This is a genomic window from Trinickia sp., assembly GCF_051954495.1.
In the GTDB taxonomy this organism is placed as follows: domain Bacteria; phylum Pseudomonadota; class Gammaproteobacteria; order Burkholderiales; family Burkholderiaceae; genus Trinickia.
Genome location: NZ_JBQCHR010000116.1, coordinates 1 through 55665, shown reverse-complemented (window position 1 = coordinate 55665; position 55665 = coordinate 1). Strand labels below are relative to the sequence as shown.

49 protein-coding genes and 5 pseudogenes (1 of these 54 only partly in view) are annotated in these 55665 nt (G+C 63.8%); 28 read left to right on the top strand and 26 right to left on the bottom strand.

Annotated elements, in window-relative coordinates; all coding sequences use genetic code 11:
• Positions 1–750, bottom strand: partial view of an amidase gene (locus tag ACTHNR_RS15785; protein WP_440548592.1) — the start only. The gene continues 777 nt to the left of window position 1, outside the view; only the first 750 of its 1527 coding nucleotides appear in the window; its start codon is at positions 748–750; its stop codon lies off the left edge, out of view.
• Positions 751–777: 27 nt separating this feature from the next.
• A complete protein-coding gene (locus ACTHNR_RS15780; protein WP_440548591.1) occupies positions 778–2088 on the bottom strand; it encodes an MFS transporter in 1311 nt (436 codons plus the stop codon).
• Positions 2089–2199: 111 nt separating this feature from the next.
• On the opposite strand from ACTHNR_RS15780, the gene ACTHNR_RS15775 reads away from it, so the two are divergent.
• The gene (locus ACTHNR_RS15775; RefSeq protein ID WP_440548590.1) at positions 2200–2844 is read left to right on the top strand and encodes a helix-turn-helix domain-containing protein; all 645 of its coding nucleotides are present in this window, start codon (positions 2200–2202) and stop codon (positions 2842–2844) included.
• 39 nt (positions 2845–2883) lie between these two features.
• Here the strand turns inward: ACTHNR_RS15775 and ACTHNR_RS15770 are convergent.
• The 3 genes and pseudogenes from ACTHNR_RS15770 to ACTHNR_RS15760 all read right to left on the bottom strand — a co-directional run.
• Positions 2884–3780 (bottom strand): annotated as a pseudogene (locus ACTHNR_RS15770) (sensor domain-containing diguanylate cyclase); the annotation flags it as partial.
• A gap of 287 nt (positions 3781–4067) precedes the next feature.
• Positions 4068–6128, bottom strand: a complete 2061-nt coding sequence (locus ACTHNR_RS15765) for a hypothetical protein (RefSeq protein ID WP_440548589.1) — start codon at positions 6126–6128, stop codon at positions 4068–4070.
• Positions 6129–6308: 180 nt separating this feature from the next.
• Positions 6309–6701 (bottom strand): cupin domain-containing protein, encoded by a 393-nt coding sequence (locus ACTHNR_RS15760; RefSeq protein ID WP_440548588.1) that lies wholly within the window; start codon positions 6699–6701, stop codon positions 6309–6311.
• Between the two features lie 102 nt (positions 6702–6803).
• Here ACTHNR_RS15760 and ACTHNR_RS15755 point away from each other — a divergent pair, with 102 nt between their 5' ends.
• Positions 6804–7691: a LysR substrate-binding domain-containing protein gene (locus tag ACTHNR_RS15755; protein ID WP_440548587.1), complete on the top strand. Its 888-nt coding sequence runs from the start codon at positions 6804–6806 to the stop codon at positions 7689–7691.
• 36 nt (positions 7692–7727) lie between these two features.
• Here ACTHNR_RS15755 and ACTHNR_RS15750 read toward each other — a convergent pair whose 3' ends face one another.
• On the bottom strand, positions 7728–8573 hold the full coding sequence (locus tag ACTHNR_RS15750) for an alpha/beta fold hydrolase (RefSeq protein ID WP_440548586.1): 846 nt from the start codon (positions 8571–8573) through the stop codon (positions 7728–7730).
• Between the two features lie 63 nt (positions 8574–8636).
• On the opposite strand from ACTHNR_RS15750, the gene ACTHNR_RS15745 reads away from it, so the two are divergent.
• On the top strand, positions 8637–9302 hold the full coding sequence (locus tag ACTHNR_RS15745) for a CGNR zinc finger domain-containing protein (protein WP_440548585.1): 666 nt from the start codon (positions 8637–8639) through the stop codon (positions 9300–9302).
• A gap of 60 nt (positions 9303–9362) precedes the next feature.
• Here ACTHNR_RS15745 and ACTHNR_RS15740 read toward each other — a convergent pair whose 3' ends face one another.
• On the bottom strand, positions 9363–9980 hold the full coding sequence (locus ACTHNR_RS15740) for a TetR/AcrR family transcriptional regulator (RefSeq protein WP_440548584.1): 618 nt from the start codon (positions 9978–9980) through the stop codon (positions 9363–9365).
• A gap of 115 nt (positions 9981–10095) precedes the next feature.
• Here ACTHNR_RS15740 and ACTHNR_RS15735 point away from each other — a divergent pair, with 115 nt between their 5' ends.
• Positions 10096–10587, top strand: a complete 492-nt coding sequence (locus tag ACTHNR_RS15735; RefSeq protein WP_440548583.1) for a nuclear transport factor 2 family protein — start codon at positions 10096–10098, stop codon at positions 10585–10587.
• 212 nt (positions 10588–10799) lie between these two features.
• On the opposite strand, the gene ACTHNR_RS15730 is transcribed toward ACTHNR_RS15735, so the two are convergent.
• Positions 10800–11108 (bottom strand): DUF4148 domain-containing protein, encoded by a 309-nt coding sequence (locus ACTHNR_RS15730; RefSeq protein ID WP_440548582.1) that lies wholly within the window; start codon positions 11106–11108, stop codon positions 10800–10802.
• A gap of 277 nt (positions 11109–11385) precedes the next feature.
• On the opposite strand from ACTHNR_RS15730, the gene ACTHNR_RS15725 reads away from it, so the two are divergent.
• Both ACTHNR_RS15725 and ACTHNR_RS15720 read left to right on the top strand, forming a co-directional pair.
• Positions 11386–11706: a pyrimidine/purine nucleoside phosphorylase gene (locus ACTHNR_RS15725; RefSeq protein WP_440548581.1), complete on the top strand. Its 321-nt coding sequence runs from the start codon at positions 11386–11388 to the stop codon at positions 11704–11706.
• Between the two features lie 63 nt (positions 11707–11769).
• Positions 11770–12462, top strand: a complete 693-nt coding sequence (locus tag ACTHNR_RS15720) for a YceH family protein (protein ID WP_440548580.1) — start codon at positions 11770–11772, stop codon at positions 12460–12462.
• Between the two features lie 69 nt (positions 12463–12531).
• On the opposite strand, the pseudogene ACTHNR_RS15715 reads toward ACTHNR_RS15720, so the two are convergent.
• Positions 12532–13068 (bottom strand): annotated as a pseudogene (locus ACTHNR_RS15715) (DUF3103 family protein); the annotation flags it as partial.
• A gap of 529 nt (positions 13069–13597) precedes the next feature.
• Here ACTHNR_RS15715 and ACTHNR_RS15710 point away from each other — a divergent pair.
• Together ACTHNR_RS15710 and ACTHNR_RS15705 are read left to right on the top strand one after the other, a co-directional pair.
• On the top strand, positions 13598–13786 hold the full coding sequence (locus ACTHNR_RS15710; protein ID WP_440548599.1) for a type II toxin-antitoxin system HicA family toxin: 189 nt from the start codon (positions 13598–13600) through the stop codon (positions 13784–13786).
• A 28-nt stretch (positions 13787–13814) separates the two neighbouring features.
• Positions 13815–14207 carry a type II toxin-antitoxin system HicB family antitoxin gene (locus ACTHNR_RS15705; RefSeq protein WP_440548579.1) on the top strand — a complete coding sequence of 131 codons (393 nt, stop codon included), beginning with the start codon at positions 13815–13817 and terminating at the stop codon, positions 14205–14207.
• A gap of 95 nt (positions 14208–14302) precedes the next feature.
• Here the strand turns inward: ACTHNR_RS15705 and ACTHNR_RS15700 are convergent, their stop codons facing one another.
• On the bottom strand, positions 14303–15739 hold the full coding sequence (locus ACTHNR_RS15700) for an MFS transporter (RefSeq protein WP_440548578.1): 1437 nt from the start codon (positions 15737–15739) through the stop codon (positions 14303–14305).
• A gap of 357 nt (positions 15740–16096) precedes the next feature.
• Between ACTHNR_RS15700 and ACTHNR_RS15695 the strand changes: the two genes are divergently transcribed.
• Both ACTHNR_RS15695 and ACTHNR_RS15690 read left to right on the top strand, forming a co-directional pair.
• A complete protein-coding gene (locus ACTHNR_RS15695; protein WP_440548577.1) occupies positions 16097–17101 on the top strand; it encodes a HoxN/HupN/NixA family nickel/cobalt transporter in 1005 nt (334 codons plus the stop codon).
• 208 nt (positions 17102–17309) lie between these two features.
• A pseudogene (locus tag ACTHNR_RS15690) lies at positions 17310–17597 on the top strand (nucleotidyltransferase family protein); the annotation flags it as partial.
• 37 nt (positions 17598–17634) lie between these two features.
• Here the strand turns inward: ACTHNR_RS15690 and betA are convergent.
• Together betA and betB are read right to left on the bottom strand one after the other, a co-directional pair.
• Positions 17635–19359 carry a choline dehydrogenase gene (betA, locus tag ACTHNR_RS15685; protein ID WP_440548576.1) on the bottom strand — a complete coding sequence of 575 codons (1725 nt, stop codon included), beginning with the start codon at positions 19357–19359 and terminating at the stop codon, positions 17635–17637.
• 12 nt (positions 19360–19371) lie between these two features.
• Positions 19372–20850 (bottom strand): betaine-aldehyde dehydrogenase, encoded by a 1479-nt coding sequence (gene betB / locus ACTHNR_RS15680; protein WP_440548575.1) that lies wholly within the window; start codon positions 20848–20850, stop codon positions 19372–19374.
• 346 nt (positions 20851–21196) lie between these two features.
• Between betB and fdhA the strand changes: the two genes are divergently transcribed.
• Positions 21197–22393 (top strand): formaldehyde dehydrogenase, glutathione-independent, encoded by a 1197-nt coding sequence (gene fdhA / locus ACTHNR_RS15675; protein WP_440548574.1) that lies wholly within the window; start codon positions 21197–21199, stop codon positions 22391–22393.
• 42 nt (positions 22394–22435) lie between these two features.
• On the opposite strand, the gene pdxR (ACTHNR_RS15670) is transcribed toward fdhA, so the two are convergent.
• Positions 22436–23899, bottom strand: a complete 1464-nt coding sequence (pdxR, locus tag ACTHNR_RS15670; protein WP_440548573.1) for a MocR-like pyridoxine biosynthesis transcription factor PdxR — start codon at positions 23897–23899, stop codon at positions 22436–22438.
• A 97-nt stretch (positions 23900–23996) separates the two neighbouring features.
• Here pdxR (ACTHNR_RS15670) and ACTHNR_RS15665 point away from each other — a divergent pair, with 97 nt between their 5' ends.
• A complete protein-coding gene (locus ACTHNR_RS15665; RefSeq protein WP_440548572.1) occupies positions 23997–24476 on the top strand; it encodes a cupin domain-containing protein in 480 nt (159 codons plus the stop codon).
• Positions 24477–24526: 50 nt separating this feature from the next.
• On the opposite strand, the gene ACTHNR_RS15660 is transcribed toward ACTHNR_RS15665, so the two are convergent.
• Positions 24527–25162 (bottom strand): glutathione S-transferase C-terminal domain-containing protein, encoded by a 636-nt coding sequence (locus ACTHNR_RS15660; protein WP_440548571.1) that lies wholly within the window; start codon positions 25160–25162, stop codon positions 24527–24529.
• 91 nt (positions 25163–25253) lie between these two features.
• Here ACTHNR_RS15660 and ACTHNR_RS15655 point away from each other — a divergent pair, with 91 nt between their 5' ends.
• Complete coding sequence (locus ACTHNR_RS15655) at positions 25254–25883, top strand: TetR/AcrR family transcriptional regulator (RefSeq protein WP_440548570.1); 630 nt, start codon at positions 25254–25256, stop codon at positions 25881–25883.
• Positions 25884–25891: 8 nt separating this feature from the next.
• Here the strand turns inward: ACTHNR_RS15655 and ACTHNR_RS15650 are convergent, their stop codons facing one another.
• Positions 25892–26329 carry a GlcG/HbpS family heme-binding protein gene (locus ACTHNR_RS15650; protein WP_440548569.1) on the bottom strand — a complete coding sequence of 146 codons (438 nt, stop codon included), beginning with the start codon at positions 26327–26329 and terminating at the stop codon, positions 25892–25894.
• A gap of 123 nt (positions 26330–26452) precedes the next feature.
• Here ACTHNR_RS15650 and ACTHNR_RS15645 point away from each other — a divergent pair, with 123 nt between their 5' ends.
• A complete protein-coding gene (locus ACTHNR_RS15645) occupies positions 26453–27337 on the top strand; it encodes a LysR family transcriptional regulator (protein WP_440548568.1) in 885 nt (294 codons plus the stop codon).
• A gap of 20 nt (positions 27338–27357) precedes the next feature.
• Here ACTHNR_RS15645 and ACTHNR_RS15640 read toward each other — a convergent pair whose 3' ends face one another.
• Complete coding sequence (locus tag ACTHNR_RS15640; protein ID WP_440548567.1) at positions 27358–28107, bottom strand: NAD-dependent epimerase/dehydratase family protein; 750 nt, start codon at positions 28105–28107, stop codon at positions 27358–27360.
• Positions 28108–28262: 155 nt separating this feature from the next.
• On the opposite strand from ACTHNR_RS15640, the gene pdxR (ACTHNR_RS15635) reads away from it, so the two are divergent.
• Positions 28263–29699: a MocR-like pyridoxine biosynthesis transcription factor PdxR gene (gene pdxR, locus ACTHNR_RS15635; protein WP_440548566.1), complete on the top strand. Its 1437-nt coding sequence runs from the start codon at positions 28263–28265 to the stop codon at positions 29697–29699.
• A 17-nt stretch (positions 29700–29716) separates the two neighbouring features.
• Here the strand turns inward: pdxR (ACTHNR_RS15635) and ACTHNR_RS15630 are convergent, their stop codons facing one another.
• Positions 29717–30760 (bottom strand): GlxA family transcriptional regulator, encoded by a 1044-nt coding sequence (locus ACTHNR_RS15630; RefSeq protein WP_440548598.1) that lies wholly within the window; start codon positions 30758–30760, stop codon positions 29717–29719.
• Between the two features lie 434 nt (positions 30761–31194).
• On the opposite strand from ACTHNR_RS15630, the gene ACTHNR_RS15625 reads away from it, so the two are divergent.
• The 11 genes and pseudogenes from ACTHNR_RS15625 to ACTHNR_RS15575 all read left to right on the top strand — a co-directional run bounded on the left by ACTHNR_RS15625 (position 31195) and on the right by ACTHNR_RS15575 (position 43725).
• Positions 31195–32469 (top strand): serine hydroxymethyltransferase, encoded by a 1275-nt coding sequence (locus tag ACTHNR_RS15625; RefSeq protein WP_440548565.1) that lies wholly within the window; start codon positions 31195–31197, stop codon positions 32467–32469.
• Between the two features lie 103 nt (positions 32470–32572).
• The gene (locus ACTHNR_RS15620; protein WP_440548564.1) at positions 32573–33544 is read left to right on the top strand and encodes a dipeptidase; all 972 of its coding nucleotides are present in this window, start codon (positions 32573–32575) and stop codon (positions 33542–33544) included.
• 52 nt (positions 33545–33596) lie between these two features.
• A complete protein-coding gene (locus ACTHNR_RS15615) occupies positions 33597–34130 on the top strand; it encodes a DUF5943 domain-containing protein (RefSeq protein ID WP_440548563.1) in 534 nt (177 codons plus the stop codon).
• Positions 34131–34217: 87 nt separating this feature from the next.
• The gene (locus tag ACTHNR_RS15610) at positions 34218–36281 is read left to right on the top strand and encodes an oxidoreductase (RefSeq protein WP_440548562.1); all 2064 of its coding nucleotides are present in this window, start codon (positions 34218–34220) and stop codon (positions 36279–36281) included.
• Between the two features lie 2 nt (positions 36282–36283).
• Positions 36284–38209, top strand: coding sequence for a (Fe-S)-binding protein (locus ACTHNR_RS15605; RefSeq protein WP_440548561.1), 1926 nt, complete (start codon positions 36284–36286; stop codon positions 38207–38209).
• A 6-nt stretch (positions 38210–38215) separates the two neighbouring features.
• Complete coding sequence (locus ACTHNR_RS15600; protein WP_440548560.1) at positions 38216–39415, top strand: electron transfer flavoprotein subunit alpha/FixB family protein; 1200 nt, start codon at positions 38216–38218, stop codon at positions 39413–39415.
• Positions 39412–40197 (top strand): electron transfer flavoprotein subunit beta/FixA family protein, encoded by a 786-nt coding sequence (locus ACTHNR_RS15595; RefSeq protein ID WP_440548559.1) that lies wholly within the window; start codon positions 39412–39414, stop codon positions 40195–40197. The genes ACTHNR_RS15600 and ACTHNR_RS15595 overlap by 4 nt, the downstream gene beginning before the upstream one ends.
• Positions 40198–40299: 102 nt before the next feature.
• Positions 40300–41541, top strand: coding sequence for an aromatic ring-hydroxylating oxygenase subunit alpha (locus ACTHNR_RS15590; RefSeq protein ID WP_440548558.1), 1242 nt, complete (start codon positions 40300–40302; stop codon positions 41539–41541).
• Between the two features lie 40 nt (positions 41542–41581).
• Positions 41582–42397, top strand: a pseudogene (locus tag ACTHNR_RS15585) (FAD-binding oxidoreductase); the annotation flags it as partial.
• 87 nt (positions 42398–42484) lie between these two features.
• A pseudogene (locus ACTHNR_RS15580) lies at positions 42485–42733 on the top strand (2Fe-2S iron-sulfur cluster-binding protein); the annotation flags it as partial.
• Between the two features lie 128 nt (positions 42734–42861).
• Positions 42862–43725 (top strand): glycine betaine ABC transporter substrate-binding protein, encoded by an 864-nt coding sequence (locus ACTHNR_RS15575; protein ID WP_440548557.1) that lies wholly within the window; start codon positions 42862–42864, stop codon positions 43723–43725.
• Positions 43726–44015: 290 nt separating this feature from the next.
• Here the strand turns inward: ACTHNR_RS15575 and purU are convergent, their stop codons facing one another.
• The 5 genes from purU to ACTHNR_RS15550 all read right to left on the bottom strand — a co-directional run bounded on the left by purU (position 44016) and on the right by ACTHNR_RS15550 (position 49068).
• Positions 44016–44894: a formyltetrahydrofolate deformylase gene (purU, locus tag ACTHNR_RS15570; RefSeq protein ID WP_440548556.1), complete on the bottom strand. Its 879-nt coding sequence runs from the start codon at positions 44892–44894 to the stop codon at positions 44016–44018.
• A gap of 133 nt (positions 44895–45027) precedes the next feature.
• Positions 45028–46590: a methyl-accepting chemotaxis protein gene (locus tag ACTHNR_RS15565; RefSeq protein WP_440548555.1), complete on the bottom strand. Its 1563-nt coding sequence runs from the start codon at positions 46588–46590 to the stop codon at positions 45028–45030.
• 245 nt (positions 46591–46835) lie between these two features.
• Positions 46836–47120: a DUF3331 domain-containing protein gene (locus ACTHNR_RS15560; RefSeq protein ID WP_440548554.1), complete on the bottom strand. Its 285-nt coding sequence runs from the start codon at positions 47118–47120 to the stop codon at positions 46836–46838.
• A gap of 309 nt (positions 47121–47429) precedes the next feature.
• A complete protein-coding gene (locus tag ACTHNR_RS15555; protein ID WP_440548553.1) occupies positions 47430–48677 on the bottom strand; it encodes an NAD(P)/FAD-dependent oxidoreductase in 1248 nt (415 codons plus the stop codon).
• 49 nt (positions 48678–48726) lie between these two features.
• Entirely contained in the window at positions 48727–49068 is a 342-nt protein-coding gene (locus ACTHNR_RS15550) for a 2Fe-2S iron-sulfur cluster-binding protein (protein WP_440548552.1), read from the bottom strand.
• 183 nt (positions 49069–49251) lie between these two features.
• Between ACTHNR_RS15550 and ACTHNR_RS15545 the strand changes: the two genes are divergently transcribed.
• Together ACTHNR_RS15545 and ACTHNR_RS15540 are read left to right on the top strand one after the other, a co-directional pair.
• The gene (locus ACTHNR_RS15545) at positions 49252–49443 is read left to right on the top strand and encodes a DUF2964 family protein (protein WP_440548551.1); all 192 of its coding nucleotides are present in this window, start codon (positions 49252–49254) and stop codon (positions 49441–49443) included.
• Positions 49444–49730: 287 nt separating this feature from the next.
• Entirely contained in the window at positions 49731–50021 is a 291-nt protein-coding gene (locus ACTHNR_RS15540) for a DUF1488 domain-containing protein (RefSeq protein WP_440548550.1), read from the top strand.
• 121 nt (positions 50022–50142) lie between these two features.
• On the opposite strand, the gene ACTHNR_RS15535 is transcribed toward ACTHNR_RS15540, so the two are convergent.
• From ACTHNR_RS15535 to ACTHNR_RS15520, 4 genes are all read right to left on the bottom strand, one after another.
• A complete protein-coding gene (locus tag ACTHNR_RS15535) occupies positions 50143–51444 on the bottom strand; it encodes an NCS2 family permease (RefSeq protein ID WP_440548597.1) in 1302 nt (433 codons plus the stop codon).
• Positions 51445–51711: 267 nt separating this feature from the next.
• Entirely contained in the window at positions 51712–52467 is a 756-nt protein-coding gene (locus ACTHNR_RS15530) for a slipin family protein (protein ID WP_440548549.1), read from the bottom strand.
• Positions 52464–53963 carry an NfeD family protein gene (locus ACTHNR_RS15525; RefSeq protein ID WP_440548548.1) on the bottom strand — a complete coding sequence of 500 codons (1500 nt, stop codon included), beginning with the start codon at positions 53961–53963 and terminating at the stop codon, positions 52464–52466. Before ACTHNR_RS15525 ends, ACTHNR_RS15530 begins: the two co-directional genes overlap by 4 nt.
• 211 nt (positions 53964–54174) lie before the next feature.
• Positions 54175–55101 (bottom strand): glutaminase, encoded by a 927-nt coding sequence (locus ACTHNR_RS15520; protein WP_440548547.1) that lies wholly within the window; start codon positions 55099–55101, stop codon positions 54175–54177.
• Positions 55102–55665 lie beyond the last annotated feature (564 nt).

Here is a 55665-nt window from a genome sequence, read left to right as displayed (position 1 = left end):
GAGCGGATCGACCGCGTAACTGAGCGGATCGCCTGTCGATTCGCCGGCCGTCGCGGCGAGTTGCAAGCCGGTATCGGCGACGTCGCGGCCCATCGGTCCCACCACGGAAATCGGCGTCCAGCCGAGCAGGCGTCGCGAGTTCGGCGCGAGGCCCGGAGACGGGCGAAAGCCCACGACGCCGCACTTCGCGGCGGGAATACGCAACGAACCACCGGTGTCCGAGCCGGTGCAGACCGGCAGCATGTCGCACGCGAGCGCGGCGGCGGAACCGCCCGAGGAGCCCCCCGCATTGAGCTCCGGGTTGAACGGGTTGCCGGTTGCGCCCCACACCGGATTGCGCGTGTTCGCGCCGGCGCCGAGTTCCGGCACATTGGTTTTCGCGACCAAGATCGCACCGGCTGCGCGTAGGCGCTCGACGAGCACCACATCCTGCGAGGGCACGTTGCCGCGCGACATCGGCGAACCGTAGGTGGTGAGTAGGCCGGCGGTGTCTTCGAGGTCTTTCACGCCGAGCGGCAGACCATGCAGCAGCCCTAGCGGCTTACCGTCGATCACGGCCTGTTCAGCGGCTTTGGCGGCCTCGCGCGCGGCATCGAATTGGGTTGCCGTAACGGCATTCACCGCGGGATTGACCGCTTCGATCCGCGCGATGCATGCGTCGAGCAATTCGACGGGCGAAATCGCTTTCGTGCCGATGAGTTTGCGCAGTTCAACGGCGGATAGGCTGACGAGTTCGGCTTTGTCTGACATGGTGTGTCTCGCGGGTGAGCAGGGTGTTCAGTCGAGGGCTTCGCGACTGCGGTCGCGCAGCCAGATGACGGGAACGAGCGACACGGCGCACGCTGCGGCGACGTACCAGGCCGGGGCGAGCGGATTGCCCGTGCGCTCGACGATCCAGCTGGCGATCAAGGGCGAGAAGCCCCCGAAGAACGAGGCGCTGACCACGTACGACAATGCGATGCCCGTCGCGCGAACTTCTCGCGGGAACAGCTCGGGGATCATCACGAGAACCGGCACGATTTGCGCGGCGACCAACACGGAGAGATAAGCGGACACCGCGTAGAGGCGCGCCATGGACGGTGCGGCGGAGAGCCATGCGAACGCCGGATAGACGGTCAGCAGCAGTATGACGCGCGATGTCACCAATACCGGCTTGCGGCCGATCCGATCGGCAAGCTTGCCGACGAGCGGCGCAACGGCGAAGAGCATGAGCGAGCTGACCACACCGGAGGTCATCGATGCGGTCGACGACAGATGCAGTGTGCGGACGGCATGATTCGGCAGAAAAAACGCCGTGATGTAGATCGACACCGAGCCGCCGAGTTCGGCGAACGTGCAGAGAATCGTCAGCTTCAGATGCGTCGTGAGCGCGGCGTTCAGCGCGCTGCGTTGCCTCGTGCGATGAGAACCTGACGCCGATGCGGACATCGGCGGCGCGGCGCGCAGCGTTTCTTCGAGACGCCGTCGGATCAGCATGCCGGCCGGCGCGGCGACGATGCCGAACAGAAACGGCAGACGCCAGCCCCACGTATCGACGACCTCTTTCGGAAGCAGCGTATGGACGAGCGTGGCCACGCCCGCGCCCAGCGCGAGCCCGAGCGCTGTCGCCGCGAAATTCCAGCTCGCGTAGAACGCGCGCGTGTTGCGGCCGGCGTATTCGACGAGCAACGTCGTGCCGGGGCCGAATTCCCCGCCGGCCGCGAAGCCCTGGATCAGTCGCGCGGCGAGCACGATCAGCGGCGCCGCGAACCCTGCCGTGGCGTAAGTCGGCGCGCCGGCGATCAGCGCGCAGCTCAGCGCCATCAGCATGATCGTGATGACCATTGCGCTCTTGCGGCCTGCACGGTCCGCATACGCGCCGATCACGATGCCGCCGAGCGGCCGCACCACGAAGCCTACGCCGAATACGCCGATCGACAGCAGGAACTGGTTGACGGGCGACGCCGACGGGAAGAACAGCTTGCCGATTTGGATCGCGAAGTAGCTGTAGATCGTGAAATCGTAGTATTCCAGCGCCGTGCCGAGCGTTGTCGCGGCGATGACCTGCTTTTTCGACAGACCGGATCTTTCCAATGCGATCGATGCCACGGCGCGACTCCTTGGGCGAAAGGGCAATGTGATTTATCATATACGAGAAAAAATAAATTCTCGTATACGACAAAACCCTCGGGTGTCACTTTGGAAACGGAATCGCATGTCATGGCACGACCCGCCGACCCCAACGGAGCCGAGAGTACGGCGCCGGCCCCGCAGATCGACCACAAATCCATCGGTATGCAACTGCGTGAGACGCGCAAATCGCGCGATCTGACGTTGATGCAGCTATCGGAGCTGTCGGGGATCGCGGTGTCGACGATTTCAAAAGCGGAGCGGGGCGATATCGCGCTCACCTACGATAAGTTCGCGGCGCTCGCGCACGCGCTGAACGTCGACTTCGATACGATCTTCGGACGCCCGAAGAAAGCGTCGGCCGGTCCCATGAAGCCGTCGTTGACGCGCTCGGGCAAGCAGCCGATCTACGATACGCCCAACTACGAATACGGGATGATCGCCAACGATCTGACCGGCAAACGGATGGTGCCGATGCGCGCGCACATCCACGCACGCAAGCTCGACGATTTCACGGACTACATCCGGCACAGCGGCGAGGAATTCGTTTATCTGCTGAAGGGCAAACTGCAATTGCGCTTCGAGGACGGGAGCGTATTCACGCTGGAGGAGGGCGACAGCCTTTACTTCGATAGCGCGGTCGGTCACGTCTATCTGAGCGTAGGGGACGAAGAAGCGGAGGTGCTGGCCTGCTGCGTCGATACGGACGCGCATCGGCCGCCTCAAACGCTTTGACACCGGCTGGCAGTGGCGGCGCCGGAGCCGGTGCGCCAGCTAACCCACCTCGACCCGGTTGCGGCCTGCCTTCTTCGCTTGATAGAGCGCCTGATCCGCGCGTTTCATCAACGCGTCGACATCGCGTTCGCCGGCGTTGCGCGTCACCACGCCGATGCTGACCGTAAAAGGAATCCGCTCGAGGTGCGTCGCGAATTGCACATGCTGCCTTTCAACGCGTTGCCGTGTCTGTTCCGCGATCCGGCGTGCAATATCGGCGTCCGCCCCGGGTAGCGCCGCGACGAACTCTTCCCCGCCCCAACGCGCGAACACGCACCCTTCGTGCATCATCGCCGTCCCCACTTTCGCGAGCACGCGCAATACTTCATCGCCGGCGTCGTGTCCGTGGGTATCGTTGATCTGCTTGAAGAAATCGATGTCCAGCATGAACGCCGACAGCGCCTCGTTCTTGCAGAGCGCGTTGTCGACGAATTCCAAAAACGCCCTGCGATTGGGCAGGCCCGTCAGCGCATCGGTGCCGGCCTGCTTTTTCAGCAGCGCCATTTGCTGGGCCCGATCGGTGATGTCGCGCACGACGGCCGTAAACTCGGTGACCCCTTCCACATCGATCTTGGAAATCGATATTTCGACGGGAATGATCGATCCATCGCGGTGTCGCCCATACACGCTATTGCTTTCATCCATGCGCGGAGGCAATGTTTGTCGAAGCTCCGTGAGCGGCGACTCCGCGAATTGCCGCACATGATGGGCGTGATGCGCGCGGTGCGCTTCCGGCAGCAACATTTCGATCGGCTGCCCCAGTACTTCGGCTGCTTTATAGCCGAATAAATTCTCCGCTGCGCGATTGAACAACGTGATCTTATGCTGCTGATCGATTGCCACAATCCCGTCATAAGCCGAATCGACCACGGCGCGATAGCGCGCGGCGCTGACGTCGCGGTCAATGGTGGCATCGCGCATGGCGATGCCGTCGGGCGCGCGTTCGGGCCAATCCGACATAGTCTTACCTTGGAGTACGTGAAAACGGGCGTTTCGCCTATTCGATGCGCTATTGTTGCATATCTAGTCAGATTATATTGACGCGCTACTAAGGCTCGAATCGAGAGCGGGCTCTACGGCAAAACTATGCGTAAGCTATTTGGAAGATTTTAGGGTCGCTTAAAAAACTCGCTGAATCGGGCAAGCAAGAAACGCTCACGTTGCCTGCTTGCCTATTTACTCACTTACTGCACCGCCGGAGCAGTTCCGACACGATAGCAAGTGGGAATCGCATTCTGCTTGGGCCGTTGATAGATCATCTTGTAGCCGCCTGCGGAGGCGCGCGACTGCGGGGAGCTGAACGTGACCACCTTCCCGTAGTCGCCGTTCGTCGTACCGACCTGGCTGATGATCAGCGGGGCGAGGACGGGGTCGGTCCGCGCCGAGTCCGCGTCGATCACGCGCCGCACGTGCGAGAGATCCTTCACGTACCAATCGGCTTTCAAGCTCGCGGTGGGAATGACGAACGGCCGATACGCCGGACCCGCGAAATGGCTGTCGATGATCATCCACGGATCCTTGTCCGCGCTGCTGCCCAGGTCCGACGGCACGATCGTCTGGTTAGGGTCGACGCTCTTGAGGTACGACGCGATATCCGCACCGAGGCGCGAACCGCGCTGGCCCGCGGTAGCCGGATCGTAGAGGCTCCCATCCGGGCCGTTCCTCAAGTCGCTGAAGTGCTTGCCCGTCCATGTGATCACGTGCGAGACCACGTACCCGTTGGCGACGTTCGACGGCGCGGAGCCCGCCGCCACGGGCGCCGTCTGCGTGATGTACAGCAGATCGCCGGGGCGCAGATGATCGACCAAGCCCGCGATGTTGCCTTGGTTGATGTCCAGCAACACGCCGGCTTGCTCCTTGCCCACGAGCGGGTCGTCGCCCGTCGAGCACGCTTGCGTGCCGATGCCTGTCTCGAGGTTGCCTTGGTCGTGCGTGATGCCGGTGAAGTCGTACACCCATGACGTGAAGTCGGAGCAGTCCACCCCTTGCCAGTTGGTGTCGTCTTGCGGGAGCGCGGTGAGGCTTTGCGAGCCGTCGCGTTTGCGATTCGCGGTACAGGTCATGCCCGAACTGTCGCCGCCGGACGTGCTGCCCGAGGTCGAATTGCGAAACTTCGCCGGGCTGGTGGGCGGCAGCCACCCCGGAATGTGATGGTGGCAATAGTTGATGCCTTGATCGACCCAGTAATTCTCCGCGGCCATCACCAGTTCGCGCTGGAACGTCGCGGTATCGGCGCACGAAGTCGTGGAAATCGCGCCGTACACGGCCGCATGCGGGCCCCAGGTGCCGCCATTCGCGTAGCTGCTCCAATTCGACGCCGTTACGCCGTTGCCGAGCAGGGCCTGCACATCGTTCTTGCGGCTGGCGAACAGCGCGAACTGTTCGCCGAGCAACGCGATGCGGTCTTGGCAGGCGCCGCTGCTGACGGTGATCGTCGTCGCATTCCCTGGAATAACCGGGGTGAGTTGCGAAATCGAAGTGATGCCCGAGCGGTTATGCGTGCCGCCGAGGTAGTCCGTCGCACCCACCGTGATCGCGCAGTTGGCGGCGGCCGGTGCGGTGAGCGTGCCGTCGGTTGCCATGTCGCCCGCGCCCGAGTTGCACTGCGTGAGGGTGTCGCCGTTCGCGGCCTGCGCGACGATGTTGGCCGTGCTGGCCGCGATCGTCAGGCCTGCCGACGTGCGGCTTTGCGATTCCGCGCCCAGTGCGAGCGCCATAGTTGCACCCGGTGTCACGTTCGCGGTCGATCCGGCCGCAACGAAGGTGGGCAGGGTCTGCTGTACGTCGATGTTTCCGGCGAAGGCATCCACGCGCGACAAGGCCGCGGTGACGTTGCCCGCGGTCAATCCGCCGGCGGCGCGGGCGTCCGCGACGATCGCGTTCGAGTACGGCGACACCACCATCTGCGATGGGGCGGCGAGATAGACGGCATCCACCTCCTCCGCCAGTTCGGCGCTCGCGCCCGTGGCCTCCTCTTGATAGCTTCCGCCCGTCACGCGAACGAACAAAGGGTAGCGCAGCGAGCGCCAAAGGGCGAACGAGCCGTCGCTTCCGGTGGTTGCCGTCGCAAGCGGCGTTTGCGCCACACTGCCGTCGTCGTTCAGTGCATAAAAGGCAACCGTCGCATTGGCAATCGGCCCCAGATAGGCGCTGCCGGAAATGGCTGGAGCAGAGGACGATCCGCAGGCGGCAAGGCTGAGGGCAAGTGCAGCGCTTGCGAGGGTAGTGAGCTTGATGGACTTCACGTTGAATGGGCGAAAGAAGGGACAGGCGGTCGCTGCTACCGATGCTCGGCGGCGGTGACATTACGTGACGAGAGCCTAAGAGACCCCGCGCGCCGACGATTCGTCAAAAAGCGAAACGAATCTCCCTTTTTCCATCCAATTGCGCGGCCCGATCGTTGCGGCCGGACGATTGTCCGGACGTCATCCGGCCCCGTGCAACTGCGCTTCGATCGTTTTCGTCAACGGCGAATCGACGTCTCCCGTATGCTTGGTCTGCACGGGCTCGATCAGCACGATCCAGCATTCGTCCTCGGCAACCGGATTGTGCAGCGTGCCGCGCGGCACGACATGCATCGAACCGGCCGGCAGGTCGACGATTCGCCCGCCTTCGTATTCGATCTTCAAGCGTCCGCGCACGACGAAGAACAACTCGTCTTCATGGGCGTGGTCGTGCCAGAGGAGCTGACCGCGCACTTTCGCGACCTTCACATATTGATCGTTCACTTGCGCGACGACTTTCGGCGACCAGTAGTCGCGTACTTCGTTGAACGCGGCCTCGAGGTTGAACGATTCGGCGAATGGGTAGGTAGGCATGGGGCGATCTCCAACTGGCTCAAACCTCGCACTGTAAGCCGCGTGCACGCATCAGCAAAACCAATAAAATTGATCCCCTCCATTACGCCGCATAATGCGACCATGGCACGCAATCTCGACCTCGATTTGATCCGGACCTTTGTCACGGTCGCCGACAGCGGCAGCATGACGGTTGCCGCCAATCTGCTCCACATGACGCAGGGCGCGGTGAGCCAGCAGATGAAACGACTCGAAGGGCTGCTGGAGCGTCCGCTGTTCGTGCGAAGAGCGCGCAAGCTCGGGCTATCGCGCGAGGGCGAGCAGTTCCTCGTCAAAGCACGCCAACTTCTGCGGCTCAACGATGAAATATGGGCCGACATGTCGGCGCAGCCATTGCGCGGCAGCCTTCGCGTCGGCGTTCCTTATGATCTCGTGACGCCGCTCGTGCCCGCGATGAAAGCGTTTGCGCACGCGCATCCGCACGTCGACGTATCGCTCGTCTGCGCGGCGTCGCCGCACTTGAACGAAGCGGTGAACGGCGGCCACGTGGACGTGTCGCTCGTGGAATACGTGGCGCACGAAGCCGAAGGCGAAGTGCTCAGAATCGAGCCGCTCGTGTGGGTGAAAGGGCGCGGCAGCGATGCATGGCAAAAGCGGCCGTTGCCGCTGTCGATGGTCGACGAGCGCTGTTGCTTCCGTCCGGTCGTACTCGGTGCGCTCGCGGATGCGGGCATTGCCTGGCGCACCGTATTCGAGAGCGGCAATATCGAGGCCACGGCCGCTACGGTTCGCGCCGGATTGGCGATCACAACCTGGCTCGTTTCCACCGTCCCCGCGGATCTGGAAACGCTCGCCCCTCAAGCTGCCGGTTTGCCTGCACTGCCTTCGTTCGCCATTTGTCTGCGCTTGCCCGCCAAGGTGGAGCCGGCGGCGCTCGAATTCGCACGCCACCTGCGCGAGGCGATGTCGAACGAAGCGGGGATGCGCATGCCGCTCGCCAAAGTGGCCTGATCCGTCGAGTGATGCGCAGCGCCGCGGATCGGCCCGCTATTCGCTGGCGGCCATTGCCAGCGCCGGCTCGTTCAAGAAACCCAACAGGACGGCCACGATCGCTTCCGGCGCATCTTCCTGCACTAAGTGTCCAGCGTCGCCGACGACATGTAGCACCGCATTGGGGATCGCTTGCTGTAACCGTTGGCCATCTTCGACGGGGATCCACTGGTCGTTTTCGCCCCATACGATCGACACGGGGCAGCGGACCGTGGGGTAGCGCGCGGCGACCTCGTCCGTGTAGCGTTCGTCCATTTGGGCAATCTGCCTATAGAAAGCCGCTTTTCCGCTATCGCCGAGCCACGGACGCACGTACGGATCGAGTTCTTCGTCCGATAGCGAGCGCTTCGTTGCGCCTCGGATGTAGGCGGGCACGACGGCCTCGTGGATGTAGTCGGGCAGGCCGCTGAACGCCGCCTCATGCCGGCGAACATGCCGCACGAAGGGCGAGCCCCAGGGCGAAAGCGCCACGGGATCGATTAACGTCAGGCTACGGAAGTCCTTCCCTCCGAGCAGGTGCGTTCTGAGCGCCGTCGCACCGCCGAAGTCGTGCGCCACCACATCGGGCCGCTCGATACCCCAGTGATCGAGCAATTGCGCGAACAGGAGGTTTTGAATGCCGAGCGAGACATCCTGGCCGCTTCGCTGCTCGGATTGCCCGTAACCGAGCAAGTCGTAGCAATAGACCGTGTGTGTCGCGCGAAAGTATGGAACGATGCGCCGCCACACATACGAAGAAAACGGTGTGCCATGCACGAAAACCAACGGCGGGCCGTCGCCTTGGACCGAGTAGCGCACGGCCTGACCTTGGAAATCGTAGCGCTTGTCGAGCACCCAACTCATGTCGCCTCCTTGTAACGATCTAAATGCGATTAGGTCGTTACGTTGTAGCAGGCGATATCTAACATGTCAAATCATGTTAACCTGTTAGGCATGCAAAACGGATCGAATCAGCGTGGTCAGGTGTGGGCTCCCGGCAATTTTGTCGGCGGCGCGATCTGCTTGGACTTCGTCAACACTCAGGGCGGTCAAGACAAGACGCGGGACCTGGAGCGCTTGGCGACGTTTCAAGACGCGATCGACTGGGCCCGGCTGACCAAAACGATTTCCAGCGAGGAGGGTCGGGTGCTGGAAGCCGCCGCGCTGAAAGCGCCCGGAGAGGCGGCGCGATGTCTCGAGCAACTGCAGGCGTTCAGGGAATGTCTTTACCGTTTGTTTGCCGCGCTGGCTATCGATCAGGCGCCCAGGCCGGACGATGAAGACGACATGCGGCGCGCCGTTGCGGCCGCGATCGGCATTGCGCGGCTCGAACGCCACGAAGGCGGATGCGTTTGGACAATCGATGTGGAAAAAGCCGGCCTTTGCACGCTGCTGGGCCGGATCACGCTCGACGCTCAGAGGCTCATGCTCGGCAGCGAACTGCCGTTCGTGCGCGAGTGCGATCGCTGTTCGTGGCTGTTCGTCGACCGAACGAAGAATAAGCGCCGGCGGTGGTGCAACACCGAAACCTGCGGCAACCGAACCAGAGCGGCGCGGCATTACCGGTTGATGAAATCAACAGGGCCTGCGTGAGGCTGGGCCGCCGCCCGTATTGGATGGCGACGCATCGCCTTCCGCGTATCGCCGCTTTCGTCAGCCCACCTTGGCACGGGCGCCCTGTGTCAACGCCTCCCAAGTTCGTTTGACGATACGCTGCGCATCTGCCTTGAAGGTTTCGCGATCGGGTGCGGTGTCGATCAGCTGCGCCGACTCGCAGACCATGCGGCCCAGCATGCGGCTCGCCAGTCGCAAATTCTTGGCCGCGCTGCTGCCGGGCGCTGCCTGCGCCTGCAACGCCGCTGTCAGCAGGCCAAACGTGCTCTCTTCCTCGATCTCGCGGCAGCGTTCGGCGCCTAATACGGCCACGGCCGTTTCTAGTACGAGATGCCGATAAGCCGGTTCGCAACACACATCTAAAAAGGCGGCGATGCCGACGTTCACGCGCCGCGACGGCGTCGCGGCCGCCGTCGCGGCGCGAACGCGGGCCGTCGCTTCGGCTTGCAGCGCGACCACGAGCGCATCGAGCAAGCGCGTCTTATCGGCGAAGTGATGATAGAAGGCGCCCCGCGTGACGCGAGCCTTTTGCGCGATGGCCTCGATGCTGACCTGCGCATACCCCTGCGACGTAAACAACTCGCGCGCGGCGTCTAGCAACGCTTCGCGCGTGGCATCGGCATATTCGGCGCGGCGGGTCCTGATGGCTTCGGGCATGAGACGGCAGCGGGTTGACTTTTCGAAGACAGATCGTAGTATACATACACAATGTATGTGAAATACGTTGTGTATGTTTGCGCGTTACCCCCCAAAACCTTCGAGAGGTGTTCCCGTGACGAACTCAGCAAAGGCCTTGACGCAATACGAACCGCCTTCCGAGCAGCAACTGCGCGACGCGACGGCGGTCGTCGAGCGTTTCGCGCAGCATTGGCAACGTCCTGTCGCGGACGATTTGCGCGACTTGATGCATCCCGATACGCAAAACTTGATTCCGCCCATGGCGGTTCCCGCGGACCGAGAAGGTGTCGTCGAGCATTTTCGCGAGGTGTTGCAGCGCTTGCCCGACCTGAAGGTCGAGGTGATGCGCTGGGCGCCGACGGGCGATGCGGTGTTGATCGAATGGCGCGCGCACGCTAGCGTGGCGGGCGAGCAGTTGGCCTGGCAGGGCGTGGATCGTTTCAACTTGCGCGGCGAGCGCATGTATCAAGGACAGGTGTATTGGGACACGCGCCGTGTCGCCGAGCAGTTTGCCGATGCGGCGCGGCGCGCGCAGGAGCGCGGTGGGTCGACGGCCTCCACGGTTGCCGCGGGGGCGACAAGCTAAGCGGTAGGGTCGATCGCTTTCGGAAAGCAAAAAACGCCTAGCCGATTAAGGGCTAGGCGAAACCGCCGGTGACCGGCGGCGGAGGTATCGATGCGAAGACGGCTTGCTCTCGTTATGACGAAGCAAGCCGTCTTACGTTCGAATCAGCGAAGAACTTTTCGTATCGCCGGGTAAGCCATTTAGCCCCCGGCGAAGGTCGTATCGGCATTGAATCAGTTGCCGAAGTAGATGGGCTTGACGCCGTCGATCTTGGCGGGGCCACCCGACGCCGACGAACCGGCCTGCACGCCGCCGTAACCTTGATTGTTGCCGTTTTGAGCATTCACACGCGCTTGGGCGACTTGGGCGTCCTCCGGGTAGCGCGGGTCGTTGCTGGAGTTCAGGCGGCCGCCTGCTTGCTGGAATTGGATCATTTCAGCGGTCACTTGCGCACGGGTGACAGGCGCGTTCGATTGAGCGAAAGCAGCGACAGGAGCGGCGAAAGCGGCGGCGATGGCAACGGCTTGAATGAGCGACTTCATGATAACTACCTCCAAAAGTTGTTTGTCTTTGCTGGTGCATCGTGTTCGTTGCGTTGAACCGATGACTGCAGTGTAGTGATTGGAGGGCCTAGGGTTAATACCTATCTCAAAAAGACACTGTTGCGGTTTTGTTCATAATCGGTCGCCGGAGGCTTCGACCGGACACTCGACAATCGGTATCATGGCGCCTCGCGCTTGGAGCACGCGCTGCTCGTCGCCATGACGCGGCGCCGGCACGAGAATCTACTTACCCACGACGATTTAGAGGAAGACCGACATGACGTCCGCCACGCAGTTCGATCAGGTTTCGGTAGTCAAACGAGCCAACGTGTATTTCGACGGTAAATGCGTATCGCACACGGTGCTGTTCGCCGATGGCTCGCGCAAGACGCTCGGCGTGATCTTGCCCGGCACGCTCAACTTCGGCACGGACGCGCCGGAACTCATGGAAGTGCAAGCCGGTCAGTGCCGCATCCGCCTGGAAGGCAGCGACCAATGGGCGACGTATGGCGCGGGCGATTCGTTCTCGGTGCCCGGCAAGAGCCGTTTCGATATCGACGTGATCGAAACGCTCGATTACGTGTGCAGCTATCTTTGACGCGGTGGGGACGAGCGCGCCCGGCTATCATATGTACCCCTGTTCATCGCCTGCGCTTGCCCCATGACACAACCTCTGCGCGAACTCAGCCCGCTCGAAGCCCGCGTCCTCGGCGTGCTCGTTGAAAAGCAGCACACCGTTCCCGATACATACCCGCTGTCGCTGAACGCGTTGACCGCCGGTTGCAATCAGAAGACTGCGCGCTCCCCTGTGATGAGCGTGACGGAGCCCGAGGTGCAGACGGCGATCGACGGGTTGAAGCGGTTGAGCCTCGTGATGGATGCGAGCAGCAGCCGCGTCACGCGATACGAACACAACATGAATCGCGTGCTCGGCATTCCGAGTCAGTCCGGCGCTTTGCTGACCATCCTATTGCTCAGAGGCCCGCAGACCGCCGCGGAATTGCGTTTGAACGCCGCGCGTCTGCATGGCTTCGCGGACAATTCGTCGGTGGAAGCGTTTCTCGACGAACTCGCCGCGCGCACGCCGGCGCTCGTCGTGAAATTACCCTGTGCGCCTGGCGAGCGGGAAAATCGCTGGATGCATTTGATGTGCGGCGAAGTCAGCATCGAGCAATTCGCTGTTGCACGCGGGGGCGTGGAGTCGTCGAGCGCATCGGCTGCATCGGCCGACGAAATCGAAGCGCTCAAAGTCGAGCAACAACGCTTGGCGGGCGAAGTGGCGCAACTGCGGGCGTTGGTTGAACGAATGGCGTCGGAATTGGGCGTGTCGGTCGATCGGCCCGCGCAGGATTGACGTGGGCCGCGGCGTTGGCGATGGAGCGTCCGCACGCCGACGCGAGACGCCATGACGCAGGCGGGTGAGTTAGCTCTTTTCGGGAGCCATGTCGGTCGATAGCTGAAACGGCGTCAGCGTAATGACCGCATTGTTGGCCGCGCCTGCATGGTCGACATACCTATGATCTTTTTGCAACGCATAAAAGCTGTCGATGTAGTCATCGTTGTTCTTGAACCATGCACTCGGCATTGCCCGCACGAGGGTTTCCGCGATGGTTGCAACGATCGCTGCTTCGGGCTTGAGGACGGCCGTGATCCCTGCGACTGCGCCGGCTAGCGCCGTGGCAAGATCCTTGTAGTTGGTGTCGTCGTCGTGCTCGTAGAGCACGATGTTGGCGGCGCCGAAGCGATAGTCGGACCAGTCGATCAAGATTTGAGTTGGGCCATAGGTGTGATTCTCTTGGGAGAGGTACGGCATGTCGACGATTTCGAGTTGCGCTTTCGGCTGAGTGGGAGGCAGGCCGGAAATCACCGCATACACCTCGGCGGCGCCGGAAATCCATGGTTCCTGGTCGTCCCTCAGCCGAATCCTTTCGAGCTTGGCGGTATCGAGCCGCTCGCTGGTTGCGCTTCGCTGCCGTGCGAGCGCGCGCGCTCACATCAGCGCCTTGGTGAAAACCTTGCTTGTGCAGCAGCCGATTGGCGACCCCCACGCCTGCGCGCATGTCTTTTTGTATAAAGCGAAATTGCCAAAATTGGTAGGATTTTTATGCCTATTAATTTATTTCAGGAGGAGCGGCGCCAACCCGCACTTGAGCGTGCACTGCGCGTGGCTGGCCGGGATGCGGTGCATCCCAGGCTCAGGCCTTCCTATAGCAGGATGGTGGGTCGAGGTGAACGAATTGCTATCGACAGACGCTTGCCGCGGCGCGGTCGAGCGCCGCCAAATGCAGCGCGTCGAATCGAGCGTTTGTCGCGATACGCCCGACGGCTCTCGCAATTTGGGTTTTGCAGTCGTTGGCGCGGCGCAGCGAATCCGCGGAAGCCAGATCTTGCGAAATATCGGTTTGCAGTCTAAGTAGGCACACAGCGGAGGCGGAGCATAGCCCGTCACGCGATTTGCTTCAACGATCATTGTTGTGTATCATTACACAATGAATAGTGCGCACCTCATCAGACTACTGACCTCGGACGGCTGGCGACTTGCGCATACGGTCGGTTCGCACCATCAGTTCAAGCATCCGATCAAAAGAGGCAAAGTCACCGTGCCGCATCCGAAGAAGGACCTCCCGATCGGGACGGTGCGCAACATCTTGAAGCAAGCGGGCCTGAAAGACTCGTAACCCCCATCAGAACTGAAAGGAGCGTCCAATGCTCTATCCACTGTATGTACATATCGGCGATGCGAAACATGCGCACGGCGTCTCGTTTCCGGATTTCCCCGGATGTTTCGCCGCGGCCGACGAGTGGGAGGACCTGCCGCGCGCCGTTCAAGAAGCGGTCGAGGCGCATTTCGCGGACGGCGATGAAATGGTGCCGGAGCCGACGCCGCTCGAGCAACTCGTCCCTAACCCCGAGTACAACGGTGGTGTGTGGATGCTGTTCGACGTGGATCTCTCTCGCATCAATTCCAGAGCGATTCGGCTCAATATCAGCCTGCCGGAAAGGCTCGTTCAACAGATCGACGAGGCGGCACGCGTGCGCAGAATGTCCCGCTCGGCGTTTCTCGCGTTGGCGGCCGAGCATGAAATGGCCGGTCATTGAGCCTGGCCCCGCTGCTTCGCAGGGGCGCTGCTTCGTTGCGAAAAGGACTGGCCTAGCCACGGGAAGCGCGGCTGCGTTGGCCGCCAACCGATCCTTCAGCGTGGCGAACGCGCGGCGGCGTAACCATCCGTGCTCGACGCGCCCGCTTGCGCTTGCCCAAGCGCTTCCAGCGCGAGCCCCTTCGTTTCGATGCCCATCGCCGCCACTGCGATCGCGGCCAGCGCGAACGAACACGCACCGAGCGTGAACACGCCGCTTTGCCCGAAGGTCGGCAACACGAGGCCGACCACGTACGGTCCGATCAACGAGCCGACGCGCCCGACGGCCGAGGCGAATCCCGCGCCCGTCGCGCGCGCGCCGGTGCCGTAAAGTTCGGGCGTGTAGGTATAGAGCGCAGCCCACATTCCGAACAAAAAGAACTGCATGGCGAGGCCCGCGCAAATGACGAGCGCCACGCTGCCGCCGTGCAGTGCCGTTTGCCCGTAGAGATAGGCCATTGCCGCGCCGCCCGTGAGCGAGGCGACGCAAGTGGGTTTGCGTCCCCATCGCTCGACGAGCCATGCCGCGCAGAGAAACCCAGGGATGCCGGCCAGCGAAATCCAAACGGTATAGAGCACGGACTTCGCGACGGCAAAGCCTGCCTGCTGCATCAACGCGCCGAGCCACGAGGTCAATCCGTAAAAACCGAGCAGCGCGAAGAACCATAGCGTCCACACCATGATGGTTCGCCCACGGTAGACGCCGCTCCAGATTTCGCGGAAAGCGCCGCGCGAACGAAGAGCGCTCTGCATATCGATATCCACGGCAGGCGGCGGCAACTCGGAGCGCCCGGTGGCTCGCATGACTTTCGCTTCGACGAGCGACAGCACCGAATCGGCTTCGCGCATTCGTCCGCGATGTTCGAGCCAACGCGGCGATTCGGGCACGATGCGGCGCACGATCAGCACGAAGACGGCGGGAACGGCCAGCAACGCAAAGACGCTGCGCCAACCGAAGGCCGGCAGAACCCAATATGAGACGATGCCCGACGTGATGAATCCGAGCGGCCAAAAGCCGTCCATCAGCGCGATCAGCCGGCCGCGCGAGGCCGTGGGAACGAACTCTGACAGCAACGCCTGGGCAACGGGGAATTCCATGCCCATTCCTACGCCAAGCAGGACGCGGTAGCCGATCAGCGCCTCGACGCTGTGGGCCGTGGAGCACAGATACGAGGCCACCCCCCAAAGGACCATGCTCCATTGAAACACCGGCCGCCGGCCGAAGCGGTCGGCGAGCAATCCCGCCACCGCCGCGCCCGCGACCATGCCGAAGAAACTCGCGCTCGCGACGAGCCCGGCCGTGGCGGTCGTCAACCCGAATTCGGTCTTGATGGAACCGAGGACGAATGTCATCGTGCCGAGATCGACGGAGTCGAAGAAAAAGGCGAGGGCGATGACGATGAACAGCAAACGGTGATACGAGGAGAAGGGCAGACGTTCGAGTCGTGCTGCAGCGTGCGCGTGAGACGACGGCGAAGGAACGGCGTTTGGCATGGCTGGCTCCGAGTGAAGCACTTGCGTCGATGGGTGGCTGGTGCGATGGCGCACATCGACGAGTAAATGACGTCATTAATCGGCCACATAGAAGAAAAGCGGCGGGCGAGTGGAACGAGTACGCCATCGCCGCTTATGGCACTGGTCGTGCTTTAGCGATGCGGCCGTGCAAAGCGTTGGCAAGCGCGTGGCCGAGGGTGCATCGTCGTGGAGCAGCGATGCACGACATTGGCGTGCCTGCGCCGGCTCTGCACCGTTTCGAAGCGCATCGGAGCGAGCCTAGGCGCGACGCGGGAACGGGCGGTCACCGAAGAACCTCATCAGAACATCCGCCCTTGGGCGAAAAACAAAGTGCACATGCGTCGACATATTGCGGGACTGTATGGACTTCTATTCATCTTCAACATTGCCGTTTGGGCGTGGGCGTTCGCCGCGCTCGGGAGCGTCCCCACGTTGATGGGCATGGCCGTGCTGGCGTACTCCTTCGGCGTGCGCCATGCGCTGGACGCCGATCACATCGCGGCGATCGACAACGTCACGCGAAAGATGATGCACGCCGGCAAGCGGCCGCTGACGATCGGCTTGATGTTTTCGCTCGGACACTCGACGGTGGTCGTGCTGGCGACGGCTTTCATTGCGACGGCGGCGGCGGAACTGAATTCGCGAATCGACTTGTTCAAGACGATAGGAGCGGTGGTTGGCGGGCTATTCTCTTCGTTCTTCTTGCTCACTATCGCGATGACGAACTTGCGCGTGCTCTTATCCGTGTCGCGGACATATGCTCGCCTCAGGGGCGCGAAAGGAGCATCGCATCCGGACAGGCTTGAACAATTTGCCACTCGCGGCCCGCTATCGCGGCTCTTGGCTCCCGCGCTTGGAAGGACGACGAAGAGTTGGCACATGTACCTGCTAGGGTTCCTGTTCGGACTCGGCTTCGATACAGCGACAGAGGTGGGGTTGCTCGGATTGTCGGCGGGACGTGTGGCGCACGGCATGCCACTCGCCGATGCGTTGATTTTTCCTTCGCTGTTCACTGCGGGTATGACGCTCGTCGATACGACGGACGGATTGCTGATGATCGGTGCGTACGGGTGGGCGCTCGTCGATTTCAGGCGCAAGCTTCGCTATGACATGACTGTGACGGCGTTGTCCGTGGGCATTGCCGTCGTCGTCGGGAGCGTCGAAGCGATGCGATTGCTAGGCGATTCGCTCGATTTGACAGGCGGGGTTTGGCAATCCGTGCGACGCGTCTCCGATGACTCTAGCCTTACCGGAGCCGCCATCGTCTGCCTGTTTGCGCTGGTTTGGGGCGGCGCCGCGATGAGGGGGCGCCGACGACGAACGAAGGTGCGTCTCGGATGAGGCGGAGGAACGCTGTGCGCTCTGCCCGATTCCGGAAGCAGTCGAAATGGTGCGTTGCAGCATGTCGGATGCGAGTGAGGACGGGCATGCGATTGCGAACCCGGGCATACCCGGTCATACTGCTTCGCAATAAGTCCTTGGAGAATGCCGTGAACCTCGTGTCGATGCGGAAACTGCTCGCGCAGCGGGCGCCTTCCTCGAACGCGTTGCCGGCCATTACGCGGTCAGTCGCGCGATCCTCTTTGCCAGTCGCGCTCGAGACACTCACGGCCCCGAAAGCGATGCCGACATCGCAGTGATTCTGCCAGGTGAGCACAGCAAGCGGATACCTGTCGCGCTCGTTATGGCCGGCATGGCGTTCGACGTGCTATTGGAAACCGGCGTATTGATTGAAGCTTTGCCGCTTTGGGAAGACGAGATGCAGCACCCCGAACTCTTCAGCAATCCGGCGCTGATCGAAAACATTCACCGCGAGGGCATTCCGCTAGGAGTATGACGGCGGAAGACTATATCGCCAAGGCGGGTCGTGCGCTTTAATTTGTCACGCCTGCAGCCGAGCACTTAATCGACGCGTCCCCCGCCGCCTGCTTTTCCCCACGCGCGGCGGCTCCATTCGCCACGTAGTACGGCACCTCCACGCGCGGAAGCGGCGCACGGCCGCGAATACGATCGGCGATCTTCTCGGCCAGCATGATCGTCGGCGCGTTCAGATTGCCCGTCGTGATGCGCGGCATGATCGACGCATCCACCACGCGCAACCCTTCCAAGCCGTGCACGCGGCCTTCGGCATCGACCACCGACATATCGTCGTACCCCATCGCACACGAACAAGACGGATGATAGGCCGTCTCGGCATGCGCACGAACGTAGGCATCGAGCTCGGCATTCGTCTTCAGCTCGGCGCCCGGACTGAGCTCACGGCCTCGATACCGATCGAGCGCGCGCTGCGCGATGATTTCCCGCGTGATGCGAATACCGTCGCGAAATTCGCGCCAATCCAGAGGATCGGCCATGTAGTTGAACAAAATGCTCGGATGCACGCGCGGATCGCGTGAGCGCAGTTTGATTCGCCCGCGGCTGGGTGAGCGCATCGATCCCATATGCGCTTGAAACCCATGCATCTCGATTGCGTTCGAGCCGTTGTAATTGATCGCGATCGGCAAGAAATGGTACTGAATGTTGGGCCAAGGATCGTCGTCGCGCGTACGGATGAAGCCGCCGGCTTCGAATTGATTGCTCGCGCCGATGCCTGTGCCCTTGAGCAGCCATTCCAATCCGATCGCCGGCTGGTTGTACCACTTCAGCGCGGGGTAGAGCGAGACCGGCTCCTTGCACTCGTACTGCATGTACATCTCAAGGTGATCTTGCAAGTTGCGGCCGACGCCGGGCAGGTCGAGCACCACGGGGATGTCGAGTTCGCGCAGCCACTCGCCCGGACCTACTCCCGAGCGCTGCAGCAATTGGGGCGATGCGATGGCGCCCGAGCAAACGAGCACTTCGCGGCGCGCGTAGGCCGTTACCGATGTGTCGCGATGAAGATAGGCCACGCCGTTCGCCCGCTTGCCGGCAAACAACACCCGATCGGTTTGCGCGTGCGTGACGATCGTCAGATTCGGCCTTTGCCGCGCCTGGTCCAAATAGCCGCGCGCCGTGCTGGCGCGGCGGCCCTGCGCGGTCACCGTGCGATCCATCGGGCCGAAGCCTTCTTGCCGATAACCGTTGAGATCGTCCGTGCGCGCGTAGCCTGCCTGCACGCCGGCTTCGACCATCGCACCGAACAAGGGATTGTTGCCGGGTTTGCTCGTCGTCACGTGCACGGGACCGTCGCCGCCGTGATAGTCGTTCGCGCCGATGTCGCGTGTTTCGGCCTTCTTGAAATAAGGCAGGCAATCGAGGTAGCTCCAGTTCTCGAGCCCCTTGTTCTGCGCCCAGCCGTCGTAGTCGAGCGCATTGCCGCGGATGTAGCACATGCCGTTGATGAGCGACGAACCGCCGAGCCCTTTGCCGCGCCCGCACTCCATGCGGCGGTTGTCCATGTAGGGCTCGGGTTCGGTTTCGTACGCCCAGTTGTAGCGGCGGCCTTGAAGCGGATAGGCGAGCGCCGCCGGCATCTGCGTGCGGAAGTCGAAGCGATAGTCGGGGCCGCCGGCTTCGAGCAGCAGGACAGTGACGCCGGCGTCCTCGGTCAGGCGCGTCGCGAGGACATTGCCCGCCGAGCCGGCGCCGACGATGATGTAGTCGTATTCGTTCGCACTCACGAGCGCTCTCCTTCAGAACACGGGCCGATACGGGCCGAGTTCGACCTGTACCGATTTGATCTGCGTGTAGTGCTCGAGCGTGGTGATGCCGTTCTCGCGGCCCACACCCGATTGCTTGTAGCCGCCCACCGGCATTTCGGCGGGGGATTCGCCCCATGTGTTGATCCAGCAGATGCCGGCTTCGAGACGGTGAATCGTGCGGTGCGCGCGCGACAGATTCTCGGTGACCACGCCGGCCGCCAAGCCGTAATGCGTGGCATTGGCGCGCGAGATGGCTTCGTTTTCGTCGTCGAATTCGAGCAGGCACATGACCGGGCCGAAGATCTCTTCGCGCACGATGCGCATGTCGTCGCGGCAATCGGCGAACACCGTGGGCGCCACGTATTGGCCGCGCGCGAACTCGCCGTCCGCGAGGCGTGCGCCGCCGATGACGAGGCGTGCGCCTTCCTGCTTGCCGCTTTCGATATAGCCGAGCACCTTGTCGAGCTGCGCGGCGCTCGCGAGCGGGCCGAAATTCGTCTCGGGATCGGAGGGCTTGCCGATGCGTATGCGTTTGACGCGTTCGGCGACGAGCGCTTCGAACTTCGCCTTCACCGAGCGGTGCACGAATACGCGCGTACCGTTCGTGCAGACTTGGCCCGCGCTGAAGAAGTTGGCCGTGACGGCGATGTCCGCCGCGCGTTCCAGATCGGCATCGTCGAATACGATCAGCGGCGACTTACCGCCGAGTTCCATCGTGACTTCCTTCAGCGACGACGCGCCCGCGAGCGACATCACCTTCTTACCCGTTTCCACGCCGCCGGTGAACGACACCTTGGCGATCGCCGGATGCTCGGCCAGCATCGCGCCTACAGCGCCATTGCCTTGCACGACGTTGAAGACGCCGGGGGGTAGGCCCGCCTCGCTGTAGATTTCAGCTAGCTTGAGCGCCGACAAGGGGGTGATTTCGCTCGGCTTGAAGATCATCGCGTTGCCGGCGGCGAGGGCAGGGGCCGACTTCCAGCAAGCTATTTGAATGGGATAGTTCCACGCGCCGATGCCCGCGCACACGCCCAGCGGCTCGCGGCGCGTATAGACGAAGGAATCCTCGCGCAGGGGGATTTGGCGGCCTTCGAGCGTGGTGGCGAGGCCTGCGTAATACTCGATGACGTCGGCGCCCGTGACGATGTCGACCGCTCGCGTTTCGGCAATCGGCTTGCCCGTGTCGCGCATTTCCAGTTCTGCGAGCTCGTCGTTGCGCGCGCGCAGCAGCTCCACGGCGCGACGCAAAATGCGTGAGCGCGCCATCGCGCCCAGCGCCGCCCATTCGCGCTGTCCTTCGAGCGCCGAGGCGACGGCGCGTTGAACATCGCCCTCGCTGGCCTGTTGGACCGTGGCCAGGCGCTCGCCGGTCGCCGGATCGAACGTGTCGAAGGTGATGCCGGACGTGGCGTCGACGTACGCGCCGCCGATATAGAGACGCTGCGGACCGTAGACGGTGGACAGGGTCATCGAACTCTCCATGAATCTCGTCAGTCTTTCGAAGGCTTCCACGATAGGCGTTTTGCGCCCGGCGCTCAATCGATATGGCGGGCGTTGCACACCGGGTGTCGGGTTCTAGCAAACCCTTGTCGCGTTTTGGACGGTTATGAGCCAGCGGGGCGGTCGCGCGGCGTGGACGCTTTCCCTTGTCGCCCTCGAACAAGCGCGCGTCGCCTTTTGTACGACCCTGGGCCCCGGTTGCGGACTACGCTGCAGGCAGCAGCGGGCGCGAGGCGCAAGCCCCTTCGACGAGGGGGCGCCTCGTCCCGCATCGAGGATCGCCGTTCAGCGATCGAGACGAAAGGAGACGCATACGATGAGCAGCAACCGAGGAGTCGTGTATCAGGGCGCGGGCAAGGTGCAGGTGCAGTCGATCGACTATCCGAAAATGGTCGATCCGAGCGGGCGCTCGATCCAGCACGGCGTGATTCTCAAGGTGGTCAGCACCAACATTTGCGGCTCCGACCAGCACATGGTGCGCGGGCGCACGACCGCGCCGGAAGGCCTCGTGCTGGGCCACGAAATTACGGGCGAAGTCGTCGAAATAGGACGCGACGTCGAAACGCTCAAGCTCGGCGATCTCGTCTCCGTTCCGTTCAACGTTGCATGCGGCCGTTGCCCGATGTGCAAGGATCAGCATACGGGCGTCTGCTTGAACGTGAACAGCTCGCGCGCCGGCGGCGCGTATGGCTACGTCGACATGGGCGGCTGGATCGGCGGCCAGGCCGAATACGTGCTCGTGCCTTATGCCGACTTCAATCTCCTGAAGTTTCCCGATCGCGACCAGGCACTGGCGAAGATCCGCGACCTGACCTGTCTATCCGATATTTTGCCGACCGGCTATCACGGTGCGGTCACCGCCGGCGTCAAACCGGGCTCGACCGTCTATATCGCCGGTGCGGGCCCCGTCGGCATGGCGGCCGCCGCGTCGGCACGCCTGCTGGGCGCCGCCGTGACGATCGTCGGCGACATGAACGAAGCGCGTCTCGCCCACGCGAAGGCGATGGGCTTCGAAACGGTGAACCTGTCGCTCGATGTTTCGCTCGGCGAACAGATCGAGCAGATCCTCGGCAAGCCCGAGGTCGATTGCGCGGTGGACTGCGTCGGTTTCGAAGCGCACGGCCACGGCAACGCCCACACGCAGGAAGCGCCGGCCACGGTGCTCAATTCGTTGATGGAAATCACGCGTGCGGCCGGCGCAATCGGCATTCCGGGGCTGTACGTGACCGACGATCCGGGCTCATCGGACGCCGCCGCGCGGCGCGGAAGCCTGAGCCTGCGGCTGGGTCTGGGCTGGGCGAAGTCGCACTCGTTCCATACGGGCCAAACGCCGGTGATGAAGTACAACCGCAACTTGATGCAGGCGATCCTCTGGGACAAGCTGCCGATCGCGAAGATCGTCAACGTGACCGTGATTTCGCTCGATCAGGCGCCGGAGGGCTACCGCGAATTCGACGGCGGCGCGCCGCGCAAGTTCGTCATCGACCCGCACGGCATGCTCAAGGCGGCCTAGTCTTTCGTCCTTGTGCATGGACGAGCCGCGCGAACCGCACCCCTAGGTGCGGTTCAATGCGCGCGACAGTGCCTTGATCGATCGTTCAATATCGGGTTCGTCGATACACCCGAACCCGAACGCGAGGCCCGTACCCGCGGTCGGTTCTCGCTCAACGAGAAAATCGCCGACCGGTTGCGCGCCGATCGCGTGCTGCAGGGCCAGAGAGACGACGCGGCGGGCTTGTCGGCGATCTTGATACCGCGCGTACAAGTGGATTCCCGCGTGGGGCGACACTGCGGTGAGCCATGCGCCGAGGTCGCGTTCGATCGCCTGTAGCAACGTATCGCGCCGGCTGGCGTAGCGTTTGCGCATGGCGCGCGCATGCCGCGCGAGGTGGCCGTCGAGAATGAAGCGGGCCAAGGCTTCCTGCAGCGCGGCATTGCCGCCGTTGTCGGCGGTCCGTTTCGCAGCGGCTAGCGCGCCGGTCAGCCAAGGCGGCGCCACGACGTAACCTAGCCGCAAGGACGGGAACATACTCTTCGAAAACGTCCCTACATAAACGACCTTTTCATCGCGGTCTAGCGTTTGCAATGCGTCGAGCGGGTGTGCGCCGTAGCGAAACTCGCCATCGTAGTCATCCTCGACGATGACGGACCCATTGCGCCGCGCGAACTCGAGCAGCGCCTGCCGGCGCGCAAGCGACATTGCCACGCCCGTCGGAAATTGATGCGAGGGCGTCACGCAGACGAGGCGCACATCGGAAGGCAGCATCTCGACGATGAGGCCTTCGCCGTCCACCGGTATCGGCACGAGCTGTGCGCCGGCGGCGAGCAGCGCGGCGCGCAGCGGCGGATACCCGGGGTTTTCGACCGCCACCTTCGTGCGTCCGCTTTTGACGAGGACGCGCGAAAGCAAGTCGAAGGCCTGCTGCGCCCCCGACGTCACGACCACATCGTCCTCGGAACAGACGACGGCCCGGGAATACGCGACGTGCTGAGCGATCGCGGCGCGCAACAGCGGGCGCCCCTCGGCGGGCGGATAGTCGAAGGCATCCGGCAGCGCAAGGCTCGCGCAGCGCAGCAGCAGCCGCCGCCACACATCGGACGGAAACCGTCGGTGATCGGGCACCCCCAATGCGAAGCCTCGCGATGTCGGTGAGGCGCGGTGGATTGCGCCTGGCGAGTTAGGTAGTCCTGCGTGCCACTCGCCGGAAGGCGCCGCCGCGAGCCGAACTGGGCGACCGCGTCCGCCCGCGTTTCGCGAAAGCGTCGATTCAGCGACTTCGGCAGCCGCGCCCGGGCGCGTCACGATGAAGCCCTCCGCCATCAGCAGATCGTAGGCGGCGATGACGGTATTACGTGCGATGCCGTACGCCTCGGCCACGCGACGCGTCGAAGGCAATCGCGCGCCTGCGCGAAGGCGCTGTTCGACGATCGCTGCCCGCAAGCGCTGATGAAGCCAATGAGCGAGGGGCGTTTTTCCGCGCTTGTCGGGTTCCAGGGGAAACTCAAAAACTGGTTCCATCGGTGAGTCACGAACTGGATCAAATTAGGACCCAGTGTAGCGCTAAAGTGCTTCCATGAAACCGGCGCTGTCGTCGCCGAAAAAAGGAGCCCTTGCCATGAGTCTCATCGAGTCGCTACCGCCCGCATCGCCTATTCAATACCTCCCGGCCCGCATTGCCCGCGGGCTCGACACTCCTTGGATCCCGGAGTCGCCGGTCAAATCGTGGAAGCCGCTGCGCTTTTTCGCCGATGGTCGCGGCTTCGTGGAACTAATGCGCATGAGCCCCGGGGCGATCATGCCGCTGCATCGGCATACGGGCGAGATCCATGCGTTCAATCTGGAGGGCGAGCGCGAGCTTTGCACGGGCGAGCGCATCGGCCCCGGGGATTATGTCTACGAGCCGCCCGGCAATACGGATTGGTGGAAGGTGGTGGGCGAGGTACCGCTGGTCGTCCTCGTGGTGGTCCACGGCACGGTCGAATTCATCGGCGCGGACGGCGGCGTGCGACATCGCGCGTCGGCTACGACGCAGCAAGCCGTCTATCGCGAGTACTGCGAAGCCAATGGACTGAAGGCGCTCGATTTGATCGATTGATCGAACGACTGATCGAGTGCAAGCGCGGCGCGCATCGCGCGCCGCGCCCTTCATTGCGCGCTTACTCGCGCCGATTCGGCCTGATAGAGCGCGACCTCCTCGCTCAATGCTCGCGCCGCCGCCGGGCGAGCGAAGACGCGCTTATAGAGCGCGAGCGCGGCCGGCCACTTCGCGAGATCGACATCGCAGTAGCGCGCCCAGTTCAACACCACGCCGAGATAGATGTCGGCCACGCTGAAGCCGTCGAGCAGCCAATCGCGTTCGGCCAAATGCGTTTGCAGCGTGTCCATGCGCAGCGCGACATGCTCCCGAGCATAGTGTTTGACGTCGTCGCTTGCCGTGGGCGTCAGCAGAGGCACGAACAGCGCCTTGTGCAGCTCCGTACTGATGAATCCTAGCCACTGATGCAGGCGAGCGCGTTCGAATCCGCCAACCGGGGCGAGCTTGGCCGACGGAAGTTGGTCCGCCACGTACGGCAGGATCGCCGTGTTTTCGGTCAATAGCTCGCCGTCGTCCGTGCGAAGCACCGGCACCTGCCCGATCGGGTTGATCTCGAAGAAATCGCCGTCGGTCGTCACGCGCTTACGCTTCGTATCCACCTGGACATAGGTCGCTTCGTAGCCGGCCTCGTAGAACGCGATGCGCGTCGCGAGCGAGCAGGCGAGCGGCGAAAAGTACAGTTCCATGTCTCGATCCTCTTCTTGGTAGGTTTTTGTACTATAGTGAACAAAAATGCATTGCGTCAATTATTTTTATTCATGTCAGTACAAAATAAACATGGACGAGCAAGAGCAAGGAAAGCGTGCGCGTGGTCGGCCGCGCGCATACGACGCCGACGAGGCGCTCGCACGGGCGCGCGACACGTTCTGGCAGAGCGGCTATAGCGCAACGACGCTCGACGAGTTGAGCGCCGCCACGGGCATGAACCGGCCGAGCCTCTACGGGGCATTCGGCGATAAGCACGCGTTGTATCTCGCGACGCTCGAGCGCTACGTCGACGTCAACGTGGTCGCGATGAACGAAGCGCTGAGCGATGAGCGGCCGCTCGAGGAAGCGTTGATGCGCGTGTACGACCTTGCGCTCGGGCTCTACCTTAAATCGGGCGATGCGCCGAAGGGGTGCTTCCTCATCGGCACGGCGGCGGTCGAGGCGGTCAACGACGAGTCAGTGCGCACGATCCTCGGGAAGGGATTGCAGGCGTTCGACCGCTCGTTCGAAGCACGCCTCGCCCGCGCCCAGCGCAGCGGCGAATTGAATCCCGACGCGGACTGCGCCGCGCTTGCCAAGGTTGCCTCGGCGATCATGCATTCCTTGGCGGTGCGCTCTCGCGCGGGCGACAAGCGCGCCGCGTTGCGCGCGACGGCTCAAGCAGGCGTGGCGATGATATGCGCCGCCGGCGGCGCGTGAGCGCGCCGCTATCGCAGCAAGGCGGCGCCGGCCTCGGCCACCTGCGCGTCCTCATGCGATTGCATGCCGGATACACCGATCGCACCCACGAGGCGGCCGTCGACGAAGAGCGGCAAGCCGCCGTCGAGCGGCGTCAGATTCGTCATGCCCAGCAGGCGCAGGTGCAAGCCGCCTTCGGCCAGTGCGTCCTCGAATCGCTTCGTGGGCCGGCGAAAGCGGACTGCCGTTTCGGCCTTTTGGCGCGCGACTTCGATGCTGCCCAATTGGGCTTGATCCAGGCGCACATGCAGCACGAGATTCCCGCCGCTGTCGACAATCGCGATCACCATCGGCCAGCCGTGCCGCTCAGCCTCGCGCTGCGCGGCATGAGCTACGCGTTGCGCGCTTTCGAGCGTGATCGGGGCGCCGTAGGGTAGGGGAGAGACGGGTTGGGCTTGGTCGTTCATGTCGATTTTCTCGAGTCGGAAATGGGAGCGGTTCGTCGCCGCGCATAGAATGTAGGACCTCGGCCGCTTCGCGTGTAGTGGTCGCGACCGAGAGCCATTCTTCCGAAAAGCGAGAGAATCGACATGAGGGCGAACGAGGACTACGCAGTGCTGCTGGCCGTGGTCGACCACGGCAGTCTGACCGCCGCGGCCGCCGCGCTGGGGCGTTCGCTGCAATCGGTCAGCCGGGCGCTCGCCTCGATGGAGCGGGAGTTGAACGTATCGCTGTTCAACAGAACGACGCGCCGTGTCTACCCAACCCCCGCATGCCTTTCGTTCATCGAGAGAATCCGGCCCGCCGTGCAGGAGATCGTGGCCGCACGCGATGCGCTCGTCGACCAAGCACAGCAGTTGCGCGGTGCGATTCGGCTGGCGGCGCCGACCTGGTTCGGAACGCAGTACGCCGTGCCCGCTGTCGCCGAATTCATGCGGCTGCATAGCGGCGTCAGCATCGAACTCGTGCTGTCGGAGCGGCACGTCGACTTAGCCGGCGAGGCCATCGACGTTTCCCTTCGCCTCGGTGCGTTGCCGCCCTCCGACCTCAAGGCCAAGCGCATCGGTGTACTGCGACGCGTGATATTCGGCGCGCCCAGCTACTTTTCCGCGCGCGGCTATCCGCAAGTGCCTGGGGATCTCGCGCACCATGAGTGCCTGTTGCGCAAGAGCGCCGACGAGGAGGCATGGTTGTTCGGACCGGATGGCCAAACGGTGCGCGTGAAGGGGCGATTTCGCTCGAGTCACGCACAAGCGTGCAACCTCGCGGCCGTCGCGGGGCTTGGCGTGGCGCGGGCGCCGCTATGGCAGGTTCAGGACTACGTCACCGACGGAAGCATCGAACTCGTATTGACGGCGTTCGAACCGGAAGCCGCGCCTGTCCACCTGGTTTGGCCGGCAGGGAAGGCGTTGCCTAAGCGCGTGCGCTCGCTCGTGGATTTTCTCGCGGAACGGATCGGCGCGCAGACGCGTTAAGCTGCGGGCCAATCCCACAATCATTGCACCACGCGCTGCGCCAACCGCATGTCGGGGCGCCAGCCAAGTTCGCGCTTGGCTTTCTCGCTCGTCACTTCCGCACTGTCTTCCGCAATGTTGAAGGCGCCGCCGCGCGAGCGTTGCGCGGCAAGCAGCGCGGCCCAGGCCGCGGCCTCCACGTGCAGCGGGCTTGCGCCTTGCGGCGCGTCCCTGCCGGTGCCGGGCCCGTAGAGGCTTCCATAGCGCAGCACGGCGCCCACGCCGCCCGTTTGGTTCAGGCTCAATACCGTGCGTTCCAGCGCCGCGACGCCGTTGACGGTGATGGCCCGCGCGCCTTCGGCCGCCGTATCGAGCGGGTGCGACTCGTCATAAGGCGTAGCGCCGGGGGCATAAGCCCATGCGATGCTCTGGGCCACGATCCGTTCGCAACCGGCGGCACGCGCGGCGGCAACGAGATTGGCCGTGCCTTCCGTGCGAATGCGGGCGTTGCGCGCGACGGCGTCGGCCATGCGCGCGGGATCCAGCCCGGGCGGCAGATCGGTCAGTTGATGAATGACGATCGTCGGCGCAACGCGTTCGATCGCGTCGGCAAGCGTGGCGCGATCGAACATGTCGACGAGAATCGGATGCGCGCCCGCGGCGCGGATGCTGTCCGTGCGCTCGATGTGCCGGGTCGTGCCGTAGACCTCGTAACCCGATTCGACGAGCAGTGGCGTCAATGCCGCACCGACAGCGCCGGCCGCGCCGGCCAAAAAGACTTTTCCGTTCATGATGGGGTTCCTCCGCGATCGATGAGCGTCAGTTTGGCGGTACCATGCACCAACGAAAAGGACCAAAAGTGCATAAAATGACTAGACCATCGAAACGAGCCGAAGCCGACGAACCTGGAAACGCGCATGGCCGAGCCCTTGCGTCGATCGCTCAAATGGATCGGATCGATCGACGCAAGCGTGCGCCGCTTGGCCGGCAAATCTATGAGCGCGTACGCAAGGCGATCGATACGGGCATACTCGCACCGGGTGCGCGCGTGGCGTCGGCGCGTGCCCTCGCCAGCGAATTGGGTGTGGCGCGCGGCACGGTCGAAGCGGCCTATCAGCGGCTGGCTGGGGAGGGTTATCTCTTGGCGCGCGGTCCGGCCGGGACGATCGTCTCGCCGAATCTGCCGCATGCGCCGCGCGCAGGCCGGGTGGAGGCGCCGGCCGGATCGGCCGGCACGGGCCGGCTTGCGCCCATCGACAAGCCGGCCGCGAAGTCGGCGACGCCTGCGCCGATGCCGTTGCAGCTCGGCATTCCCGCCCTGGATGCATTCCCGCGCAAGCTGTGGTCGAGGCTCGCGGCGCGCCGTGTGCGTATGACGCTGCCCGCGGATTTGAGCTACGGCGATCCTTGCGGCGAGCCCGCGCTCAGGCAGGCGATCGCCGCCTACCTGCACGTGTCGCGAGGCGTCGCATGCGACGCCGAGCAAGTCTTCGTCACGGCGGGCTATCGTGCTTCGCTTGCCTTGGCCGCTGGCGTGTTGCTTGAACGCGGCGATTCGGTCTGGATCGAAGACCCTTGCTACCCGCCCACCCGAGCGGTGCTCGAGCAGGCGTCGCTGATCCCTACGCCTATTCCCGTCGATGACGAGGGGATCGCGGTGGCCGAAGGCGAGCGCTGGGCCCCTCGTGCGCGGATGGCGGTGGTCACACCGTCGCATCAAGCGCCGCTATGTGTGTCGATGACGGTGGCGCGCAGATTGGCGCTGCTCGACTGGGCGTCGCGCGCGAACGCTTGGGTGTTCGAGGACGACTACGACGGCGAGTTTCACTACGCGGGCCCGACGCTGCCGGCGCTCAAGAGTCTCGATGCGGATGACCGCGTGATCTATGCCGGAAGCTTTTCGAAGGCATTGTTTCCGTCGCTGTCGCTCGGGTATCTGGTCGTGCCGAACGCTGTCGCGGCGCGCTTCGCGAAGGCGATGGAAGCGGGCCCGAGCCGCAGCCCGCGCTTGGAGCAAATGACAGTGGCCGACTTCTTGACGGGCGGCCATTTCGCGCGGCACTTGAAGAAGATGCGATTGCTGTACAGCCGTCGCCGCGCGTGGTTTGCCGACGCGCTGCACGAGGTCTTCGGCGACCGCGTGCAGGTCGATCAGACGCGCGGCGGCATGCATCTCGTCGTGCGCGTGCGAGCGAAAGCCGGAGATCGTACGCTGGCGCGCCGTGCCCAACGAGAGGGTATGAACTGTCAGCCGCTTTCCGAGCGCCACGCGAAGCCGCGCCGACGCGATCAAGCTTTGCTGATGGGGTTCACGAATGTCGCGACGGCGGGCGAGGCGAGACAGATCGCGCGCCGCTTGCGCGACGCGTTCGAGGGTGATTGATCGCGATCGATCGCGGTTCAGGCGTGAAGCGTAGGCGCGGGCACGGTACTCGCGCTAGGGCGGGCGAGCGGCGCGACTTGGTTGCGGCGCTCGCGCGTGGGCGCGGTGCCGAACGCGTCGCGGTAGCTCTTGCTGAAGTGGCACGCCGATTGGAACCCGCACGCCATCGTGATGTGCATGATCGACATGTCGGTCTGCAAGAGCAACTCGCGCGCGCGGCGCAGCCGCAGCGTGAGGTAGTAGTGCGTCGGCGTCATGCCCAGATGCTCTCTGAACAAGCGCTGCAATTGACGCTGCGACATGTTCGCGAGCCGCGCGAGTTCTTCGCGTGAAAGCGGCTCTTCGATGTTGTTTTCCATCAGCGCGATGACTTCGAACAGGGACTTGTTCGCCGAGCCCAGCCGCGCGACGAGCGGCATCCGTTGCTGGGCGCTCGTATCGCGCACGTGCTCGACGATGAACTGCTCGGCGATTTGCGTCACGCGCGGCGTGCCGATTCGCGGCGCGATCAAATGCAGCATCATGTCGAGCGGCGCCACGCCGCCCGTGCACGTGATGCGATCGCGGTCGACGACGAACAATTCCTTCAAGAAACGCGTGCCCGGGAATTCTTCCTTCAGCGCCGACATGTTCTCCCAATGAATCGCGCAAGCATAGCCGTCGAGCAAGCCGGCACGGGCGAGCGCATACGTGCCCGTGCACAAGCTGCCGAGCGCCGTGCCCATGCGCGCGAAGCGGCGCAATTCGGATAAGTGCGTGTTGGTCGTCGAATGCTGAACGTCCACGCCGCCGCACACGAAGACGACGTCGGGCTGTTGCTCGAGCGAAGAGATAGGCATCGTTTCGACGGCCAATCCGTTGCTGGCCATCACGGGGCCGCCGTCGGGGCTCACGACCGTCCAACGATAAAGCGTCTGGCCGCTCAGATAGTTCGCCATCCTCAACACTTCGACCGCGTTCGAGAACGCGATCATCGTGAAGTTCGGCAAAGTCATGAACGCGAAAGTGGAGAGCGACGCGGTGCGGTCGGGCGACATGGGGGGCGTTCCTTCGAATCCGATCTTATGCTGCCGCTGCTCGAACCTCTCACCGAGCCGGGGCGCGTTTCATTGTGGATTCCAGGGCAACAAGCATGCCATACGGCTTAACCCTAGGATGGCCTGATAAGCCAATGAATATTGCACTGCATCTGTGCGACAACGGCCCTTCCATAGGGCGAATCGGCAATGCAACGGTGCATGAATGGTGCGTTGCAGCGTAAGCCGGGCGGCACGCCGTCCCACGCGGCCGATGGTCGCGGCCCGTCCCCGGCCCTCGCATCGACAGCACTCATCCGACTTGTCCAAAACGGACGCGCGTGTCGGAAAAGGCAAAGAACGCGTCTGAATTCGTCAATCCGCCAAAAGGGCGAACGACAAGAATAGAGCCGTCGCCAACGAACGCCGGCGGCGCCCCGATGCAGCGTCGGGCGCCGGGCCCTCAATACGGATACGCCATGTCGAATACAGAGCCGTTTTTCTCGCAGACCTTAGCCGAACGCGATGCGCCGATTCGCGCCGCGGTGTTGCGGGAGCTCGAGCGTCAGCAGTCCCAGGTCGAACTGATCGCGTCGGAGAACATCGTTTCGCGCGCCGTGCTCGAAGCGCAAGGCTCTGTTCTGACGAATAAATATGCGGAAGGCTATCCGGGCAAGCGCTACTACGGCGGTTGCGAATTCGTCGATGAAGTCGAAGCGCTCGCGATCGAGCGCGTGAAGCGCCTGTTCGGCGCGCAATTCGCGAACGTCCAGCCGCACTCGGGCGCTCAAGCCAACGGGTCGGTCATGCTTGCGCTCGCCAAGCCCGGCGATACGGTGCTTGGCATGTCGCTCGACGCGGGCGGACACCTCACGCACGGCGCGAAGCCGGCCCTGTCGGGCAAGTGGTTCAACGCCGTGCAGTACGGCGTGAGCCGCGACACGATGTTGATCGACTACGACCGAATCGAAGCACTGGCCGACGAGCACCGTCCCAGCCTCATCATCGCGGGCTTTTCGGCCTACCCGCGCGCGCTCGATTTCGCGCGGTTCCGCGCTATCGCCGATCGCGTCGGCGCGAAGCTGATGGTCGACATGGCGCACATCGCGGGCATTATCGCCGCGGGCCGTCATGCGAATCCGATCGACCATGCGCACGTGGTCACCTCGACGACGCACAAGACCTTGCGCGGCCCGCGCGGCGGCTTCGTGCTGACGAACGACGAGGACATCGCCAAGAAGATCAACTCGGCCGTGTTCCCGGGCCTGCAGGGCGGCCCCCTCATGCATGTGATCGCGGGCAAGGCGGTCGCATTCGGCGAGGCGCTCGACGACGGCTTCAAGCGCTATATCGACCGCGTGCTGGCCAATGCGCAGGCACTCGGCGCCGTGCTGCGCGAAGGCGGGGTCGATCTCGTGACCGGCGGCACCGACAATCATCTGCTGCTCGTCGATCTGCGGCCGAAGGGCCTGAAAGGCACGCAGGTGGAAACCGCGCTGGAGCGCGCCGGCATCACGTGCAACAAGAACGGCATTCCGTTCGATACCGAAAAGCCGACGGTGACCTCGGGCATTCGCCTCGGCACGCCGGCAGGCACGACGCGCGGCTTCGGCGTCGAACAATTCGAGCAGATCGGGCGTTTGATCCTCGAGGTGTTCGATGCCTTGACGCGTCACCCGGAGGGCCATGCCGAGACCGAACAGCGCGTGCGCAAAGAGATCTTCGCGCTCTGCGAGCAATTTCCGATCTACTGAACGAGCGAATGCGATGCGGCCGCCTGTCGAAGCGGAAATCAGCCGGCCGATCCATACCCGATAGCGCACAGCCATAGACCAAAGCCTACGCCCGGAGCATCCCATGTCCACTTTGCACGACAACAGCATCATCATCGACGGTCTGAACATCTCCAAGTTCGAAAAACCGGTGTTCGAGGACATGCGCAAGGGCGGCATCACGGCCGCCAACTGCACGGTCTCGGTCTGGGAAAATTTCGCGAAGACTGTGGACAACATCGGCGAAATGAAAAAGCGGATTCGCGACAACAGCGAACTGCTGACGCTCGTGCGGACCACGGACGACATCTTCCGTGCGAAAAAGGAAGGCAAAACCGGGATCATCCTGGGCTTTCAAAACGCACATGCTTTCGAGGACAACCTCGGCTACATCGAAGCGTTCGCCGACATGGGCGTGCGCGTCGTTCAGCTTTGCTACAACACGCAAAACCTCGTGGGAACGGGCTGCTACGAACGTGACGGCGGCTTGTCGGATTTCGGCCGCGAAGTCATCACCGAGATGAACCGTGTCGGGATCATGGTCGACCTGTCCCACGTCGGCGGCAATACCTCGTCGGAAGCGATCGCGTTCTCGAAGAAGCCGGTCTGCTACTCGCATTGCCTGCCCTCGGGCCTCAAGGAGCATCCGCGCAACAAGAGCGACGCGCAGCTCAAGGAGATCGCCGACGCCGGCGGTTTCGTCGGCGTGACGATGTTCGCACCGTTCTTGAAGCGCGGGATCGAAGCGACGATCGACGACTACATCGAAGCCATCGACTACGTCGTGAACTTGATCGGCGAAGACGCCGTCGGCATCGGAACCGACTTCACGCAGGACTACACGAAAGAATTCTTCGACATGCTGACGCACGACAAAGGCCGTTATCGCCAGCTGACGAACTTCGGCAAGATCATCAACCCGGAAGGCATTCGCACGATCGGCGAGTTTCCGAACCTGACGGCCGCGATGCAACGCGCCGGATGGAGCGAAACGCGCATTCGCAAGATCATGGGCGAAAACTGGGTACGCGTATTCAAGGACGTGTGGGGCGCGTGACGCGCTCCCATCGCACCCCACGAGTCAACGACGCTTCAACGAGGACGAATTCATGCAACCCCAACTTCCGATCGACGTCGATGCCGAAACCGGCGTATGGACGACCGACGCGCTGGCCATGCTCTACGTGCCGCGCCACTTCTTCACGAACAATCACGTCGCGGTGGAAGAAGCGCTTGGCCGCGAGGCGTATGCCGACATTCTCTACAAGGCCGGTTACAAGTCGGCTTATCACTGGTGCGACAAGGAAGCGAAGCAGCATGGCCTCACGGGCATGGCTGTGTTCGAGCACTACCTGAAGCGCTTGTCGCAACGCGGATGGGGGCTGTTCAAGATCGCCGAGGCAGACCCGTCCACCGCACACGCGCGCATCGAACTGCGTCATTCGTCGTTCGTGCTGGCGCAGCCGGGCAAGGAAGGCAAGCTTTGCTACATGTTCGCCGGATGGTTCGCCGGGGCGATGGACTGGGTCAACGACACCGACGCGAGCGGCAAGCGCGGCCCGCGTTCGCAATCGAAAGAGGCGCAGTGCGCGGGCGAAGGCCATGAGCATTGCGTGTTCGAAGTGTCGCCGCTTGCGCAGTAAGCCTTAAAGCAATACAGCTGTAACGCCATCACGCCATAACGCCATTACACAAAGACTCGTCAGAGAATTCGTTCGAGGTCGATCGACATGCGCTACCCCCATCTGTTCAAACCGATGACGCTGAACAAGCTGACGCTGCGCAATCGCATCGTCAGTACGGCGCACGCGGAAGTCTATGCGGAGCCGGGCGGGTTGCCCGGAGATCGGTATATCCGCTACTACGAGGAAAAGGCGAAGGGCGGCGTGGGTCTAGCGGTCTGCGGCGGCTCGAGCCCCGTGTCGATCGATAGCCCCCAAGGCTGGTGGAAATCGGTCAACCTGGCCACCGATCGGATCATCGATCCGTTGAACCGGCTGGCCGAGACGATGCACCGGCACGGCGCGAAGATCATGATTCAGGCCACGCACATGGGCCGGCGCTCGGCATTTCATGGCGAGCACTGGCCGCATCTGCTGACGCCCTCGGGCGTGCGCGAGCCCGTGCACCGCGGCAATGCGAAGACGATCGAAGTCGAGGAGATTCGGCGCATCATCGGCGATTTCGCCGCCGCGGCCAAGCGCGTGCAGCTAGCCGGCATGGACGGCATCGAAATCTCCGCGGCGCACCAGCATTTGATCGATCAGTTCTGGAGCCCGCGCACGAACTTCCGCAACGACGAGTGGGGCGGCAGCCTCGCCAACCGCCTGCGTTTCGGCGTCGAAGTGCTGACGGCCGTGCGCGAGGCCGTCGGGCCCGATTTTGTCGTCGGCCTGCGCATGTGCGGCGACGAGTTTCACGAGGACGGGCTCGATCACGAGCAGCTCAAGGAGATCGCGCATGCGATGGCCGAGACCGGGCTGATCGATTATCTCGGCGTGATCGGCTCGGGCGCCGACACGCACAACACCTTGGCGAACTGCATGCCGCCGATGGCGTTGCCGCCGGAACCGTTCGTGCATTTGGCGGCCGGCATCAAATCGGTCGTGAATCTTCCCGTCATGCACGCCCAGAGCATTCGCGACGCGGGCCAAGCCGAACGCTTGCTGGCGTCGGGCATGATCGACCTCGTGGGCATGACGCGCGCGCAGATCGCCGATCCGCATATGGTCATCAAGATTCGCGACGGCCGCGAAGACGAGATCAAGCAGTGTGTCGGCGCGAACTATTGCATCGACCGCCAGTACAACGGCCTCGACGTGCTCTGCGTGCAAAACGCGGCGACCTCGCGCGAAGCGACCATGCCGCACGTGATCGAAAAGTCGCGTGGGCCCAAGCGCAAGGTGGTCGTGGTCGGCGCGGGCCCCGCGGGTTTGGAAGCGGCGCGCGTGGCGCGTTCGCGCGGCCATGACGTCGTGCTGTTCGAAAAGAATACCGAAGTCGGCGGCCAGATCGTGCTGGCCTCGAAAGCGCCGCAACGCGAACAAATGGCGGGCATCGTGCGCTGGTTCGACATGGAGACGAAGCGTCTTGGCGTCGACCGGCGGCTGGGCGTGGAAGCCGACATGAAAGCCATCATGGCGGAGAAACCGGACATCATCGTGCTCGCCACCGGAGGTCGCGCGTTTTCCGACCAAGTGAGCGCGTGGGGCGTCGCCGATGGCCTCGCGGTCAGCTCGTGGGACATTTTGTCGGGCCGCGTCGAGCCGAAGCAGAACGTACTCGTCTATGACGGCGTCAGCACGCACGCGGGCGCAGGCGTAGCCGATTTCATCTCGAGCCGAGGCGGCAAGGTCGAAATCGTCACGCCCGACGTCAAGGTCGCGGACGATTGCGGCGGCACGACGTTCCCAATCTTCTATCGTCGCCTTTATGCGCAAGGCGTCGTGCACACGCCGAACTATTGGCTCGATCGCGTGTACGAGGAAGACGGCAAGAAGATCGCGGTGCTGCGCAACGAATACACCGAAGAACAGGAGGAACGCGCCGTCGATCAAGTCGTGATCGAAAACGGCAGTACGCCTAACGATTCGCTCTACTGGCAGCTGAAGGCCGAATCGCTGAACCGGGGACAAATCGACGTACAGAAACTGTTCGCGTCGGAACCGCAGCCATGTCTGGGAGAGGAACTCGGCAACGGCCGCTTCTTGCTGTTCCGCGTGGGCGATTGCATCTCGATGCACAACATCCACGGTGCGATTTACGACTCGTTGCGGCTTTGTAAGGACTTCTAACCATGAGCCCGGCATTTCTCATCACCGTGCTGCTGTGGCTGTCGGTCGCGGGGCTCGCGTTCGCCGTCGTCAAGCGTTCGTCGTACTGGCGGCTCGGGCGCGCCAGCGCGCCCGGCGCGTTCGGCGTGGGCAATCTGTTCACCATTCCCAAGCGGTACTTCGTCGATCTGCATCACGTGGTCGCCCGCGATCCGTACATCGCCAAGACGCACGTCGCGACGGCCGGCGGCGCCATCGCGGCGCTTGCGCTCGTGTTCGTCAACTACGGGCTGGCGATCTACTCGCCCTGGCTCGACAAGCTGATCTTTCTCGCCTCGCTGGCGATGCTGATCGGCGCGGTGTTCGTCTGGCGGCGGCGCCATGCGAAGAATGTGCCCGCGCGCCTGTCTCGCGGCCCTTGGAACGCGTTGCCCTGGCTGCTGGGCTCGTTCGCGCTGGGCCTCGTTTTGTTCACGCTCGTGCCGGCTGCGATGATGTCGCGTGCTTTCGCGGTCATCTGCGCCGTGCTGATCGGCATCGGCGCGTTTGCGATGACGATGGGCGCGGCGAAGGGCGGGCCGATGAAGCATGCGATCGCGGGGCTGCTGCATCTCGCGTTTCATCCGCGTCAGGAACGCTTCGCGGCAAGCCGCGAAGCGTACACGGGCAACGGCGACGCCACGCCTCCCACGGCGCTCAAAGTGCCCGACATCGAGCACCGCGATTACGGCGTCGCCAAGCCGGTGGAATTTCGCTGGAACCAACTGCTGAGCTTCGATGCGTGCGTGCAGTGCGGGAAGTGCGAAGCGGCATGTCCGGCATTCGCCGCGGGCCAGCCGCTCAACCCGAAGAAGCTGATTCAAGACCTGGTAACCGGCATGGTCGGCGGCACCGACGCCGCCTACGCCGGCAGCCCGACGCCGGGCATCGAGATCGGGCGTCATGCCGGCCAGCCGACCGGGCCGATCGTCTCGGGTTTGATCGAATCGGACACGATTTGGTCGTGCACGACTTGCCGCGCCTGCGTACAAGAATGCCCGATGCTGATCGAACACGTCGACGCGATCGTCGACATGCGGCGCCATCGCACGCTGACCGAGGGCGACGTGCCCGGCAAAGCGCCCGAAGTGCTCGCGAATCTGCGCGAAACGGGAAGCGCCGGCGGGTACGACATCGCGGCGCGCTACGACTGGGCGGTGGATTTGAACGCACGCGTCGCGCAGCCGGGCGTGGCGGTGGACGTGCTGCTGATCGCGGGAGAGGGCGCCTTCGACATGCGCTATCAACGCTCGCTTCGTGCCCTCGTCAAAGTGCTGAACAAGGCTGGCGTCGATTTCGCCGTGCTCGGCGGGGCTGAAGCGGATACGGGCGACGTTGCCCGCCGCCTCGGCGACGAAGCCACGTTCCAGCGCATGGCGAAGCGAATGATCGCGACGCTCGGCGCGTTGCGCTTCAAACGCATCGTGACGGCCGACCCGCACGTCATGCATAGCCTGCGCAACGAATATCGCGCATTCGGCATGCGTTACGACGTCCAGCATCATACGAGCCTGCTCGCGGAACTGGTCGATTCGGGCAAGCTTTCGCCAAAGGCGTCGGCCCTGCTTGCGGACAAACGCATCACTTATCACGATCCCTGCTATCTGGGACGCTACAACGGCGAAACCGAAGCCCCGCGCCGCGCGCTCAAGTCGATCGGCATCAAGGTCGTGGAGATGGAACGCCACGGCATGCGCGGACGCTGCTGCGGCGGCGGAGGCGGCGCGCCGCTCACCGATATTCCGGGCAAAGCGCGCATTCCCGACATTCGCATGGCCGATGCCCGGGCGATCGGCGCCGACGTGGTGGCCGTGGGCTGCCCGAATTGCACGGCGATGCTCGAGGGCGTGGTGGGGCCCCGCCCCGAGGTGCTCGATATAGCCGAGCTCGTTGCCGCCGCGCTGGAGTGATAACGCATGAACGCCATCAAAAGAATCGATCCGCGCCGGCCGTTCGTCATCGCCGCGTCGGGACTCAAACGCATCACGCTCGGCGAGCAGGCCGTCGCCGGCGCGACGAGCGATGATGCGCTCGCGGCCCTGCATCGCGGCCACGGTCAAGCGCCGAAGCCCCGGCGCGTCGTCGAATCGAACGGCCGCACCTTGCTTGTGGCCGCGCATAGCGACCGCGGCGCGTTGGACGAGCACGCTCGGCAGGTCGTGGCGGCAGCCGCCATCGTCGCCGACAAAAACACCGAAGTCGTGCTGCTCGTTTTCGGCGAATTGACCGATGACGCGGCCGCATTGGGCGCGGACAAGGTCGTCGAGGTTCCGGAACTGGCGCGGCCGGCATTCGCGCCGGATCGCGCGCTGGCCGCCCTGCGCGATTGCGCGGCGGCGTTCAAGCCCGCGCATGTGCTCATGCCCGATAACGCGACGGGCGACGGCGACCTGGGACGTCGATATGCCGCCCGGGCGAAGGCGAGCGTGGCGACGCACGTCGTCGAGATCGATGCGGCGCACGTGGGTTGCATGGCGGACGCCGGGCGATCGTTCGCGACGCGCGCATGGCCCGAGGTGATTCTGCTCGATGCGGAGGCCGTTTCGTCGAAGTTGCCGTTCGTCGGGGCCGGGGAGCGCATCGCCTTGCCGAGCGCGGGCGGGGAAGGCGGCTCGTCGGCCGCATCGACGTCGCTCGACTATGCCGATCGCGGAACGACCCAGCTCGACGCGGCGCAGGTCGCGCTCGAAGAAGCCGACTTCATCATTTCCGCGGGCAACGGCGTGACCGACATCGCGGCCTTCGAAGCGCTCGCTCAAACCTTGGGCGCGGCGGTCGGGGCGAGCCGCGTGGCGGTCGACAACGGCCATTTCACGCGCGACAAGCAGGTCGGCGCTACGGGCAAGACCGTCAACGCGAGCGTCTACATCGCATTCGGGATTTCGGGCGCCGTTCAGCATTTGCAAGGGATCAAGGACTGCCGGCATGTCATCGCGGTCAATCTCGACGCGAGCGCGCCGATCGTCAAGCGCGCGAATCTGACCGTGATCGCCGATACGCAGCCGACGATCGCGGCGCTGGCCGACGCCGTCGGCCAAGCCAAGCAGGGCCGTCAAGCCACGCTCCCGCCTTCAGCATCGACGGGCGCCAACGTTCGAGAGGATGTCGCGGCATGAAATCAACAGACAAGCTGGACCGGATCGCGGTACTCGTATCGGTCGGCCGCCATCGCGTGAGCGGCGCCTCGTGCTACAGCCGCAACGATGCCGCCGCGCTCGAGATCGCCCGCAAACTCGCGCGGGAGCACGGCGCGGCGCTCGACGTGCTGCATGCGGGCGACGCATCGAACCTGGCGTTGACCGACTACTTGGCGCTCGGTGCGCCGCGCGTGGACGTACTCCCATGCGGCGAGCGCGACGATGCCGCGGCGCTGCTGGCCGAGCGTTTGCGCGGCGTGCCGCTCGTGCTGACGGGCACCAGGGCCGAAGGCGCTTATGACAGCGGCACGCTGCCGTATGGCGTGGCCGAAGCCCTCGGCTACACGCTGGTCGATTCCGCGCTCGATGTGACCGTGGAAAGCGGCGGCGTCGCGGTCACGCAATTTTTGCCGAAGGGGTTCCGTCGCAGTGTCGCGGCCACGCTGCCGGCAGTCGTGGCGGTGCATCCTCAGGCGCCCGTGAGCCCGCGCTATGCCTACGCACGCTCCGTGGAGGGCTCGATTGCGCCGCAGCGCGCCGCCGCGCCGCGCGACGCCCAAGCCGATGCGTGGCGCGTCGCCCCCGTGGCGCGCAAACCGATCAAGCTCGTCGCGGCCGAAAAGCGCTCGGGACATGCCCGGATGCTGACGGCGACGACGACCGAAAGCCGCGGCGGGAACGTCGTAATTGAGGGGACTTCAGTCGAAAAAGCACAAGCCATTCTCGGATATTTGCGAGAGCATCGACTCGTCGATTACTGAAGTCCCGAAAACATTTTGGTGACGGCGAGTGTCTTGGATCGAGCGCTCGCACCGCATCCAGCACAACACGCAAGTCAAGCAAGTACAGCATCCGGAGCAGACATGACCGTATCCGTAGACATTCGCGCGCTCATCGAACGGCGCAAACAGGGCTACAGCCTCGAAGCGCCGTTTTACCGCAGCGAGGAGATCTTCGCGCTCGACATGGAAGCGATTTTCCGCAAGCACTGGATTCACGTCGCGGTCGAACCCGATATTCCCGAACCCGGCGATTACGTGACCGTGGAGCTGGCCGGCGAGTCGGTGCTCATCGTGCGCGACGACGACATGTCCGTGCGGGCTTTCCACAACGTGTGCCGCCATCGCGGCGCGCGGCTGTGCAACGAAGAGCGCGGCACGGTCGGCAACATCGTTTGCCCGTATCACAGCTGGACCTATAACCTGAGCGGCGCGCTGATGTTCGCCGAACACATGGGCGAAAAGTTCGACCGCTGCAAGCACAGCCTGAAGTCGGTCCACGTCGAGAGCTTGGCGGGCCTGATCTTCGTGTGCCTGGCGGAGGAGCCGCCCGTCGATTTCGCCGTGATGCGCGCGGCGATGGAGCCCTATCTGCTGCCTCACGACCTGCCGAACTGCAAGATCGCGGCGCAGGTCGACATCATCGAGGAAGGCAACTGGAAGCTGACGATGGAGAACAATCGCGAGTGCTATCACTGCGTCGCGAACCATCCCGAGCTGACCGTTTCGCTTTACGAATACGGCTTCGGCTATCAGCCGTCGCCGGCCAATGCCGAAGGCATGGCCGCGTTCGAACGCACCTGCGTCGAGCGCGCCGCGCAGTGGGAAGCGATGAGCCTGCCGTCGGTCGAAATCGAGCGCTTGAGCGACGTGACGGGTTTCCGCACGCAGCGTTTGCCGCTCGATCGCGACGGCGAATCGCAAACGCTCGACGCCAAGGCGGCGTCGAAAAAATTGCTGGGCGAATTCAAGCGCGCCGACCTGGGCGGCCTCTCGTTCTGGACGCAGCCCAATTCGTGGCATCACTTCATGAGCGACCACATCGTCACGTTCTCGGTCATTCCGCTGTCGGCCGGCAAGACGCTCGTGCGTACGAAATGGCTCGTGCACAAGGATGCGGTCGAAGGCGTCGATTACGACGTCGAGAACTTGACGGCGGTCTGGAACGCAACGAACGCGCAAGATCGCGCGCTCGTCGAATTCTCCCAACGGGGCACGGGCAGCAGCGCCTACGAACCGGGCCCATACTCGCCGTTCACGGAAGGACTGGTCGAGAAATTCTGCGATTGGTATATCCGTCGTCTGGGCGCCCACGTAGGCGCGTAGCAACGGAAGCAGGCAAGTCGGAAACACAACGAGGCAGAGCATGATGCGAGACGCGCAAACCTTCGAGCCGCAAGACGGACGCCTCACGCGACCCGCATTCTGGAGCGCGCTCGGCGCGCCGTGGACGAGCGACGAGGAAGAGACGCTCGTTTGCTGCCAGGTACGGCAGGAAACACACGACGTGAAGAGTTTCTTCTTCATGTCGCGGGAGGGCCGGACATTCTCGTTCGAACCCGGGCAATTCATCACGCTCGAGCTCGAGATCGACGGCGAGACGATCAACCGCTGCTATACGATTTCGTCGGCGCCCACGCGGCCGCACACCATTTCGATCACGGTGAAGCGGGTGCCGGGCGGGAAGGTGTCGAATTGGCTGCACGACAACCTGCGCCCGGGCGACGCCGTTCGCGTGCTAGGTCCGGCTGGCGAATTTACGTGTGCGCGTCACGCGGCCGGCAAGTACCTGTTCTTGTCGGCGGGCTCGGGCATCACGCCGCTGATGTCGATGAGCCGCTCGCATCACGAGCTGGGAGAAGATCGCGACATCGTCTTCGTCCATAGCGCGCGGACGCCCGACGACATCATTTTCGCTCGCGAACTCGATCTCATCGCCTCGAATCAACAGCGCTTCAGAACGTCGTTCGTCTGCGAGCGCCTCGGGCAACGTACGAATTGGCCGGGCGTCACCGGGTTCTTGACGCTGCCCCTGCTTCGCCTGATCGCTCCGGATTTCATGGAGCGCGAGATCTTCACATGTGGTCCCGCGCCCTACATGAAGGCGGTGCGAGATCTGCTCGCGGAAGCCGGTTTCGATCGCGCGCATTATCACGAGGAAAGCTTTTCCTTCGATGCGCTGCCGCCCGCCGAGCAGGCGGCGGCGACGGAAGGCTCTAGCGTGCATGAAGAAGCCGCGCAAGCCGATGGCGAAACGCGCTTTGCCGTGTCGTTCGCGAAGTTGCGCCGCGACATCGAATGCGGGGCGAACGAGCATGTGCTCGATGCGGCCAAGCGCGCGGGCGTGCGTTTGCCGGCGTCTTGCACGCAGGGCATGTGCGGAACCTGCAAGGTCAAGCTCGTGTCGGGGCAAGTCGATATGCGCCACAACGGCGGCATCCGTCAACGCGAGATCGATCAAGGCATGGTGCTGCTTTGCTGCAGCAAGCCGCTCAGCGATCTCGTCGTGGACAAATAGCGTCACGCTGTCGTCGTTTCCGGACAAGCGCATGTCGGAAACCGCACTTACCCATCATTAATGGCTGCTCATGCTAGGGCCTGAAAGTAGCACCCCGCGCCGCGGATCGACGACCAGGAGAGACCACCATGAAGTTATTGAAGCAATTGTTGCTGACGGCCGCCTTCGGCGCGGCGGTTGCGAGCGCGGTGCCCGCGTTTGCCGACGGTAAGCCGACGATCAAGATCGGCTACGTCGAAGGTTGGGACGACAGTGTTGCCACGTCGAACGTGGCCGCGCAAGTCATCGAAACGAAGCTCGGCTACCCCGTCAAGCTCGTGCCCGTCGCCGCCGGCGGGATGTGGGGCGGTGTGGCGCGCGGCGATTTGGACGCCACGCTGTCCGCCTGGCTGCCCGCCACGCACGCCGCGTACTGGGAACAGTACAAGTCGAAGGTCGTCGACCTCGGCGCCAACTTCAACGACGCGAAGATCGGCCTCGTGGTCCCGGCCGACGCCAAGGCGACCTCGATCGCCGATCTCGAATCGCAGAAGGACGCATTCGGCGGCCGTATCGTCGGTATCGACGCGGGCGCCGGCGTGATGAAGAAGGCCGACGACGCAATCAAGGCCTACAACCTGAGCCTTCAGTTGATGCCGAGTTCGGGCAGCGCCATGACGGCGGAGCTCGCGCGCGACATGCATGCGAATAAGCCGATCGTCGTGACGGGTTGGGCTCCGCACTGGATGTTCGCGAAGTGGAAATTGAAGTTCCTCGACGATCCGAAGAAGGTATTCGGCGGCGCCGAGCACGTGGATAACGTGATCAATCCGGAACTTGAAAAGAAGGCCCCGCAAGTGGTGGCGTTCTTGAAGAAATTCCAATGGAAGCCGGGCGAAAACGAAAGCATCATGCTCGCAGTGCAAGGCGGCGCGAAGCCGGACGACGCGGCGAAAACTTGGGTGTCCGCGCATGGCGATCGCGTAGCGGCTTGGACGGCTGACGCCAAGTGACACGAATCGATTGAATCAAGTGGCTCACGGCAATGAACGGACAAATCGACGAAGCCGTGACGCGGTGAGCAACGCCGAACGTTAGGCAATTCCAAGTACTGAGTGTCCCTGTACGGGGCGTGCGGACGGCAAGTCCGCCCGCTCCGTTTTTTTCGTTCGAGTTGGTAAGAGTCTGGGGAAGCGCCGCGGAAAGCGGCGCGGCGGCGAGAAGGGAGTGCGGCGTCTACCGCATCGGTGCGCCGAGTTCGATCGGCGCACCCGACGCGGCCATCGATGAAGCGCGGCCGGCGCTATTGCAGGACGACGGTCCGTTCGCCGTTGATGAACACGCGGCGTTCGATGAAGGCCTTGACCGCCCGCGCGAGCGTGATGCATTCGACGTCGCGGCCCACGGCGAGCAGTTGCTCGGGCCTGTGCGAATGATCGACGCGTTCGACCGTCTGCTCGATGATGGGGCCCTCATCAAGATCGTCGGTCACGAAATGCGCTGTCGCGCCGATGAGCTTCACGCCACGCGTGTGGGCCTGATGATAGGGCTTCGCGCCTTTGAAACCGGGCAGGAACGAATGGTGGATGTTGATCGCGCGCCCGGCGAGCTTGCGGCTCGTGGCTTCGGAAAGAATTTGCATGTAGCGCGCGAGCACCATCAACTCGGCCCCGGTCGTCTCGAACAAGTCGAGCAGGCGGGCTTCTTGGCGCGCTTTCGTCTCCGCGGTCACAGGCAGGTAGTGAAACGGCAAGCCGTGCTGTACGGCCATTGGCTCGAGCGTCGTATGGTTGGAAGCGATCCCGACGATGTCCATCTTCAGTTCGCCCATGCGCCAGCGGAACAGCAAGTCGGCTAGGCAATGCTCGAGCTTGGACACCATGAGCAGCACCTTCGGCCGCACGTCGGCATCGTGAATGCCCCACGTCATGCCGAAGCCGACGGCGATCGGTGCGAACTCGGCCTTTAGCGCGGCGATGTCGAGCGGCCTATCGTGCTCGCGCGCGCCGTGAAAGACGCATCGCATGAAAAAGCGCTCGCTCAGGTCGTCGTCGAACACGGTCAGTTCGTCGATATAGCCGCCGTGCTTGTCGAGCAGCGCGACGACGGCCGCGACTTGCCCGGCGGCGCTCGGACACGCAAGCGTCAGCACGAATTGATGTGAACGTTCAGGTGTTGACATAAAGGTAGCCCCGGTCTCCGTGTAAACTCGCGCGAGATCGAAGTGCAACGCACCGCTCGCGCGACGTTATCAGTAGAGCAGGGCGTATCTGCAACCGATAGAACCGAATCGCCGCGCCGATGGTATCGGAGCGTCAGCGCGTGACCGACGGCAATTGGAAGCGGGCGACGGCCTCGTCCAAGCGCCGGCTTTGATCTTCGAGGGAGATGGCGGCGGCCGATGCCTCTTCCGCCAGCGCCGCATTGCGCTGCATGGCTTGCTCCATGTGCGACACGGACGCGTTGACTTGATCGATGCCGATCGACTGCTGCTCCGAGGCCAGGCTGATTTCGGCGATGATCGTGCGCACGCGCTCGACGGCTTGCGCGAGCTCCGTCATCGTCGCGCCGGCGTCGCCCACGAGCGCGCTCCCGCCGTCGACGCGCTGCGTCGAATCGCCGATCAGCGTCTTGATCTCCTTGGCGGCCGATGCCGAGCGCTGGGCCAGATTGCGCACTTCGGATGCGACGACGGCGAAGCCGCGCCCGTTTTCGCCGGCACGCGCCGCTTCCACCGCGGCGTTCAGGGCCAAGATATTGGTCTGGAACGCGATGCCTTCGATGACGCCGACGATCCCGGCGATCTGCGTCGAACTCGTCGAGATCGCCTCCATGGTCGCGACGACGCGTGCCATTGCGTCCCCGCCTTTGGTTGCAATCTCGGCCGCGCTCCCGGCGAAGGTACGGGCGCTGCGCGCGTTGTCCGCCGTTTGACGCACGGTGGCAGTCAACTGTTCGATGCTGGCGGCCGCTTCTTCGAGAGAGGCGGCTTGCTGCTCGGTGCGGTTGGACAGTTCGACATTACCGTGCGCGATCGTGCGCACATCGGCGACGATCGCCTCCGTGCTGGCGCGAACCTGGTTTACCGTCTGCGCCAAGCCCGACTGCATTTGACCTAGCCGCGTCAGCAAATGGCCCATTTCATTCGCGCGGCCGACCGCGACGTTGTGCGTCAGGTCGCCCTGCGCGATGCGATCGAAATGATCGACCGCCGCGCTGACGGGCGTGACGATCGCGCCGGCCAGCCGTCGTTGCGTCAGGAAGCCGACGACGAGTGCGAGCGCGGCGGCGCCTCCGAGCATCCAAAGCGCGCGGCGAAAGCGCGCGTCCGCTACGTCGAAGCGCGTTTTTTCGCGGGCGATCTGGAAATTCTCGAGCGCGGTGATTGCGTCCTGATAGGCCGCGAAAACGGCGGGCGACGCCTCGCGCTGGGTCGAGAGAAAGTCGACCATATTGTCGCTGTCCAATTGCGCGAGGGCTTTTTGGAGCGTTTGGTCGAACAGTGCTTGGCGGCGAGCGAGCAGCGTGTCGAGCAGCGCTTTTTCCTCGGCATCCGGCGTGTGCAGGCTACGATAGGCCGCCAGTTCGTCGTTACTCTGCGTCACCAATTGATGTAGACGCGCGATTTCTTTTTGCGCCGGTTTGCCGGCGCTGATCAATTGCTCGACTTCGCTCAAACCCCCGCGCATGACGAGCAGCCTCTCCGAACTCGTCTTTAGGTGAAGCAGCGAGGCCGTATCGTCGCGATACATGGCCGCAAGCGCCGCATTGCCGGCGGACAGCATGGCCACGGCGCCGACGATTACGATGATGAGCAGGGCGGTGTAGCCGGCGATGGTGGCGGCAAGGCCGCCTCGGATCGAGAGCGATTTGGGCATGGCGATACTCGGTGCGGCGTTGAAGGAAGCGCGACGGACGCGCGCTTGCGCTTCTGCTATATCGACAAGCTCGGCGGCCGGCTATTGTCAATAGGCGACAATGGCCTGACCAATTGCGACAACGATGCGCGGCGGAAATGGTGAAGGAAGGGGGCGCGTGCGCGCGCCGAAGAAAAAACGCGGAGCAGCGCCGACCGCCGGCGACTACGAAAATCCGTAGTTTTCGCCGGGCAAGCTAAATCGTGTCAGTCCTCGACGGCGGGATGAAATGCGTCGACCGAAATCATCGCCGCCGCATTGGCGGGCGCCGGGCGTTCCGCTGGCCGGAATACCGCGTCTCCACGGCGAATCGCCCGCCGCGAAACGACGCACGTGCCCGATGCATTGGCCGAGCGGCGGCGCCAGCGCTGCTCCCCGTAATGGCAGCGGCCAGGTTCGACCCAGCGAATGATCAGCGTCGTATCGGACTGTTCGAGAATTTCGATTTGGACGCGGCTTACGTCAACTGCGCGAGACTTGTTTGTCCTCATAGCGGCTCCTGGAATCGAGCCCTGTAAATGTATTCGGGTATGCCCGAAGCCGCTATCGTTATATCCGTAGAAACACAATTCTCCAAACTGAAATAATGCTGGGGAAGTTACGCTAATTCGTGCACTTTATTCCGCGCGCACGTGGCAATCGATTTGCACATTGGCGCCGCGGAGGGTTTTGGCGCGCCCGATGACGGGGGGCGGCGGCGTATCGCGGCCCGCCCAGCTTCGCACCTGAGCGCCGAAGCAGGCGAAATCGGGCGCAATCGGGCGCAATCGGGCGAAACAGGGCGAATAGCATCAAAACCGTCAAAAGCGCGCCGGACTGTAGGGCCTGGGATCGGTGAAGGGGGCTTCACCCGTCATCATTTCGGCGAGCAAGCGCCCGGTAACCGGCCCGAGCGTCAGCCCATGATGGGCGTGGCCGAAGGCGAACCAGAGCCCGCGATGGCGTTGGGCTTGGCCGATGACGGGCCGCATGTCGGGCGTGCAGGGCCTCAGGCCGAGCCAGGGCTGCGCGTCCAGGCGCGCCCCGAGGGCGAATGCGGGTCGCGCATGGGCTTCCGCACGGGCGAGTTGCACGCCCGTCGGCGGCGCCTCGCGGGCGGCGATTTCCACGCCTGTCGTCAGGCGCAGGCCGCGCTGCATCGGCGCGACGACATAGCCTTGTTCCCGATCGAGGATGGGCCGGGCGAGCGGCGCGCCAGTCGTCGCTTCGTAGTGCATGTGGTAGCCGCGCTTGGCGCGCAACGGGATCCGATAGCCGAGCGGCGCGAACACCGTGTCCGACCAAGGGCCCAGCGCGACGACGACTTCCCGCGCGCCGATCGGGCCTTCACTCGTCTGCATGAGCCACGCGTCGCTCTCGGCTCGAACGGTGGAAGCGTCGCCGACGATTGCCTTGCCCCCGGCGCGCTCGAAGAGCACGGCATAGGCTTTCGTGAGCGCTCCCGGGTTCGTTACGCTTTGCGGATCGATCCAGTGCAGCCCCCCGCAAAACGCGTCGGAAAGGGCGGGCTCGCGGGCGCGCAGGGCCACTGCGTCCAGCGTGTCCAGGCGTAGGTCCTGGGCGCTCGCCAACTGTCGCGCCCGCTTTGCGGCGGCGTCGAATTCGCGGGGCGTTCGATAGGCTTCGATCCATCCGGTTTCGTGCACGAGCGCCCCGGCTTCCGGGCCGGCGCGCGCGGCCAGCGCGGCATGTTCGTCGACGCAACGCAAGATGAGGGGCAGCATGTCGTGCGCGGCCGCCGCCAGCCGCCGCGGCGACGACTCGTGCCAATAGCGCGCGAGCCACGGGATAAAAGACGGCAGCGCCTTGTAGTCCCAGTAGAGATCCGTCGATTGATTGCGCGCATAGCGCGCGAGTGCGCTCAGGCTGCGCGGAAACGCATACGGCACGACGGCCGAGCGCTCGATGAGGCCGGCATTGCCGAAACTCGTGCCTTCGCCCGGAAGGCCGCGATCGACCAGTGCGACGCGCCGGCCGCGATCCTGCAAATGAATGGCGCACGACACGCCGACGATACCTGCCCCGAGAACGACGACGTCGAAATCCATGAAGTGGCGACCGTAGTGATGAGTAGTTGTCGAGAATGCTTGACGGGAATCAAAAACGACGGGTACCGCCGCCTTGATACTGATCCTGTGCTAATGCGCGCTCCGCCTCCGGCGCTTCGATGACGAGATCGGTATCGGCCGTGGCGACGCACGGCAGGATCCAACCTTCGGTCTTTTCCTCGCGGCTCACGCCCGGCCATTCGACGCGATAGCTGACACGTCCGGAAACGAGCTTGCACATGCACGTCCGGCAGACGCCGTTGCGACACGATCGTGGTAGCCGCACATGGGCGGCCGCCGCCGCGTCCAGCAGCGTGAGCGAGGCAGGCGATTCGAACGCGAAGCCGTGTGGTTCGATGCGCACGATTGGCGTTTGGGGCGGTGCGGTCATGACGATGTGATGGGGCGCCCGAAAGGGCGCAACGACAATGGGGCGTACCGATACGGCGCACATTTGCGCGAGCTTACCGTAAGCACTGGGCGTGCCGATAGTCCCCAGGGGGCCGCCGCGGGGTGCGGACGATCCGCGGCGCGCGGGTGCAAAGAAGGCCGCGCGGCGTTCGAGGAGAAGGCGATGGTGAGGGCGGAAGCAAGGGTAGTGCTGGCGGCGATCGCGACGTTCGTTGCCCTTGCCGGCATTGCAGTCGCGATACGCGGCCTATTGTTCGACCAGGGCGCATTGGTGCTCTACGGGGCGGCCGGCGTCGTGGTGGGTATTTTCGGCGTGGCCGTCCTACTCAATGCATGGCCGAAAGACATGCCCTAGTCGTCCGATGCTAGGCCAATGGACGCGGCAATCCGAAGACGGGTTGAAAAAGGGTTCGTACTCCTATCTAACGGACGGCGCAAACCGCGCCTGTTTCGTCGGATCAAATGGGCCGTTTCACGCCCCATGCAAGGAAAACTTGCTCAGCCCATCGCAAACATCCTAAAGTTTAGGCAATCGGCGTGGAGGCGACCCTTTCGCGCCGGCGGCCCGCGCTTCCAGCAAGAAGGAAGCACTCCCACCCGGCGCGGTTATGGCGTGTTTTCGTCACGGCAAAGGCGAATCCCATGCAGATTCTTTTTCCTAATGAAGCACCGGAGTACTCGGGGCGCGAATTGATCGTCGCGTTTCCAGCGCTCGTCAACGGTGAGCGCGTGTGGTGCAGCATCACCGCGGAGGCCCTCGAGGATCATTTCGGCGCGGCTTCGACGCGGCTCGAAGACATGGTCGGGGCGTTCGACGCGCACCGGCCCCGCATCGAAGCGGCGACACGCCGGCTGCTGTCCGAAACGAGCGGCCAGTGCTCGATGCTGCGCAGCGGCTACGTCAGATTCTACGAAGCGAACGCGGGCGCGTAATCACTGCGCTCGACGCTGTCGGTTTGAGCCGCTTGCGCGGCTCGCCGCCCTTCATCGCGCTCGTTGAATGCAACGCTTCTCACCGCGCCCGCGCCTGCCGGCGCGCAGCGCCGTGTGCGCTTCATTCCCCGCCCAGATAGAAGAAGCGGAACAGGAAGATGGCCGCGATGATCCAGACGATCGGCTTGACCTGCCGTGCACGCCCCGTCAGCAGCTTGAGTCCGGCATACGTGACGAAGCCGAACGCCACCCCGTTGGCGATCGAGTAGGTGAAGGGCATCATCAACGCCGTCAGCGCGGCCGGCACAACCTCGGTCGCATCGTCCCAGGGCAAGTCCGCCAGTTCGCGCAGCATGAGGCACGACACATAGAGCAGCGCGGGCGCGGTCGCATAGCCGGGCACGACCCCGGCCAGCGGCGCAATGAACAGACACGCGAGGAACAGCACGGCCACGGTGATGGCCGTCACACCCGTGCGCCCCCCTGCCTGCACGCCCGAAGCGCTTTCGATATAGGCCGTGGTCGAGGACGTGCCGAGCAGCGAACCGGCGACGATGGCCGTGCTATCGGCGAGCAGCGCCTTGTTCAAACGGTCCATTTTGCCTTCGACGAGCAGCCCGGCCCGATTGGCGACGCCCATCAGCGTGCCCGTGGCGTCGAACAGCTCCACGAGGAAGAACACAAGCACGACGTTGATGATCCCCGTGGACAGCGCAGCCCGTATGTCGAGATGAAATAGCGTGGGCGCGATGGAAGGCGGCGCGGAAACGAGGCCGTGGAATTGGTTGCCGCCGAAGAAGAACGACAGGACGGTCACGCCGAGGATGCCGATCAAGATCGCGCCGCGCACACGCAGGCAATCGAGCGTGACAATCGCGAAGAAGCCGATGGTCGCCAGCACCACCTGAGGTTTGTGCAAATCGCCGAGCGTCATGAGCGTGGCGGGATTGCCGACCACGATGCCGGCCGTTTTGAGCGAAATGATGGCGAGAAAGAGCCCGATGCCGCCCGTGATGGCGACGCGAATGGACCGCGGTATGCCGTTCACGATCATTTCGCGCACGCGAAACAGCGTCACGATCAAGAACAGACAGCCTGAAATGAGCACGGCGCCGAGCGCGGCTTGCCAGGTGAAGCCCATGCCCTTGACTACGGTGTAGGCGAAGTATGCGTTCAGCCCCATGCCGGGCGCGCAGGCGATCGGATAGTTGGCGTACAGGCCCATGATCAGCGTTGCGATGGCCGCGACCAGGCACGTCGCCACGAACACGGCGTCCTTCGGCATGCCCGCATCGCCTAGAATCGCGGGATTGACGAAGATGATGTAAGCCATCGTCAGAAACGTCGTGACGCCGGCCAATATCTCCGTGCGTAAATCGGTGCCCGCTTCTTCAAAGCCGAAATAGCGCTTTACCGATTCCATGAACGGAACGTTTTTGGCTTGTTCCATGAGTGCTTTGTCTCCGGTCCCATGCTTGACGGTCTTCCCGAACCGGTGCTCGAACGCGGGCCGAGCCGGTCGGGAAGACCGTTTGATTTGATTCGAATGTAACGACTTCGGTCGAATGCGGCCGCGCCCTAATGTACGCGGCCCGCGCCCGAAAACCAGCCGCACAGTGTAATAGCGACTATTTGCGCGCGCCAGCTTCCCGTGCACGGGCCGTGCCTCGACGGCCCCGCATCGTTGGGTTCAGTGGCGATTGAGCACGAGGTTCAGGACATCGATCGGCAGCGGAAAGACGATCGTCGAATTCTTGTCGGCGGCAATCGTCGTGAGCGTCTGCAAGTAGCGCAATTGCATCGCTTGTGGCTCGTGCGCCAGCGTTTGGGCGGCTTGCAGCAGTTTCTCGGAAGCCTGCAGCTCCCCGTCCGCGTGAATGATCTTGGCGCGGCGCTCGCGTTCCGCTTCGGCTTGGCGGGCAATGGCGCGAATCATCGATTCGTTGATGTCGACGTGCTTGATTTCGACGTTCGACACCTTGATGCCCCATGCGTCCGTTTGGGCGTCGAGCGTTTTTTGAATGTCGGCGTTCAGCTGCTCCCGCTCGGCCAGCAGCTCATCGAGCTCGTGCTTGCCGAGCACGGCGCGCAACGTCGTCTGCGATAGCTGGCTCGTCGCCTCCATGAAGCGGGCCACTTGAATCACGGCCTTCTCGGGATCGACGACGCGAAAGTAGACGACGGCATTGACTTTGACGGACACGTTGTCGCGCGTAATGACATCTTGCGGCGGCACGTCGAACACGATCGTGCGCAGGTCGATGCGCACCGCTTGCTGCACGACCGGGATGATGAGCACGAGACCGGGGCCCTTCACCTTCCAAAAGCGGCCGAGCATGAAGACGACACCGCGCTCGTATTCGCGGAAGATGCGGATGGACGAGGCAATGATGACGAGCGCGATCAGCAGCAAAAGCGTGCCGAAGCTGTAGGTGAATCCGATCATGGGGAGGCTCCTCCTCGTGGGGGTTCTTGCGCCGGTTCGACATCGAGCGTCAGGCCGTGCCGGGCCGTCACGCGCACGCGCGCGCCCTCCGCCAGGGGCGCCGCGGCGCGTACGCGCCAGCGCTCGCCATGCACGCGGGCCCAGCCGACGATCGCTTGACCGCCTGCGTCGTCGCCGGCCGCGAGCGCCGCATCGATGATTTCGCCCTGGCTGCCGACGAGCGCTTCGCCGCCGGTGACGACCGGCCGTCGCCGGGCGCGGTAGGCAAAGCTCGAAACGAAGAAGACGAAGACGGCGCCGGCGGCCGAGATGGCGGCGATCATGGGCAGCGGCACGCCGTAGCCGGGGGCATCCGTGTCGATCAGCATCAGCGCCCCGGCGGCGAACGCGATGATGCCGCCGAAGCCGAGCGTGCCGAACGTCGGTAGAAACGCTTCGGCGATGAGAAAGGCGATGCCGAGAAAGATGAGCGCGAGCCCCGTGTAGCTGATCGGCAGCAACTGCAGCGCGAACAGCCCGATCAAGAGGCAGATGGCGCCGGCCACGCCCGGCAGCACGAAGCCGGGGTTCGCGAATTCAAAAAAGAGGCCGTACATGCCGATCGTCAGTAGGATCAGCGCCACATTGGGGTCCGTGACGACCGCCAGCACGTGGCTGCGCCAATCGGGCTCGAGCGTCACGACCGGCGCGCGCTCGGTGGCGAGTTTGTGCGCGCCGGTCGACGTTTCCACCGTTCGGCCGTCCAATTTTCTCAACAGATCGGGCAGGTCGCGCGCGGTCAGATCGACGACGTTCTCTGCGAGCGCCTCGCCGGCCGACAAGCTGACGGCTTCCCTCACGGCGCGCTCGGCCCATTGCGCGTTGCGCCCTCGTAGCTGGGCGAGCCCGCGGATGTAGGCGGCCGCATCGTCGATCTGCTTGCGCGTTTCGGTCGATTGCGTATCGGTCGCCAGGGGCGACGATGCCGCCTTGCCATGTTCGTCGGGCGGCTTCGGGGCGGGCGAGCCGGCGCCCGGTGCGCCGATCTGAATCGGCGTGGCCGCGCCTAGATTGGTGCCCGGGGCCATCGCCGCGATGTGGCAGGCATAGACGATATAGGTGCCGGCGCTCGCCGCGCGGGCGCCGCCGGGCGCGATGAACGCGGCGACGGGCACGGGAGAGCCCAGAATCGCCTTGATGATTTGCCGCATGGAGGTATCGAGCCCGCCGGGGGTGTCGAGTTCGATGACGGCGAGCTGGGCATGGTCGGCCGCGGCGCGTGCCAGCGAGCGCGTGATGAAATCGGCGCTTGCGGGGCCGATGGCCCCCGATACGGGAATCGCGACGACTTCGCCGGCATGGGGGGCGCTGGTCGAGGCGGCATGCACGGCAGGGGAAGCGACGAGCGCCGCCAGTGCAATGAGCGTTGCGGCGCAGCGCGCGCTAAACGACCGCCGCCGCGCGGACGCGGGCGCTTGGCGAGTCGATGCGATTCGCCGCAACGGATGGATTTTCATCGTTCTTAGCCGACGCACCGGATGCGCCGCCGCTGGCGGGAAGGCCGCCCTGACGCTTAAAGATTAGGATGATTCGCGTGGGTCCGCAAAATGGGGCGTGGGCAAGCGCACGCGGCTGGAGTGCGAACTCCCTTGCACCGCTCCCGGGCTCGATGCAGGCGCCGGTTGGCGCCCGAACCATGAAAACAGCAAGGCGCGCCGTGGCGGCGCGTCAAAAAATCGACCGCCCCGACAGGGTCGTCAGCCATTCCAGCGCCAGCGTGCCTGCAAGCGAGTTGCCGTTCGCGTCGAGCCCCGGCGACCAGACGCAGACGGCCATTTCACCGGGGAGCACCGCAACGATGCCGCCTCCCACGCCGCTCTTCGCCGGCAGCCCCACCCGGTAAACGAAATCGCCGGCTGCGTCGTAAGTGCCGCACGTGAGCATGAGCGCCGACAAGCGCTTGGCTGAACTCGAATCGAGGACGCGTTCTTGCGTGGCGGGCGAAACCCCGCCGTTGGCTAGAAAGAGGGCGGCGCGCGCCAGCTCGACGCAGTTCATTTCAATGGCGCATTGTCGGCAGTAGGCGTCGACGACGGATTCGGGCGGCATGTGCAAATTGCCGAAGCTCGCGATGAAATGCGCCATCGCGCGATTGCGCTGTGCGTGCTGCAGTTCCGATTGCGCGACGCGGGAGTCGTAGTCGAGGTCCGTTGCCCCCGACAGCCGTCGCACGAATTGGACGAGCGCGGTTTCCGCGCCGACGAAGCGCCGGCATAGGACGTCGGTGACGACGAGCGCCCCGGCGTTGATGAAGGGGTTGCGGGGCAGGCCGCGTTCCGTTTCGAGTTGGACGAGCGAATTGAATGCGGTGCCCGACGGCTCGCGTCCAACCCGCGTCCAAAGCTCGTCCCCGAGCAATTGGAAGGCGAGCGTGCAGGCGAACAGCTTCGAGATGCTTTGTATGGAGAAGCGCTCGTGCGCGTCGCCGACAGTAAACACTTCGCCGCTCAGTGTGACCACGGCCATGCCGAAGCGCTCGGCCGGCACCTTGGCCAGTTCGGGTATGTAGTTGGCGACGCGTCCCTTCGTGCGCCAAGGCGCGACGTCGCGGTAGATCTGCTCGAGGATGAGCGGGTAGTTCGGCTGTTCGTTCATTGCGGTTGTTCTATGGACCGATAGGCTTGCGAGAGGCCTTTGCGCCGCGTCTTGTCGTGCGAATACGGGCGAGCCCGTATGGAACCCGCAAGCGCATGCCGCCGTCAAGCGCCGCCGAACATGTGTTGTCCTTGCACCGCCTGGGCGGCGTTTCGCTCGTCTGCAAATTTTCGCTTGCGGCGCGAAACGAACGCGCCTAGAATCACGCCCTTCGCGCAGTCGAACGGACAGCGCGAAGGAAGCGGGAGTCCTTGGAGCAGGTAGGTTTGCCCAGGGTTTGCGCGGGCCCTCGTAGCGGGTTTTGGTTCAACGGTTCGATAGCAGCGATGTTAAAAAACTGTTGACGAGATACGAAAGGTTCTGCATAATCTCGTTTCTCTGCTGCTGACGCAGCAACGCAAGGCGGGCGGTGCTAGAAGGGAAGTTGTTCTGGTGCTGTCGACGGTTGAGCGACGCGATCTTTAAAAATTTACAGCCGATAAGTGTGGGCGCTTGATAGCGAACGCAGGACTGGATCTTCGGATTTAGTCCAAGCGAAAGTATCAAGTCTCACACAGTATTGAG

What these genes read in the sequence shown, in the direction of transcription:
- ACTHNR_RS15775 (WP_440548590.1), top strand. Translation starts at nt 2,200, where the DNA reads ATGGCACGACCCGCCGACCCCAACGGAGCCGAGAGTACGGCGCCGGCC.
- ACTHNR_RS15760 (WP_440548588.1), bottom strand. Translation starts at nt 6,701, where the DNA reads ATGCCTACCTACCCATTCGCCGAATCGTTCAACCTCGAGGCCGCGTTC.
- ACTHNR_RS15755 (WP_440548587.1), top strand. Translation starts at nt 6,804, where the DNA reads ATGGCACGCAATCTCGACCTCGATTTGATCCGGACCTTTGTCACGGTC.
- ACTHNR_RS15750 (WP_440548586.1), bottom strand. Translation starts at nt 8,573, where the DNA reads ATGAGTTGGGTGCTCGACAAGCGCTACGATTTCCAAGGTCAGGCCGTG.
- ACTHNR_RS15745 (WP_440548585.1), top strand. Translation starts at nt 8,637, where the DNA reads ATGTCAAATCATGTTAACCTGTTAGGCATGCAAAACGGATCGAATCAG.
- ACTHNR_RS15740 (WP_440548584.1), bottom strand. Translation starts at nt 9,980, where the DNA reads ATGCCCGAAGCCATCAGGACCCGCCGCGCCGAATATGCCGATGCCACG.
- ACTHNR_RS15730 (WP_440548582.1), bottom strand. Translation starts at nt 11,108, where the DNA reads ATGAAGTCGCTCATTCAAGCCGTTGCCATCGCCGCCGCTTTCGCCGCT.
- ACTHNR_RS15725 (WP_440548581.1), top strand. Translation starts at nt 11,386, where the DNA reads ATGACGTCCGCCACGCAGTTCGATCAGGTTTCGGTAGTCAAACGAGCC.
- ACTHNR_RS15720 (WP_440548580.1), top strand. Translation starts at nt 11,770, where the DNA reads ATGACACAACCTCTGCGCGAACTCAGCCCGCTCGAAGCCCGCGTCCTC.
- ACTHNR_RS15710 (WP_440548599.1), top strand. Translation starts at nt 13,598, where the DNA reads ATGAATAGTGCGCACCTCATCAGACTACTGACCTCGGACGGCTGGCGA.
- ACTHNR_RS15705 (WP_440548579.1), top strand. Translation starts at nt 13,815, where the DNA reads ATGCTCTATCCACTGTATGTACATATCGGCGATGCGAAACATGCGCAC.
- ACTHNR_RS15700 (WP_440548578.1), bottom strand. Translation starts at nt 15,739, where the DNA reads ATGCCAAACGCCGTTCCTTCGCCGTCGTCTCACGCGCACGCTGCAGCA.
- ACTHNR_RS15695 (WP_440548577.1), top strand. Translation starts at nt 16,097, where the DNA reads ATGCGTCGACATATTGCGGGACTGTATGGACTTCTATTCATCTTCAAC.
- betB (WP_440548575.1), bottom strand. Translation starts at nt 20,850, where the DNA reads ATGACCCTGTCCACCGTCTACGGTCCGCAGCGTCTCTATATCGGCGGC.
- fdhA (WP_440548574.1), top strand. Translation starts at nt 21,197, where the DNA reads ATGAGCAGCAACCGAGGAGTCGTGTATCAGGGCGCGGGCAAGGTGCAG.
- pdxR (WP_440548573.1), bottom strand. Translation starts at nt 23,899, where the DNA reads ATGGAACCAGTTTTTGAGTTTCCCCTGGAACCCGACAAGCGCGGAAAA.
- ACTHNR_RS15665 (WP_440548572.1), top strand. Translation starts at nt 23,997, where the DNA reads ATGAGTCTCATCGAGTCGCTACCGCCCGCATCGCCTATTCAATACCTC.
- ACTHNR_RS15660 (WP_440548571.1), bottom strand. Translation starts at nt 25,162, where the DNA reads ATGGAACTGTACTTTTCGCCGCTCGCCTGCTCGCTCGCGACGCGCATC.
- ACTHNR_RS15655 (WP_440548570.1), top strand. Translation starts at nt 25,254, where the DNA reads ATGGACGAGCAAGAGCAAGGAAAGCGTGCGCGTGGTCGGCCGCGCGCA.
- ACTHNR_RS15650 (WP_440548569.1), bottom strand. Translation starts at nt 26,329, where the DNA reads ATGAACGACCAAGCCCAACCCGTCTCTCCCCTACCCTACGGCGCCCCG.
- ACTHNR_RS15645 (WP_440548568.1), top strand. Translation starts at nt 26,453, where the DNA reads ATGAGGGCGAACGAGGACTACGCAGTGCTGCTGGCCGTGGTCGACCAC.
- ACTHNR_RS15640 (WP_440548567.1), bottom strand. Translation starts at nt 28,107, where the DNA reads ATGAACGGAAAAGTCTTTTTGGCCGGCGCGGCCGGCGCTGTCGGTGCG.
- pdxR (WP_440548566.1), top strand. Translation starts at nt 28,263, where the DNA reads ATGGATCGGATCGATCGACGCAAGCGTGCGCCGCTTGGCCGGCAAATC.
- ACTHNR_RS15625 (WP_440548565.1), top strand. Translation starts at nt 31,195, where the DNA reads ATGTCGAATACAGAGCCGTTTTTCTCGCAGACCTTAGCCGAACGCGAT.
- ACTHNR_RS15620 (WP_440548564.1), top strand. Translation starts at nt 32,573, where the DNA reads ATGTCCACTTTGCACGACAACAGCATCATCATCGACGGTCTGAACATC.
- ACTHNR_RS15615 (WP_440548563.1), top strand. Translation starts at nt 33,597, where the DNA reads ATGCAACCCCAACTTCCGATCGACGTCGATGCCGAAACCGGCGTATGG.
- ACTHNR_RS15610 (WP_440548562.1), top strand. Translation starts at nt 34,218, where the DNA reads ATGCGCTACCCCCATCTGTTCAAACCGATGACGCTGAACAAGCTGACG.
- ACTHNR_RS15605 (WP_440548561.1), top strand. Translation starts at nt 36,284, where the DNA reads ATGAGCCCGGCATTTCTCATCACCGTGCTGCTGTGGCTGTCGGTCGCG.
- ACTHNR_RS15600 (WP_440548560.1), top strand. Translation starts at nt 38,216, where the DNA reads ATGAACGCCATCAAAAGAATCGATCCGCGCCGGCCGTTCGTCATCGCC.
- ACTHNR_RS15595 (WP_440548559.1), top strand. Translation starts at nt 39,412, where the DNA reads ATGAAATCAACAGACAAGCTGGACCGGATCGCGGTACTCGTATCGGTC.
- ACTHNR_RS15590 (WP_440548558.1), top strand. Translation starts at nt 40,300, where the DNA reads ATGACCGTATCCGTAGACATTCGCGCGCTCATCGAACGGCGCAAACAG.
- ACTHNR_RS15575 (WP_440548557.1), top strand. Translation starts at nt 42,862, where the DNA reads ATGAAGTTATTGAAGCAATTGTTGCTGACGGCCGCCTTCGGCGCGGCG.
- purU (WP_440548556.1), bottom strand. Translation starts at nt 44,894, where the DNA reads ATGTCAACACCTGAACGTTCACATCAATTCGTGCTGACGCTTGCGTGT.
- ACTHNR_RS15565 (WP_440548555.1), bottom strand. Translation starts at nt 46,590, where the DNA reads ATGCCCAAATCGCTCTCGATCCGAGGCGGCCTTGCCGCCACCATCGCC.
- ACTHNR_RS15560 (WP_440548554.1), bottom strand. Translation starts at nt 47,120, where the DNA reads ATGAGGACAAACAAGTCTCGCGCAGTTGACGTAAGCCGCGTCCAAATC.
- ACTHNR_RS15555 (WP_440548553.1), bottom strand. Translation starts at nt 48,677, where the DNA reads ATGGATTTCGACGTCGTCGTTCTCGGGGCAGGTATCGTCGGCGTGTCG.
- ACTHNR_RS15550 (WP_440548552.1), bottom strand. Translation starts at nt 49,068, where the DNA reads ATGACCGCACCGCCCCAAACGCCAATCGTGCGCATCGAACCACACGGC.
- ACTHNR_RS15545 (WP_440548551.1), top strand. Translation starts at nt 49,252, where the DNA reads ATGGTGAGGGCGGAAGCAAGGGTAGTGCTGGCGGCGATCGCGACGTTC.
- ACTHNR_RS15540 (WP_440548550.1), top strand. Translation starts at nt 49,731, where the DNA reads ATGCAGATTCTTTTTCCTAATGAAGCACCGGAGTACTCGGGGCGCGAA.
- ACTHNR_RS15535 (WP_440548597.1), bottom strand. Translation starts at nt 51,444, where the DNA reads ATGGAATCGGTAAAGCGCTATTTCGGCTTTGAAGAAGCGGGCACCGAT.
- ACTHNR_RS15530 (WP_440548549.1), bottom strand. Translation starts at nt 52,467, where the DNA reads ATGATCGGATTCACCTACAGCTTCGGCACGCTTTTGCTGCTGATCGCG.
- ACTHNR_RS15525 (WP_440548548.1), bottom strand. Translation starts at nt 53,963, where the DNA reads ATGAAAATCCATCCGTTGCGGCGAATCGCATCGACTCGCCAAGCGCCC.
- ACTHNR_RS15520 (WP_440548547.1), bottom strand. Translation starts at nt 55,101, where the DNA reads ATGAACGAACAGCCGAACTACCCGCTCATCCTCGAGCAGATCTACCGC.